This is a genomic window from Dietzia sp. 111N12-1 (assembly GCF_001658045.1).
Lineage (GTDB): Bacteria > Actinomycetota > Actinomycetes > Mycobacteriales > Mycobacteriaceae > Dietzia > Dietzia kunjamensis.
In genome coordinates this window covers 56,868-113,755 of the sequence record NZ_LSSV01000093.1, presented here as the reverse complement: position 1 = coordinate 113,755, position 56,888 = coordinate 56,868, and the positions used below count along the sequence as shown (strand labels likewise).

General features: G+C 70.5%; 53 protein-coding genes, 4 tRNA genes, 1 pseudogene and 1 riboswitch (2 of these 59 cut by a window edge). Of the genes and pseudogenes, 37 read left to right on the top strand and 21 right to left on the bottom strand.

The annotated features are described in order from the left end of the window. Together AYO52_RS16590 and AYO52_RS16585 are read left to right on the top strand one after the other, a co-directional pair. Positions 1–238: the end of an Ig-like domain-containing protein gene (locus tag AYO52_RS16590; RefSeq protein WP_156523660.1), read on the top strand. Its footprint begins 995 nt before the window's first position; 238 of the gene's 1,233 nt are visible here — the last part of the coding sequence; its start codon lies off the left edge, out of view; the stop codon is at positions 236–238. A gap of 4 nt (positions 239–242) precedes the next feature. After that, positions 243–455, top strand: a complete 213-nt coding sequence (locus tag AYO52_RS16585; RefSeq protein WP_067719850.1) for a hypothetical protein — start codon at positions 243–245, stop codon at positions 453–455. A gap of 107 nt (positions 456–562) precedes the next feature. Here AYO52_RS16585 and AYO52_RS16580 read toward each other — a convergent pair whose 3' ends face one another. Then, positions 563–1,807 carry a cation:proton antiporter gene (locus AYO52_RS16580; RefSeq protein WP_067719849.1) on the bottom strand — a complete coding sequence of 415 codons (1,245 nt, stop codon included), beginning with the start codon at positions 1,805–1,807 and terminating at the stop codon, positions 563–565. A gap of 126 nt (positions 1,808–1,933) precedes the next feature. On the opposite strand from AYO52_RS16580, the gene AYO52_RS16575 reads away from it, so the two are divergent. Both AYO52_RS16575 and AYO52_RS16570 read left to right on the top strand, forming a co-directional pair. After that, positions 1,934–2,920: a DUF2804 domain-containing protein gene (locus tag AYO52_RS16575; RefSeq protein WP_067719848.1), complete on the top strand. Its 987-nt coding sequence runs from the start codon at positions 1,934–1,936 to the stop codon at positions 2,918–2,920. 73 nt (positions 2,921–2,993) lie between these two features. Then, on the top strand, positions 2,994–3,851 hold the full coding sequence (locus tag AYO52_RS16570; protein ID WP_253702266.1) for a hypothetical protein: 858 nt from the start codon (positions 2,994–2,996) through the stop codon (positions 3,849–3,851). A 120-nt stretch (positions 3,852–3,971) separates the two neighbouring features. Here AYO52_RS16570 and AYO52_RS16565 read toward each other — a convergent pair. The 3 genes from AYO52_RS16565 to cmrA form a co-directional block, all read right to left on the bottom strand. Continuing rightward, positions 3,972–4,044: transfer RNA gene (locus AYO52_RS16565), tRNA-His, on the bottom strand. Positions 4,045–4,142: 98 nt separating this feature from the next. Further along, positions 4,143–4,811: an oligoribonuclease gene (orn, locus tag AYO52_RS16560; RefSeq protein ID WP_082924109.1), complete on the bottom strand. Its 669-nt coding sequence runs from the start codon at positions 4,809–4,811 to the stop codon at positions 4,143–4,145. Positions 4,812–4,856: 45 nt separating this feature from the next. Next, positions 4,857–5,678 carry a mycolate reductase gene (cmrA, locus tag AYO52_RS16555; protein ID WP_067719846.1) on the bottom strand — a complete coding sequence of 274 codons (822 nt, stop codon included), beginning with the start codon at positions 5,676–5,678 and terminating at the stop codon, positions 4,857–4,859. Positions 5,679–5,885: 207 nt separating this feature from the next. On the opposite strand from cmrA, the gene AYO52_RS16550 reads away from it, so the two are divergent. Continuing rightward, the gene (locus AYO52_RS16550; protein ID WP_082924108.1) at positions 5,886–7,205 is read left to right on the top strand and encodes an MFS transporter; all 1,320 of its coding nucleotides are present in this window, start codon (positions 5,886–5,888) and stop codon (positions 7,203–7,205) included. A gap of 18 nt (positions 7,206–7,223) precedes the next feature. Here AYO52_RS16550 and AYO52_RS16545 read toward each other — a convergent pair whose 3' ends face one another. Further along, positions 7,224–7,901, bottom strand: coding sequence for an HAD family hydrolase (locus AYO52_RS16545; RefSeq protein ID WP_067719844.1), 678 nt, complete (start codon positions 7,899–7,901; stop codon positions 7,224–7,226). A 133-nt stretch (positions 7,902–8,034) separates the two neighbouring features. Between AYO52_RS16545 and AYO52_RS16540 the strand changes: the two genes are divergently transcribed. After that, on the top strand, positions 8,035–9,024 hold the full coding sequence (locus AYO52_RS16540) for a TIGR03557 family F420-dependent LLM class oxidoreductase (protein ID WP_067719842.1): 990 nt from the start codon (positions 8,035–8,037) through the stop codon (positions 9,022–9,024). Between the two features lie 78 nt (positions 9,025–9,102). Here AYO52_RS16540 and AYO52_RS16535 read toward each other — a convergent pair whose 3' ends face one another. Further along, positions 9,103–9,732 carry an isochorismatase family protein gene (locus AYO52_RS16535; protein WP_067719829.1) on the bottom strand — a complete coding sequence of 210 codons (630 nt, stop codon included), beginning with the start codon at positions 9,730–9,732 and terminating at the stop codon, positions 9,103–9,105. A 118-nt stretch (positions 9,733–9,850) separates the two neighbouring features. Here AYO52_RS16535 and AYO52_RS16530 point away from each other — a divergent pair, with 118 nt between their 5' ends. Continuing rightward, on the top strand, positions 9,851–10,804 hold the full coding sequence (locus tag AYO52_RS16530; RefSeq protein WP_067719826.1) for a GlxA family transcriptional regulator: 954 nt from the start codon (positions 9,851–9,853) through the stop codon (positions 10,802–10,804). Between the two features lie 119 nt (positions 10,805–10,923). Here the strand turns inward: AYO52_RS16530 and AYO52_RS16525 are convergent, their stop codons facing one another. The 4 genes from AYO52_RS16525 to AYO52_RS16510 form a co-directional block, all read right to left on the bottom strand. After that, complete coding sequence (locus AYO52_RS16525) at positions 10,924–11,994, bottom strand: ABC transporter substrate-binding protein (RefSeq protein WP_067719823.1); 1,071 nt, start codon at positions 11,992–11,994, stop codon at positions 10,924–10,926. After that, complete coding sequence (locus tag AYO52_RS16520; protein WP_067719816.1) at positions 11,991–12,770, bottom strand: ABC transporter permease; 780 nt, start codon at positions 12,768–12,770, stop codon at positions 11,991–11,993. Before AYO52_RS16520 ends, AYO52_RS16525 begins: the two co-directional genes overlap by 4 nt. Beyond that, entirely contained in the window at positions 12,767–13,540 is a 774-nt protein-coding gene (locus tag AYO52_RS16515; protein WP_253702263.1) for an ABC transporter ATP-binding protein, read from the bottom strand. Before AYO52_RS16515 ends, AYO52_RS16520 begins: the two co-directional genes overlap by 4 nt. 48 nt (positions 13,541–13,588) lie before the next feature. Continuing rightward, positions 13,589–13,686, bottom strand: a riboswitch (TPP riboswitch). Between the two features lie 139 nt (positions 13,687–13,825). Then, positions 13,826–13,898, bottom strand: a tRNA-Arg gene (locus AYO52_RS16510). A 109-nt stretch (positions 13,899–14,007) separates the two neighbouring features. Here AYO52_RS16510 and AYO52_RS16505 point away from each other — a divergent pair. The 8 genes from AYO52_RS16505 to AYO52_RS16470 all read left to right on the top strand — a co-directional run bounded on the left by AYO52_RS16505 (position 14,008) and on the right by AYO52_RS16470 (position 21,853). Next, the gene (locus AYO52_RS16505; protein ID WP_082924118.1) at positions 14,008–16,038 is read left to right on the top strand and encodes a cytochrome c oxidase assembly protein; all 2,031 of its coding nucleotides are present in this window, start codon (positions 14,008–14,010) and stop codon (positions 16,036–16,038) included. Positions 16,039–16,206: 168 nt separating this feature from the next. Beyond that, on the top strand, positions 16,207–16,731 hold the full coding sequence (locus tag AYO52_RS16500) for a single-stranded DNA-binding protein (protein ID WP_067719807.1): 525 nt from the start codon (positions 16,207–16,209) through the stop codon (positions 16,729–16,731). Positions 16,732–16,856: 125 nt separating this feature from the next. Then, entirely contained in the window at positions 16,857–18,530 is a 1,674-nt protein-coding gene (gene ettA / locus AYO52_RS16495; protein WP_067719805.1) for an energy-dependent translational throttle protein EttA, read from the top strand. A gap of 6 nt (positions 18,531–18,536) precedes the next feature. Then, positions 18,537–19,022, top strand: a complete 486-nt coding sequence (locus tag AYO52_RS16490) for a thioesterase family protein (protein ID WP_082924107.1) — start codon at positions 18,537–18,539, stop codon at positions 19,020–19,022. After that, a complete protein-coding gene (locus AYO52_RS16485) occupies positions 19,019–19,477 on the top strand; it encodes a thioesterase family protein (protein WP_067719802.1) in 459 nt (152 codons plus the stop codon). The genes AYO52_RS16490 and AYO52_RS16485 overlap by 4 nt, the downstream gene beginning before the upstream one ends. Then, the gene (locus AYO52_RS16480) at positions 19,474–19,959 is read left to right on the top strand and encodes a thioesterase family protein (protein WP_082924106.1); all 486 of its coding nucleotides are present in this window, start codon (positions 19,474–19,476) and stop codon (positions 19,957–19,959) included. Before AYO52_RS16485 ends, AYO52_RS16480 begins: the two co-directional genes overlap by 4 nt. Then, a complete protein-coding gene (locus AYO52_RS16475; protein WP_082924105.1) occupies positions 19,959–20,639 on the top strand; it encodes a hypothetical protein in 681 nt (226 codons plus the stop codon). The genes AYO52_RS16480 and AYO52_RS16475 overlap by 1 nt, the downstream gene beginning before the upstream one ends. Beyond that, positions 20,636–21,853, top strand: coding sequence for a site-specific DNA-methyltransferase (locus AYO52_RS16470; RefSeq protein WP_067719799.1), 1,218 nt, complete (start codon positions 20,636–20,638; stop codon positions 21,851–21,853). The genes AYO52_RS16475 and AYO52_RS16470 overlap by 4 nt, the downstream gene beginning before the upstream one ends. Here the strand turns inward: AYO52_RS16470 and AYO52_RS16465 are convergent. From AYO52_RS16465 to AYO52_RS16455, 3 genes are read right to left on the bottom strand one after another with little or no spacing between them, the layout of a single operon-like run. After that, positions 21,850–22,593 (bottom strand): SDR family NAD(P)-dependent oxidoreductase, encoded by a 744-nt coding sequence (locus tag AYO52_RS16465; protein ID WP_067719946.1) that lies wholly within the window; start codon positions 22,591–22,593, stop codon positions 21,850–21,852. The two genes, AYO52_RS16470 and AYO52_RS16465, sit on opposite strands and share 4 nt — an antisense overlap. A gap of 11 nt (positions 22,594–22,604) precedes the next feature. Then, the gene (locus AYO52_RS16460; RefSeq protein WP_067719944.1) at positions 22,605–24,158 is read right to left on the bottom strand and encodes a glycoside hydrolase family 13 protein; all 1,554 of its coding nucleotides are present in this window, start codon (positions 24,156–24,158) and stop codon (positions 22,605–22,607) included. Between the two features lie 35 nt (positions 24,159–24,193). Further along, positions 24,194–24,589 (bottom strand): globin, encoded by a 396-nt coding sequence (locus AYO52_RS16455; protein ID WP_082924117.1) that lies wholly within the window; start codon positions 24,587–24,589, stop codon positions 24,194–24,196. Between the two features lie 284 nt (positions 24,590–24,873). On the opposite strand from AYO52_RS16455, the gene AYO52_RS16450 reads away from it, so the two are divergent. Then, complete coding sequence (locus AYO52_RS16450; RefSeq protein WP_067719791.1) at positions 24,874–25,485, top strand: HNH endonuclease; 612 nt, start codon at positions 24,874–24,876, stop codon at positions 25,483–25,485. A 41-nt stretch (positions 25,486–25,526) separates the two neighbouring features. Here AYO52_RS16450 and pepN read toward each other — a convergent pair whose 3' ends face one another. Further along, positions 25,527–28,130, bottom strand: a complete 2,604-nt coding sequence (gene pepN / locus AYO52_RS16445; protein ID WP_067719788.1) for an aminopeptidase N — start codon at positions 28,128–28,130, stop codon at positions 25,527–25,529. Between the two features lie 114 nt (positions 28,131–28,244). Between pepN and AYO52_RS16440 the strand changes: the two genes are divergently transcribed. From AYO52_RS16440 to AYO52_RS16425, 4 genes are all read left to right on the top strand, one after another. Continuing rightward, on the top strand, positions 28,245–28,871 hold the full coding sequence (locus AYO52_RS16440) for a DsbA family protein (protein ID WP_067719785.1): 627 nt from the start codon (positions 28,245–28,247) through the stop codon (positions 28,869–28,871). Between the two features lie 44 nt (positions 28,872–28,915). Then, positions 28,916–29,389 (top strand): ribose-5-phosphate isomerase, encoded by a 474-nt coding sequence (locus tag AYO52_RS16435; RefSeq protein WP_067719781.1) that lies wholly within the window; start codon positions 28,916–28,918, stop codon positions 29,387–29,389. Between the two features lie 6 nt (positions 29,390–29,395). Next, positions 29,396–30,223 (top strand): Fpg/Nei family DNA glycosylase, encoded by an 828-nt coding sequence (locus AYO52_RS16430; protein ID WP_067719779.1) that lies wholly within the window; start codon positions 29,396–29,398, stop codon positions 30,221–30,223. A 151-nt stretch (positions 30,224–30,374) separates the two neighbouring features. Beyond that, entirely contained in the window at positions 30,375–31,427 is a 1,053-nt protein-coding gene (locus AYO52_RS16425; protein ID WP_082924104.1) for an alpha/beta fold hydrolase, read from the top strand. Here the strand turns inward: AYO52_RS16425 and AYO52_RS16420 are convergent. Next, positions 31,396–31,469 (bottom strand) — tRNA-Gly (locus AYO52_RS16420). The two genes, AYO52_RS16425 and AYO52_RS16420, sit on opposite strands and share 32 nt — an antisense overlap. A 200-nt stretch (positions 31,470–31,669) precedes the next feature. Here AYO52_RS16420 and AYO52_RS16415 point away from each other — a divergent pair. The 5 genes from AYO52_RS16415 (at position 31,670) to clpX (ending at position 36,186) form a co-directional block, all read left to right on the top strand. Beyond that, positions 31,670–31,746, top strand: a tRNA-Pro gene (locus AYO52_RS16415). A gap of 50 nt (positions 31,747–31,796) precedes the next feature. Continuing rightward, positions 31,797–33,209: a trigger factor gene (gene tig, locus AYO52_RS16410; protein ID WP_067719775.1), complete on the top strand. Its 1,413-nt coding sequence runs from the start codon at positions 31,797–31,799 to the stop codon at positions 33,207–33,209. A 264-nt stretch (positions 33,210–33,473) separates the two neighbouring features. After that, positions 33,474–34,079, top strand: a complete 606-nt coding sequence (locus AYO52_RS16405; protein WP_067719771.1) for an ATP-dependent Clp protease proteolytic subunit — start codon at positions 33,474–33,476, stop codon at positions 34,077–34,079. A 68-nt stretch (positions 34,080–34,147) separates the two neighbouring features. Next, positions 34,148–34,771 carry an ATP-dependent Clp protease proteolytic subunit gene (locus AYO52_RS16400; protein ID WP_067719768.1) on the top strand — a complete coding sequence of 208 codons (624 nt, stop codon included), beginning with the start codon at positions 34,148–34,150 and terminating at the stop codon, positions 34,769–34,771. A gap of 146 nt (positions 34,772–34,917) precedes the next feature. Beyond that, entirely contained in the window at positions 34,918–36,186 is a 1,269-nt protein-coding gene (clpX, locus tag AYO52_RS16395) for an ATP-dependent Clp protease ATP-binding subunit ClpX (protein ID WP_067719765.1), read from the top strand. A 126-nt stretch (positions 36,187–36,312) separates the two neighbouring features. Here clpX and AYO52_RS16385 read toward each other — a convergent pair. The 5 genes and pseudogenes from AYO52_RS16385 to pcaD form a co-directional block, all read right to left on the bottom strand. Then, positions 36,313–37,336: pseudogene (locus tag AYO52_RS16385) on the bottom strand (benzoate/H(+) symporter BenE family transporter); the annotation flags it as partial. A 59-nt stretch (positions 37,337–37,395) separates the two neighbouring features. Beyond that, the gene (locus AYO52_RS19055) at positions 37,396–37,686 is read right to left on the bottom strand and encodes a response regulator transcription factor (protein ID WP_227022090.1); all 291 of its coding nucleotides are present in this window, start codon (positions 37,684–37,686) and stop codon (positions 37,396–37,398) included. Positions 37,687–37,945: 259 nt separating this feature from the next. Continuing rightward, complete coding sequence (locus AYO52_RS16375) at positions 37,946–39,157, bottom strand: acetyl-CoA C-acetyltransferase (protein WP_067719756.1); 1,212 nt, start codon at positions 39,155–39,157, stop codon at positions 37,946–37,948. Between the two features lie 19 nt (positions 39,158–39,176). Then, the gene (locus tag AYO52_RS16370) at positions 39,177–39,965 is read right to left on the bottom strand and encodes an IclR family transcriptional regulator (RefSeq protein WP_067719942.1); all 789 of its coding nucleotides are present in this window, start codon (positions 39,963–39,965) and stop codon (positions 39,177–39,179) included. A gap of 35 nt (positions 39,966–40,000) precedes the next feature. After that, complete coding sequence (gene pcaD, locus AYO52_RS16365; RefSeq protein WP_067719754.1) at positions 40,001–40,792, bottom strand: 3-oxoadipate enol-lactonase; 792 nt, start codon at positions 40,790–40,792, stop codon at positions 40,001–40,003. Positions 40,793–40,902: 110 nt separating this feature from the next. On the opposite strand from pcaD, the gene AYO52_RS16360 reads away from it, so the two are divergent. The 12 genes from AYO52_RS16360 (at position 40,903) to proB (ending at position 56,315) form a co-directional block, all read left to right on the top strand. Beyond that, entirely contained in the window at positions 40,903–41,655 is a 753-nt protein-coding gene (locus tag AYO52_RS16360; protein WP_067719751.1) for a CoA transferase subunit A, read from the top strand. Positions 41,656–41,658: 3 nt separating this feature from the next. Continuing rightward, positions 41,659–42,288: a 3-oxoacid CoA-transferase subunit B gene (locus tag AYO52_RS16355; RefSeq protein WP_067719746.1), complete on the top strand. Its 630-nt coding sequence runs from the start codon at positions 41,659–41,661 to the stop codon at positions 42,286–42,288. A 114-nt stretch (positions 42,289–42,402) separates the two neighbouring features. Further along, on the top strand, positions 42,403–43,410 hold the full coding sequence (locus tag AYO52_RS16350; RefSeq protein ID WP_067719743.1) for a malate dehydrogenase: 1,008 nt from the start codon (positions 42,403–42,405) through the stop codon (positions 43,408–43,410). A 64-nt stretch (positions 43,411–43,474) separates the two neighbouring features. Continuing rightward, the gene (locus AYO52_RS16345; protein WP_067719741.1) at positions 43,475–46,186 is read left to right on the top strand and encodes a valine--tRNA ligase; all 2,712 of its coding nucleotides are present in this window, start codon (positions 43,475–43,477) and stop codon (positions 46,184–46,186) included. Further along, positions 46,183–47,781 carry a folylpolyglutamate synthase/dihydrofolate synthase family protein gene (locus tag AYO52_RS16340; protein WP_172812194.1) on the top strand — a complete coding sequence of 533 codons (1,599 nt, stop codon included), beginning with the start codon at positions 46,183–46,185 and terminating at the stop codon, positions 47,779–47,781. Before AYO52_RS16345 ends, AYO52_RS16340 begins: the two co-directional genes overlap by 4 nt. Further along, a complete protein-coding gene (locus AYO52_RS16335) occupies positions 47,778–48,191 on the top strand; it encodes a DUF4233 domain-containing protein (RefSeq protein WP_067719739.1) in 414 nt (137 codons plus the stop codon). Before AYO52_RS16340 ends, AYO52_RS16335 begins: the two co-directional genes overlap by 4 nt. A 47-nt stretch (positions 48,192–48,238) precedes the next feature. Then, positions 48,239–48,649, top strand: coding sequence for a nucleoside-diphosphate kinase (gene ndk, locus AYO52_RS16330; RefSeq protein ID WP_067719736.1), 411 nt, complete (start codon positions 48,239–48,241; stop codon positions 48,647–48,649). A 328-nt stretch (positions 48,650–48,977) separates the two neighbouring features. After that, positions 48,978–52,730 carry a ribonuclease E/G gene (locus AYO52_RS16325; protein ID WP_067719733.1) on the top strand — a complete coding sequence of 1,251 codons (3,753 nt, stop codon included), beginning with the start codon at positions 48,978–48,980 and terminating at the stop codon, positions 52,728–52,730. A 242-nt stretch (positions 52,731–52,972) separates the two neighbouring features. Next, on the top strand, positions 52,973–53,278 hold the full coding sequence (gene rplU / locus AYO52_RS16320; protein ID WP_067719729.1) for a 50S ribosomal protein L21: 306 nt from the start codon (positions 52,973–52,975) through the stop codon (positions 53,276–53,278). Between the two features lie 69 nt (positions 53,279–53,347). After that, complete coding sequence (gene rpmA / locus AYO52_RS16315) at positions 53,348–53,611, top strand: 50S ribosomal protein L27 (RefSeq protein ID WP_007626965.1); 264 nt, start codon at positions 53,348–53,350, stop codon at positions 53,609–53,611. 131 nt (positions 53,612–53,742) lie between these two features. Continuing rightward, complete coding sequence (gene obgE, locus AYO52_RS16310) at positions 53,743–55,203, top strand: GTPase ObgE (protein ID WP_067719726.1); 1,461 nt, start codon at positions 53,743–53,745, stop codon at positions 55,201–55,203. Beyond that, positions 55,200–56,315, top strand: a complete 1,116-nt coding sequence (gene proB, locus AYO52_RS16305) for a glutamate 5-kinase (RefSeq protein ID WP_067719723.1) — start codon at positions 55,200–55,202, stop codon at positions 56,313–56,315. The genes obgE and proB overlap by 4 nt, the downstream gene beginning before the upstream one ends. A gap of 39 nt (positions 56,316–56,354) precedes the next feature. On the opposite strand, the gene AYO52_RS16300 is transcribed toward proB, so the two are convergent. Next, a protein-coding gene (locus tag AYO52_RS16300; RefSeq protein ID WP_067719720.1) for a carbonic anhydrase crosses the window boundary here: on the bottom strand, positions 56,355–56,888 show its 3' portion. It continues 90 nt past the right edge of the window; the window shows 534 of its 624 coding nt (coding positions 91–624); its start codon lies beyond the right edge, outside the window — the gene reads right to left on this strand; its stop codon occupies positions 56,355–56,357.

Genomic DNA, 56,888 nt, shown 5'->3' with positions numbered 1-56,888 from the left:
CTTCGTCCACGCCGCGCCGTGGTCGGTCTGGGCGCAGGGAAGCCAGAACACGAGCCACGGCTGCCTCAACGTCACTACGGCGGACGCGAAGTGGTTCTACGACAACGCCAAGCGCGGCGACATCTTCGAGGTCACCGGCACGGTGGGCGACACGCTGCCGGGCTGGGACGGCCTGGGCGACTGGAACGTCCCGTGGGAGACCTGGAAGGCCGGTAACGCCGAGCAGGGCGCGGCCTGAGCCCATGGACTCCTCTCGGCTGGGCTTGTGGATCGGCATCGGGATGGGGATCGGCGTGGCGTTCGGTGCCGCGCTGGACAACATCGGGCTGGGCGTGGCCCTGGGCCCGTCGGTCGGGGTCATGATCTGGGCGGTGGAGGCCGCCCATCGCGAGTCGCGCGGCCCGGATGGTGACGAGCTCGACGCGGGGACCGGCGACAGCCGGGACCTCGAGTAGAACCCCCGGGTGACCGGCGGGCCCCGAGTGCAGTGGTGAGAACCCCGAGGCAGGGGTGAGAACCCCGTGGCGGGGGTGAGAACCCCGTGGCGGGGTTCAGGACGACTTCAGGACGACGACGACGACGAGGTGGGCGACCTCGGATCGCGCTCTGCGGCCGCCCGGAACAGCGCGCGTCCGGGTGCGGCGGTGAGGCCGTGCGCGACGGTACTGGCCACGACGATCAGCGTGCCCGCGCCGAGCAAGACCGGGTCCGCACCCACGCGGGAGGCCTCCTCCGTCAGGTAGAAGACCGCCGCGACGCCGACGGGCCCGAACCAGCCGAGGTAGGCGGCGCCGCGCGGCTTCAGCCCCAGCGGCTTCATCACGGCGAGGATCAGCGGCGGCCTGCGTAGCAGCAGCACCGCGGCCGTGAGCCACACCGCCCCCCATCCGAGGCGGCCCCACTCGGTCCAAGGGATCATCGCGCCGAGAGCGACGAAGAAGGGGATCACGGCGAACTGGTTGACGGCCTCGTCGATCTCCACCTCGGTCCGGCGTTCGCCGCCGGAGCTGGTGACGTTGAACGCGAGTCCGGCGACGAACGCGCCGAAGATGCCGTTGACCCCGATGATGCCCGCCACTCCCAGGACGAGCAGCGCCAGGAGGAGCGTGTACAGCAGAATCGGCCCGGTCTCGGTGTCGTGGTGTCGTTCCGAGAAGTGCAGCGCCTTGGCGGCCGCCACGCCCGCGATGATCCCCACGACGAGGGCGCCCGCGATCTGCCAGGCGGCCTCACCGGCCGCCTGCCCGGCAGTGAGCGGGGTGGCGACCGCCAGGGCGACCAGGACGAGTGGGAGGGCGAGCCCGTCGTTCGCGCCCGATTCGAGCGACAGAAGCTGACGGTCGTGCTCCGGCAGGTCCTCCTCGGCCTCCTCTCCGGTGACGACGCTCGACGCGAGGACGGGGTCGGTGGGGCAGATGGCGGTTCCGAACAGCAGGGCGAGTGCGAAGGGGATGCCGAGCACCCACATCGCCAGCCCGGTTGAGACGAGCGCCATCCCGGGCAGGACGAGCACCAGCAGCAACGCGAGTCGACGCCAGTGCGTCCTGATCGCTGAGAAGGGGTACCGCAGGGCCACGCCCATCACCGAGATGGCCAGGAGGATCTCCGCGCCGTGGTGGAGGGTCGAGTGCTCGGCCACGATGTCGGGCACGTCGAACACCCCGAGGACTGCCGGCCCCAGGACGATCCCGGCGACGAGCGCGAGCAGTGGCTCCGTCACGGGCCACTGGCGTAGTCGCGCGGAGAAGGCCACGATCACCACCCCGAGCGCCCCGACGATCGCCAGCAACACATCGAGCGTGGACAACGGTTCCTCCCCGGGTCAGTCGGATCACCCCGCACCATAGGAGAGCCCGGGCGCTTCCGCATCCGTGCCCTCCGCCCGCGGCGGCCCCTCGCCCGCCGCGGCGCGGGCACCTGGAAGAGTGATCCCATGACCGAGCGCGAGATCACCCGGCCCGTCGACCTGGCCCGCGGCCGCCGGCTCAACCCGGAGGCGGTGGGCTGGTCCCGGGCGCCCGTGCACCGCACGCGTATCGCCGGCTGGGGTCGCACCAAGCGCTGGGAGTACTGGGGGATCGTCACCGACCGTTTCGTGGTGGGGCTGACGGTGGCAGGTCTGGACTACCTGGCCAACTGCGCGGTTTACGTCCTGGACCGCCGGACGGGCGAGGAGACGACCCGCAGCGGCATCCGGCCCCTGCACCGGCCCCGCTTCGGCGACGACCCCGGTGACGGGAGCCTGCGCGCCGCGGCCGGCGTGGGTGCGGGGCGCGTGGGGATCGAGGTCGACGACGACGAGGGTCGCACCTCCATCCGTGCGCAGGCGCGGGGACTGCAGGTGAGCCTGGAGGTCACCCGGCCCGGACACGACAGTCTCGCGGTGGTGGTGCCGTGGAGTGAGCGCCGGTTCCAGTACACGCTCAAGGATCTCGCCAATCCCGTCACCGGCACGGTGACCCTCGACGGCGCGACGCACGAGCTCGGCACGGGGTGGGCGGTCCTGGACCGCGGGCGTGGCCGCTGGCGCTACGCCACCACCTGGAACTGGGGCGCCGGCAGTGGGGTGGTGGACGGTTCGACGCGCGCGATCCAGGTCGGTGGGAAGTGGACGGACGGCACCGGGTCCACCGAGAACGGGATCCTGGTGGACGGCCGGATGCACAAGCTCGGCGAGGACCTGCGGTGGAGCTACGACCTCACGGATCCGGCGGGGCCCTGGCGGGTGCGGGGCGAGCGCCTCGACGCGACGCTCACGCCGTTCCATCTGCGCCGCGACATCACCGAGCTCGGTGTGCTGGCGGTGAAGACGCACCAGGCGTTCGGCGTCTGGAACGGTACCGGGGTGCTGGACGACGGGTCGCAGGTCTCGCTCGACGGGCTGGTCGGCTGGGCCGAGCAGTCCCGCAACCGCTGGTAACGCTCTGCTTTGGTCCTGATGTCATCGGCGTTTCAGCGTGGTACGAATAGATTTCCTCGACGTAAGGCTGCTCATGCGCTCGATCCTCGCGATTGCCGCCGTGGCACTTCTTGCCCTTGCTGGATGTTCCAGCCCGAGTGCCGAGCCCGAAGCCACGCAGACCACAGAGGTGATCACCACCGCTCCAGTTGAGCCCACCGAGACCTCGATCGCGCTAGGTGAGCCGTTCACCATCAACGGTCCGAACTACACCGCGGACGTCACGATCGAGCGCGTCTACCTTCCCGCACAGTGCGGCGATTACCCGAACACCAATATCGCCCTCGAAGTAGACGTGGAAGTCGTGACCGGAGACGGAACGAGGGAAGTGTTGAACACGGGGACCATTCGCGAACGGGATCCGGACGGGTACATCACGCGGGATCGGACGGTGTCGACTACCTGTGGGGACATTGAGGAGTTGGATGCGCGGGACGTACAGAGTGGTGACAAGTTCCGTGGGGTGCGGTGGCTCCACGACGACGTCAACCCTGAATCGGAGATCCTGATAAACACCCCGACACCGCAGGGCGACCCGATCGCTGAAGTCTTCGTCCTCGACCTTGCTGAGATTGACATACAGTCGGCGTCATCGACCCCTGATCCGCCGGCAGCGCCTGTACCTCCAGCAGCAGCACCTGCTCAGTCATCCCCGGCTGCTGCTGCCGAACCGTACGTCGTTGAATGCCTCTTCGGTACTCCTGGGCCGTCCCGGATGTCGGACGGGACGATTCAGAGCACCGATTACTGCGCCAATCAGCCGGGCGCAGCCGAGAGCCGGTACTTGGAGGGGAACTGTTCAGATATGGCGTGGCGGCAGGGGATGGGTCTTGAGGGTGATCGCCTCTGCGGATCGTCTCTCTTCGAGGACGGCACCCTGGGCGGCAACTAGGTTCGAAACGACGAGAAGCCGCCCCGCCAAGCTAGGTGGGGGCGGCTCCTTCAATTCTTGCGGCGAAAGGCGAATGGCGGGTGACTCGCACGAAGTGCGCGTCACCCGCCATTCAGTCGGGGTGGCTGACGGGGCTCGAACCCGCGACATCCAGAATCACAATCTGGTGCTCTACCAGCTGAACTACAGCCACCACCGCCGTCCTTGCGGACAGCGCTGACGACTTTACCCCGTGGGCCCCGTCGCCGAGAAATCCGCAGGTGGAGTCAGTAGCCGCGACCCGGGCGGGGGTCAGTCCACCGGGGGCAGATCGGCGGCGGCCTGCTTCACCTCGTCGCTGGTCGGGCCGGGCTGGGGCACGAACGCGGTGGCCCGGTAGTACGCGAGCTCGCGGATGGATTCCTTGATGTCCGCCAGGGCCCGGTGCGACATGCCCTTCTCCGGCTGGCCGAAGTAGATGCGCGGGTACCAGCGGCGGCACAGTTCCTTGATGGAGCTGACGTCGATCATCCGGTAGTGCAGGTACGAGTTGAGCTCGGGCATGTCCCGGGCGAGGAACCCGCGGTCTGTGCCGATCGAGTTGCCCGCCAGGGGAGCGGACCCCGCCACCGGGACCCACTCGCGGATGTAGGCGAGAACCCGCTCCTCGGCCTCGGCGACCGTCACCGTGGACTCGCGGATCTCCTCGGTGAGGCCGGAGGAGGCGTGCATGTCGCGTACGACCGGCACCATCTCGTCGAGCTCGGTGTCGGGGGCGTGGATGACGATGTCGATCCCGTCGCCGAGCACGTTGAGCTCGGAGTCGGTCACCAGCGCGGCGATCTCCACGAGCGCGTCGGACTTGATGTCGAGGCCGGTCATCTCGCAGTCGATCCAGACGATGCGGTCGTTCTTGGACTCCTGGTGGGGCGTCGGCGAGGACGTGGGGGCAGGGGTCTCGGCGAAGGTCGGCTCTGGCATCACTCGACTATATCGCCGCAGGATCGCGGCCCCCGCGCCGGACGATCAGGCCCCGCCCTGCTGCCCTTCGCCGAGCTTGGCGTAGAACTTTCCGACGATCGGCGCCATGATGCCGCGCGGGGTGTAGTTCCCGGCCACGGACATGGCCTGGCTCAGCGGGCCGGGGACGATGCGCATCTTGTTGCGGGCGAGCGCGTCCAGTGAGACGCGGGCGGTGTACTCGGTGTCCACCCAGAGCCGGTCGGGGACGAGGCGGTCGACGAAGGTCTTCTCCTCCTCGGCGATCTCCTCGGTGCGCACCGGGCCGGGCGCCAGCAGCGTGACGGTGACGCCGGAGCCCTTGAGCTCGCCCCGCAGCGACTCGGAGAACGTGTTGAGGAACGCCTTGGACGCGGCGTAGGTGGCGTTGTTGGGGATCGGCATGTTGCCGGCCGCGGAGCCGACGTTGAGGATCGCCCCGGAGCGCCGCTCGACCATCCCGGGCAGCACCGCCAGCACCAGGTCGTGGCACGCCACGGCGTTGACCTGCACCTGGTGCTTCTCGTACTGCGGGTCCAGCGAGGCGACGGGGCCGAAGGTGGCGATGCCGGCGTTGTTGCACAGGATCGAGATCTCGCGTCCTGCCAGCTCGTCCAGTAGCGGCTGTCGTGCGGCGGGGTCGGCGAGGTCGCACGCGCGGACCTCCACGGTCACGCCGAACTCGCCCTCGAGCCGGGCGGCCAGCTCCTGCAACACGGCCTCGCGTCGGGCCACCACGATCAGAGAGTGCCCACGCCGGGCGAGTTCGGTGGCCAGGGCCATGCCGATCCCCGAGGAGGCGCCGGTGACGACTGCTCGGTTCGACGCGGTGGGCGTGGGCAGGGACATAGGGCTCCTCGGGTCTTCCACTCGGCTCGCCCGCGTACGGCGGGTGTGGCAGCGCTGACCTTACCCGCGTGCCGCCCTCCGGAGCGTGGTGGAGGTCCTAGCCTGATCGGCGTGAGCAGCATCGGAACACCGCCCCCGTCAGCGACCACCTCGTCGTCGTCACCATCGCGCCGTGGCGTCGCCCGCGGGCAGGTCCTGGCGTGGGGGATGTGGGACTGGGGGTCGGCGGCGTTCAACGCGGTGATCGTCACCTTCGTGTTCTCCGTCTACCTGACCGACTCGGTGGGCGCGGATCTCGACGGGCCGTTCTCGGCGGCCACGTGGCTGTCGATCTCCATCGCCGTGGCCGGGCTGGTCATCGCGCTCACCGCGCCGGTGATGGGGCAGCGCGCCGACCGCGGGGGCCGGCGTCGCCGCGCGCTGGGCCTCTGGACCTACGCGACGGTGCTGCTCACGGCGCTGATGTTCCTCGTCGACTCCGACGCGCCGTACCCGTGGTTCTTCGTCGGTCTGGCGCTGCTGGCGGTCGGGTCGATCACGTTCGAGTTCGCCGAGGTCGCGTACTTCGCGATGCTGCGCCAGGTCTCCACGCCGTCCACCGTCGGCCGCGTGTCCGGCTTCGGCTGGGCGATGGGGTACTTCGGCGGGATCTTCCTGCTGCTCGCGGCGTTCGTCGGCTTCATCTACGGCGACGGCCCCGTGCGCGGGGTGTTCGGCATCACCACCGACGGTGGCCTCAACGTGCGACTGGTCTGCCTCGTCGCCGCCGTGTGGTTCGCACTCTTCGCGCTGCCGGTGCTGCGGTCGGTGCCCGAGCACCGCCCGGGGGCGGGGAGGAGCGACGACGACGCCCTCGACAGCGACGACGACGAGCCCGGCTTCCTCGAGTCGTACCGCATCCTCTGGCGCGACCTCAAGGCTCTCTGGCGGCGGGATCCGCGGACCGTGAGGTTCCTCCTCGCGAGCGCGATCTTCCGGGACGGGCTGGCGGGGGTGTTCACCTTCGGGGCGATCCTGGCCGTGACGGTCTACGGACTCGCCCCGGGGGACGTCCTGATCTTCGGCGTCGCGGCCAACGTGGTCGCGGCGCTGGGGGCGGCGGTCGCGGGACTGATCGACGACACGGTGGGACCCAAGGCCGTGATCATCGGGTCGCTGGTGGCGATGATCGCGACCATGACCGTCCTGCTGGTCGTGGACGGCACGGGCATGTTCTGGATCTTCGGGCTGCTGATGTGCCTGTTCGTGGGGCCCGCGCAGTCCGCGTCCCGGTCGTTCCTGGCCAGGCTCGCCCCGCCCGGCGGCGACGGCCAGATGTTCGGCCTCTACGCCACCACCGGCCGTGCGGTCTCGTTCCTCGCGCCGGCGCTGTTCGGGCTGTTCACGTGGGCCTTCTCCGCGGACCGCGCGGGCATCGCCGGGATAGGGCTGGTGCTGCTGGTGGGGCTGCTCCTGCTGCTGCCGGTGCGCACCCCGAGCCGCGCCGAGGCGGAGAGCACCTGGGAGGACGCGGAGCCCGCACGCTGAAAGGGCCGGGGAGTGCGGTCAGAGCCGGCCGGCGTTCAGCAGGTCCAGCACCGCGGCGGCGTCGTCGACGATCTCCGAGAACCCGGCGGCGCGGAACTCCGAGTCGCCGATGCCGCCCGTGCGCACCGCGACCGAACGTATGCCCAGCTTGGTCGCCGCGATCGCGTCCCAGGTCGCGTCGCCGACCATGACGGCATCCGCGGCGTCGACACCGGAGCGCTCCAGGGCGATCTCGACGATCGTGGGATCGGGCTTGGCCCGGTCGACGTCCTCACCGGTCGTCACGGCGTCCACGTAGTCGTCGATGTCGAGCAACTCGCGGGCCTCGGCGAACTCCGACGGCGGCGCGGACGTGGCCAGCACAGTGATCCACCCCTGCTCCTTGGCGCCGCGCACGAGGTCGCGGGCACCGGGGAGCACCCGCAGCGACTCGGCCTGTTCGGCGTAGTACTCACCGTGCAGGTCCTTGGCCCGGCCCGCGATGCTCTCGCGCTCCTCGTCGTCGTCGATCCCCGCGATATCGAGCAGCTCCTCCACGATCGTCGAACCGTCCTTGCCGATCCGACGGTGGACGTCCACGAACGGCACCGGCGCACCGGCCTCGGCGAGAGCGCGGACCCAGGTCCAGACATGCACGTAGGTCGAATCCACGAGAGTGCCGTCGACGTCGAGGAGAAGAGCGCGCTGGGTAGTCATGTGTTCGACGGTGCCGCGCCCCGGGCCGGGCGGCAACCGCTTGGGGGTGTAGGGAGCCAGGCACGTGCGGCGGCGTCGATCCGACGCGGGGACCGGTGGCATCGCGGGACGGCCGCGCGCACGATCGATAGGCATGACGCGATTCGGATACACCCTCATGACCGAACAGTCCGGCCCCAAGGAACTCGTGCGCTACGCGGCCAAGGCCGAGCAGGCGGGGTTCGACTTCGAGGTGGCCTCGGACCACTACTTCCCCTGGCTCAGCTCGCAGGGGCACGCGCCGTACGTGTGGAGCGTGCTCGGGGCGGTCGCGCACGTCACCGAACGGGTCGACCTGTGCACCTACGTGACCTGCCCGATCCTGCGCTACCACCCGGCCGTGGTGGCGCAGAAGGCCGCGACGATGCAGATCATGTCCGACGGCCGGTTCATGCTCGGCATCGGCGCGGGGGAGAACCTCAACGAGCACGTCGTGGGGCAGCGCTGGCCGTCGGTGGACGAGCGCCACGAGATGACCGTCGAGGCGCTGGAGATCATCCGCGAACTGTTCGACGGCGGGTTGGTCACCTACTCGGGCGAGCACTTCCGCGTGGACTCCGCCCGACTGTGGGACCTACCCGATAAGCGCGTGCCGATCGGCGTGGCCGCCGGCGGCGAGAAGGCCCTCGCGCACCTCGGACCGCTGGGCGACCACCTCATCGCCACCGAGCCCGAGAGCAGCTACATCGAGAAGTGGAACGGCCTCGAGGGCCAGACCCGGATCGGTGACGGCGCCCGCGCGATCGCACAGATCCCCATCAGCTGGGACCCCGACTCGGAGTCCGCCGCCGTCGAGCGCGCGCACGACCAGTTCCGGTGGTTCGCCGGCGGGTGGGCCATGAACTCCGACCTGCCCACCACCGCCGGGTTCGCCGCCGCCACCCAGTTCATCCGCCCCGAGGACGTGGGGGAGCAGCTGGCGTGCGGGCCCGACCTCGACGCGATCGTCGAGAAGGTGCGGCCCTACTGGGAGGCCGGGTACACCGACATCGCGCTGATCCAGATCGGCGACTCCACCCTCGACCGGTTCCTCGAGGAGGCCGCCGAGCCGCTGCTGGCGCGGCTGCGGGAGGCCGCGGGCTGATCGCGGGGCCACGCAGTGGCTGTCCGGCCGCCCGGGGCGAGTGCCTCGGTCGGCCGGGCCCTTCGCGACGTCCCGCGGTCAGTGCTCGGCGCGGCCCTGCATGGCGGAACTGCCCAGATCGCTGCCGGTGAGCTCGGCCCCAGACGAGACGGACTCGACCCAGGCGTCGGTCGTGGCGACCGCGGCGAGATTCGAGTTGAGCACTGCCATCAGCGTCTCGTGGACCTGCTGTGCCGGGACCGACCCGGCGGAGTTGGAGATGTGGATCGCACCGGTGGCGTCGGAGAGGACCTCCACGGCGATGCCCAGCGGTTCCGCGGTCACGGCGGTGCCGAGAATGCAGTTGTTGGTCATGTAGCCGACGAGCGTCACCCGGTCGACGCCCTGCTCCCGAAGCGAGTCGACCAGCCCGGTGCCGTCGAAGACGCTGGCATAACTCTTGGTCACGCGCTTCCACTGCGGCTGGAGGCGGCTCTCGAGGTCCGCGTGCAGGGACCACCCGGCGCTGCCGTTCGCGAACACCGGAGCGCCCTCCGGCAGGTCGTGCTGGACGACCACCACGGGCATGCCGGCCTCGCTCGCCGCGTCGACCGCACGGACGATCTGGGCGAGCGACTCGTCACGGGGTGGGTACTGGATCTCGAGCGGACCGTCGAAGTACTCCTGCTGTACGTCGACGACGATCAACGCGCGATTCTGCGAACTCATGTGGATCCTCCGGATAGGCGGTACGGCCGGGAACTCGGCCGTTACCCCGATCCTCGCGGACCGACCGCGCTACCGTGAGTGGCACAAAGGAACACTTTCGATGGAAATGGGCCAATCTGTGCGTATCGCCGTTCACGTGTTCGACGGCATCACGATGTTCCACCTCGCGGCGCCCCTCCTCGTCTTCGGCGAGGTGACCCGGCTCGGACTCGCGGACGGGTGGCAGGTCGACACCTGGAGCACAGACGGCGGAGACGTCCACACCGCCGAGGGGATCGTGCTCGGCGACCTCGACGGGCCCGCGACGGCGGAGCAGGCCGACATACTGGTTTTCCCCTCATGGTCTCCGGAACTCCCCGACCGGGATCCGTGCCTGTTATCGATCGTGCGTGGCGCCCATTCCCGGGGCAGCCTGGTGGCGGGGTTGTGCCTCGGTGCCTATCCCGTGGTCGCGAGCGGAGTGCTGGACGGTCGTACCGTCGTCACCCACTGGGAGGGTGCGGCGGAGCTCGCCCTGCGGTACCCGGCGGTCGACGTCCGCTCGTCCGACCTGTACATCGACCACGGGGATGTGATCACCTCCGCGGGGACGGCCGCCTCGCTCGACGCGTGCGTCCACATCGTCCGATCCCGGCTCGGTGCCGCGAAGGCCGCCGTGCTGGCCCGCCGGATCGTGGTGGCGCCGCACCGCGAGGGTGACCAGGCGCAGTACGTGGAACTGCCGGTGCCCGACGGGGGAGACGACGGGGAGATCAGGGAGACGATCGACTGGGCCCTGGCCAATCTCGACCGGCCGCTCTCGGTGGACGACCTCGCCGGACACGCCTGCATGAGCAGACGCAGCTTCGCCCGGAAGTTCCGCGCGACCACCGGCACGAGCCCCGCGCGATGGGTGCTGTCGCGTCGGCTCGACCACGCGCGGACGCTGCTCGAGACCACGACCCGCTCGATCGAGGACATCGCCCGCGACTGTGGGTTCGGCAGCGCGGTGACGTTCCGGCAGAACTTCGACAGGAAGTACTCGACGACACCGTCGTCCTACCGCGCCCGGTTCGGGGAGGCGCAGGAGTGAGTTCCACCAGGCCCGTCGCCCCGGACCATGCGGACGCGTCCCGACCGGTAGGAACGGCGCCTGCCCGGTGCGGAACGCGGCCGCAGACGTCATGGCCACGATCTGTGTGACCAGACCATCTAGCCGCCGGACAGGGGCAGGTAGTCGTTGGTCATGGCCGCGGCGCCGTCGACCTCGGTCTCCAGCAGTCCGTTGCCATGCATCCACGACGCGTAGGCCGCCCAGTCCCGGGCTGTCTGCCGCCCGAAATCCTCCTCGGGTAGAAGCGCCAGCGTGGCGTCGATCATCTTCTCTAGCATGTCGGGCTCGTAGGAGCCCTCGGTCACCGGGGTGAGGGACTCGAGGGCAATCCGGCGGTCCGCCAACGCGGCCTGCTGCCCGGCCTCGGTTCCGGTGAGGAAGTCGCCCACGCGCTCGGCATAGTCGGCGTCGCCGGCGAGCCGGTTCGGGTTCGCGATGATCACCAATTCCGCGTAGTCGGGCACCCCGAGTTCGGTGACCGGCATGATCTCGACATCGCCCCGGGCGCCGAGTTCCACGCCTTCGATGTTGCGGAACGCCCCGAAGATCGCGTCCACCTGGTCGGTGAGCAGCGACTGGTTGAGACTCTGCTGCACATTGGGGGTGGATATCGAGTCAGGATCGATTCCGGCCTCACGGGCGATGAAGTCGAGGGTCGGTTCCTGGGAGGCCAGCCCCGACAACCCCACGGTCTTGCCCTCCAGCTCGGCTGCGGAGGTGATGCCCGACTCCGTCCTGGCGATCAGGGAGGTCAAGGACGTCGGGATCAGTGCCGCGACCGAGATCACGTCGAGTCCCTGTTCGACGGCGATGAGCGTGTCGGGCTCGTAGGAGATGGCCAGGTCGACCCGCCCCAGGGACACCTCCCGGGCGGCGTCGGCCGTGTTGGACGGCGTCGTGAACGTCACGTCCACGCCGGCGTCGGTGTAGGTGCCGGTGTGCTGCGCGGTGTACAGCGCCACATGGTCGGGATTGGGGCTCCAGTCGAGCAGAACACTGACCGGGGCGTTGTCGGTGGCTCCCGACTCGGCGGCTCCGGGCGCGGCGGTGTCCGGGGCCGCCTGACACCCGGTCAGAGCCACCGTGGCTGCGGCCGCGATCGCGAGCACGCTCACCCCGGGTCGCGAGAGAGTCCGGCGTCGGATCCTGCTGGGTCGTGTGTCCGTCATGATGGGTTCCTTTCCCCGGTGGGTGTGTTCCACGGGCAGATCAGGCGTTCGAGGATGGTCACGCTGGCGAGGAGGACGCTGGACATGATCGTCAGCACCGCCACCTGGGCAAAGACGAAATCGGTCTGGAGCCGGGGGATCGCCTGGAGCATGAGGTAGCCCAGGCCGTTGGTGGAGCCGGTGTACTCGGCGAAGACGGCGGCCACCGGCGCGAAGGTGACCGAGACGCGCAACCCGGCGAAGCCGCGAGGCGCGGCGAAGGGCAGACGCACCCGCCAGAAGAGCGACCACCTGGTGGCGTGCAGGCTCCGCAGGGTGTCGATCATTCGGGCGTCGACCGAGCGGATTCCGGAGAGGAGATTGAGGGCGACCGGGAAGAAGCACAGCAGGGCCACCACGATGACCTTCGGCGCCATGCCGTAGCCGAGGGAGATCGTCAACAGTGGGCCTATCACGATGACCGGGATGGCCTGGGAGGCGACCAGCAGGGGGGTCATGGCCTGCCCGATGGTGGGCACGAATGCGCTGACGATCACCACCGCCACCGCGACGACCACTCCGAGGACCACCCCGACGACGGTCTCCGTGGCGGTCAGCAATGTGGCCGAGCCCAGCCGGTCGGGCCAGGTGGATACGAGCGAGTCGAGCACGGCGAGGGGTGAGGGAATGACGTACTCGGGCACGAGCTCGAGCGTGGTGACCGTGATCCACGCGGCGAGGACCAGTAGGAGCGTGACGCAGGCAGGGGCGGCGGACCGGAGGAGTCGCACGGTCATCGGTCGGTTCCGCCCTCGGCGAGGTGCGATTCCCGGGCCAGAGCCTGGAGCACTTCCCGGCGAACTGTGGCGAAGTCCTCGTCCCCGAGGAGGACCTCGCGGGGCCGGTCGTCGCTGAACCAACCCGACCAGGTGCGGACCACACGCGCCGGGGCGTGGGCCTCGTCTCGTGCCAACAGGACCACGCGTTCGGCGAGGAGCAGCGCCTCATCGACGTCGTGCGTGACCATGACGAGGGTGGCCGAGGTGTGGGTGATGGTGTCGCGGAGCCACTGCTGGACCTCCGCACGGGTGATCGCGTCGAGCGCACCGAGCGGCTCGTCGGCCAGCAGCACGGGTTTGCGCGCCAGCAGAGCCCGCGCGAGAGCGGCGCGCTGGCGCATGCCCGCGCTGAGGGCTGAGGGACGGGCATCGGACCAGGCGCCCAGTCCCACACGGTCCAGCATGCGCTGGGCCTCGGATCGGGCCACGCGCCGGCGCACTCGTTGGTTGCGGAGACTGATCGCGACGTTGTCGAGCAGGGACAGCCAGGGCAACAGGCTGTCGCCCTGGGGCATCAACGCGCAGGACTCCAGGCGTCGTGCGGGCCGGCGGTCATCGAGGACGGCGGCGGTCCCGGTGGTCGGTTCGACGAGGCCGGCGATCACCGACAGCAGCGTCGACTTACCGCATCCGCTGCGTCCGACAACGGCGATGTGCTCGCCTACCGGAACGGACAGGTTGAGGTCTGCGAGAACCGGGCGGAGCGCGCCCGGATAGGTGTGTCCCAATCCATTTAACGCCACTGCCGTGGTTCCTGGGCGGCTCACGAAAGCCCATGCCAGCGCATCTGACATTCCTCCGCTCGTGTGAACGAGTTCAGGTTCAGCGGGTGTGATCTCAGCCCCGTTCGGTAGGGGCACCCCGTGTCATCGAAGCTGATCTTGCGAATCAGCTCGAAGTCCGAACGTACCACCGGCACGTCTCGGGATCTGATGTGCGTCCATGGCTGGAGCGAGGCGCGGGCGGGCCGCCGTCAGTGGAGAGCGGATTGCCGGCCCGTGTCGGCATGAGTGCGCCCCCGAGAGGATTCGAACCCCTGACCAGCCGGGTAGAAACCGGATGCTCTATCCACTGAGCTACGGAGGCCTGGCGACGCGCGCGTGGGGCGTCGCCGGGAGAATGGTAACCGATCCGGGGGGTGGGTCCGACAGTGGCGAATCGGCCCGGGGGCGCCGCGGTTCCTACGATGGTGGTCATGACGTCGTCGAAGACCGCCCCCGCCACCGCCGGGCGGTTCGGAACCCGCAACATCGTCGCCCTGGTACTGCTCCTGGCGGCGGTGGCGGCCGCGGTGGTGATCCCACTGTCGGCCATGTCCGCCGAGGTGGCGCTCGAGCTGGTGGGCGTGCCCGATCCGGGTCCGCTCACCACGGCCGGCCTCCCGGCGCTCCGGTCGATCGCCGAGCTCCTCGCCGCCGTGGCCGTGGGGGCGGCGCTGTTCGCGGCGTTCTTCACCCCGCCGCAGAAGGACAAGACCCTCGACGTCGACGGTTACCGCATGCAGCAGATCTCGTCGTGGGCGAACATCGCCTGGGCGATCGCCGCGGCACTGCTCATCCCGCTGACCCTGTCGGACGTCTCCGGGCGCACCTTCCTCCAGTCGCTCCCGCCGGACCAGTGGTTGGTCGCGATCAACCAGATCGACATCGCGTCCTCGTGGCGGTGGGCCGCGATCATCGCGCTGGTCGCCGGGATCGGGCAGCGACTCACGCTGAGCTGGCGCTGGTCGGTCATCTGGCTCGGCGTCACCGCCCTCTCGCTGCTTCCGGTCGCGGCCACGGGCCACGCCTCGGGTAGCACCGCGCACGACCTGGCCACCAACTCGCTGATCATCCACCTGTTCGGCGCCGCCTTCTACATCGGCGGGCTCGTCGCGGTGATTGCCCACACGTGGCGCGGCGGCTCGCGCGTCGCCCTGGCCCTGCGCCGCTACTCGGTGGTGGCGACGGTCGCGATCGTCGCCCTCGGGTTCACGGGCGTGATCAACGCGCTCGTCCGCCTGCACCCGGGTGACCTTCTCACCTCCACCTACGGACTGTTGGTGGTGTCCAAGGCGTTGGCGCTGTGCCTGTTGGCGCTGTTCGGTCTGGCGATCCGCCGCTGGATCATCGCCAAGATCGAGTCGACGGGGGCCAACGCGCCGGTCGACCGGCCCACGCTGCTGCGGATCATCGTGGTGGAGGCCGTCGTCATGGCCGGCACCCTGGGTCTGTCGGTCTCTCTCGGCCGCACCCCGCCGCCGGCGCCGCTGTACGTGCCCACGAGGCAGGAGGCGCTACTGGGCTTCGAGTTGCCCGGGCCCTTCTCGTTCGGAACGGTCTTCGGCACCTGGCGCTTCGACCTGGTCCTGGGGCTGGCCGCGGTGGTCCTGCTCGGCCTGTACCTCTGGGGCCTGGTGCGCCTGCGCCGCCGCGGGGACGCCTGGCCGCTGAGCCGCACCGCGTTCTGGGTGGCGGGCTGCGTGATCCTGTTCCTCACCACCAGTTCCGGCATGGGGATGTACATGATGGCCGACTTCGCCAGCCACATGGTGGGCCACATGCTCATCTCGATGCTGGTGCCGGTCCTCCTGGCGCTCGGTGGCCCGTTCACACTGGCCCTGCGCGCACTCCCGGCCGCCGGTCGCGGCAACCCTCCCGGGCCCCGCGAGTGGCTGGTGGAGTTCATCAACAACCCGCTCTCGCACTTCCTCACCCACCCGATCGTGGCGTCGGTGCAGTTCGTGGCCGGTTTCTACCTCATCTACTTCGGCGGGTTCTATCAGACGTTGGCCTCGGAGCACCTGGGCCACATGTTCATGAACGTGCACTTCCTCATCAGCGGCTACCTGTTCTACTGGGTGATCATCGGCGTGGACGCCGCGCCGCGGCACTTCTCGCCGATGTACAAGCTCATGGTCCTGCTGAGTTCGCTGCCGTTCCACGCGTTCTTCGGCATCCTGCTCATGAACACCAAGACCGTGCTGGCCGAGTCCTGGTATTCGGGCATCGGCCTGCCGTGGATCCCGGATCTGCTGCAGAGCCAGCAGGTCGGCGGTGGCGTCGCGTGGGCAGCGGGGGAGATCCCGCTGGTGATCGTCATGCTGGCCCTGGCGTGGCAGTGGTACCAGAGCGACATGCGCGAGGCGCGGCGCGGCGAGCGGCAGGCCGACCGTGATGACGATGCCGAGCTCAAGGCCTACAACGAGATGCTCCGGGAGATGTCCCGCGCCGACCGCCGGCCCTGAGACCGAACACCTCGTCGTCGTCACAGGCGCCGGTTCTCCACACCCCCGCCCCCCTCCACAGGGCGGCCACCGCGGGCGGTGGGAACGAGGGGTGACGACGACGAGGTGGGGCACGCTGCAAGTCACGAGGCCGACGCACGGTCGGCCGAACGTGACAGGAGTGACCCCATGAACGAGACCCACACGACCGTCCGCGGAACCGTGATCACCGACCCCACCACCCGGAGAGTGGGCGACGATCAGGTGTTCACCTTCCGGGTGGCCAGCAACAGCCGCTACCAGGACCGGCTCACCGGCGAATGGAAGACCGGCGGCACTCTGTACTTCTCGGCCAACTGCTGGGGACGCCTCGGGCAACGGGCGTCCGGCGCGCTGTGCAAGGGCGACGGCGTGATCCTGCACGGCCGGCTGCTCACCAACGAGTACGAACGCGACGGCCGCATCATGCGCGACCTGGAGATGCGGGTCAGCGCCGTGGGGCCCGACCTGTCCCGCATGGACGTCACCGTGCGCCGCGCCAGGACGGACGCGCCGGCCGAGGGGGCCGGCGTCGACGGGGCGGGCGTCGACGGGGCGGGTCTGCGGGGAGCGGCCGAGGACTCCGACGCCATGGCGCTCGGGTCGCTGGACCCGGATGAGCCGGGGTCCGAGCAGAGCGAGGCGGACGAGTTCGTGGGGGCGGCCGGCGCCTGATGCTCCCGGGGGTGGGGCCGGCGTCCGCCGCGGACGCCGGGGCCGCGGGCGGACACGTAACATGGGGGTCGTGCCCGCGGCCGACCCGCGGTGAAGTGAACTATATGCGCAGGTGAGAGGGTAGAATGGCCGAGTTTATCTACACGATGAAGAAGGTACGCAAGGCGCACGGGGACAAGGTGATCCTCGACGACGTCACGATGTCCTTCTACCCCGGTGCGAAGATCGGCGTCGTGGGCCCCAACGGCGCCGGCAAGTCCTCCATTCTCAAGATCATGGCCGGGATCGACCAGCCCTCCAACGGCGAGGCGTTCCTCGATCCCGAGGCGACCGTCGGCATCCTGCTGCAGGAGCCGGAGCTCGACCAGTCCAAGACCGTCAAGGAGAACGTCGAGGACGGCCTCGGCGAGACGATGGTGCAGCTGCGTCGGTACAACGAGGTCGCCGAGGAGATGGCGACCGACTACACCGATGAGCTCATGGAGGAGATGGGTCGGCTGCAGGAGCAGCTCGACGCCGTGGACGCCTGGGACGTGGACTCCCAGATCGAGCAGGCCATGGACGCCCTGCGCTGCCCGCCGGGCGACTCGCCGGTGACCAACCTGTCCGGTGGCGAGGCGCGTCGGGTGGCGCTGTGCAAGCTGCTGCTGAGCAAGCCCGACCTGCTGCTGCTCGACGAGCCCACCAACCACCTGGACGCCGAGTCCGTCCTGTGGTTGGAGCAGCACCTGGCCGCCTACCCCGGCGCCGTCCTGGCCGTCACACACGACCGGTACTTCCTCGACCACGTCGCGCAGTGGATCTGTGAGGTCGACCGCGGTCAGCTGCACCCCTACGAGGGCAACTACTCCACCTACCTCGAGAAGAAGGCCGAGCGCCTCGAGGTCCAGGGCAAGAAGGACCAGAAGCTGCAGAAGCGGCTCAAGGCCGAGCTCGAGTGGGTGCGCTCCGGTGCCAAGGCGCGCCAGTCCAAGTCCAAGGCCCGTCTGGCCAAGTACGAGGAGATGGCCGCGGAGGCGGAGAAGCACCGCAAGCTCGACTTCGAGGAGATCCAGATCCCCACGCCGCCGCGGCTCGGCAACGTGGTGGTGGACGTCGACAAGCTCACCAAGGGCTTCGACGACCGCGTCCTCATCAAGGACCTGTCGTTCACGCTGCCGCGCAACGGCATCGTCGGCGTGATCGGCCCCAACGGCGTCGGTAAGACGACGCTGTTCAAGACCATCGTGGGCCTGGAGGAGCCGGACTCCGGCACCGTCAAGGTGGGCGACACGGTGAAGCTGAGCTACGTCGACCAGAACCGCGCCAACATCGACCCGGAGAAATCGGTGTGGGAGGTCGTGTCCGAGGGCAACGACTACATCGAGGTCGGCCAGAACGAGATGCCCTCGCGTGCCTACGTCAGCGCCTTCGGCTTCAAGGGCCCGGACCAGCAGAAGAAGTCCGGCGTCCTGTCCGGTGGTGAGCGCAACCGCCTCAACCTGGCGCTGACGCTCAAGGTCGGCGGCAACCTGATCCTCCTCGATGAGCCCACCAACGACCTCGACACCGAGACGCTGGGCAGCCTGGAGAACGCACTCGAGGACTTCCCGGGCTGCGCCGTGGTCATCTCGCACGACCGCTGGTTCCTGGACCGCACCTGTACCCACATCCTCGCCTGGGAGGGCAACGTGGACGAGGGGCAGTGGTACTGGTTCGAGGGCAACTTCGAGGGCTACGAGAAGAACAAGGTCGAGCGTCTCGGCCCCGACGCGGCGCGCCCGCACCGGGTCACGCACCGCAAGCTCACCAGGGACTGACCGCAGATGGCCACGCCGACCACCCAGGGCTCGGACGCCCCGACCACCGGAACCTCACCCGGGGCCGCCACCGTGGCGGGGGCCGTGCACCGGGTCCGGATCCCGTTGCGCATCTCCGACTTCGTGGGCATGCACGTCAACAACGTGCGGTTCCATGAGTTCTCGCAGGACGCCCGCCTGATGTGGTTCCGCGAGAAGTTCGGGGTGCCGGGCTCCCGGGTGCCGAGCGCGCTGGCGCGGTGGATGGAGATCGACTTCCGTCGCACCATCGCCATGGGCGTGCCCGAGGTGTGGGTGGACGTGCAGGTGGTGCGGGTGGGCCGCACCTCGTTCACGATGCGGACCTCGATCGGCTCCGAGTCGACCGGTGCCGAGCCCTGCGCGGTGGTCGACACCGTGATGGTGGTGACCGCGGATGACGAGACCACGACACTGGAGATCACCCCCGTGGAGCGCGCGGCGCTGCTCGGGGACCGGGAGGAGGCGGGATGACCATGCGCGACGCCGTGGACGCCGGAACGTTCCGTTGCACCCTGCAGGTGCGGTGGGCGGACTTCGACCAGTACGGCCACGTCAACAACATCAAGTACCTCGAGTACGCGCAGGAGGCGCGGATCCTGTTCATCCGCAGCCGATTCGGGCCGTTCGGCCTGGGCAACCTGCCACAGGTCGTGCGGCGCACCGAGATCGACCACCTGCGGCCCGTCCTGCGTGACTCCACCTCCGTGGACGTGGAGATCGACGTCGAACACGTCGGGACCACGTCGTACCAGATCCGCCAGACCATCCTGGACGCGGCGGGCGAGATCTGTTGCACGCTGCGGGTGGTCATGGTCGCCTACGACTCCTCCACCTCGACCGCGGTGGAGATTCCCTCCGGTGTCCGCAACGTGCTGGAGGCGGCCACACAGCCGGCGGCGATCACCGACCAGGGGCCCGCCACGTGACCGACCAGCTCGTCTACGAGACCGGCGGCCCCCTGGGCGTGTCCGGAGAGCCGGGCCGCAGGGTGTTCACCTCGGCGATGCCGGTCCGGTGGTCGGACCAGGACCTCTACCACCACGTCAACCACGCCCGGATGATCACGCTCATCGAGGAGGCGCGGATCCCGTGGCTCTTCTCCGAGGGCATGCCCACCGCGACGCTCACCGCGGGTGCGGTGATGACCGACCTGGCGGTGAAGTACCGGGGCCAGGTCAAGCACGCAGACGGCCCCATCCGCGTGCGCATGTGGTGCGAGAAGGTCGGCGGGGCGATGTTCGTGGCCCGGCACGAGGTCCGCGGCCGCATGACGCCGGACTCGGCGCCGCCCGCGGTGGACTGCACGGCCACCATCGCCGCGTTCGACTTGGCAACCCAGCGCCCGCGCCGGTTCACCCGCGCCGAGCGCGACTACCTGCTGGAGTTCCGGCACGAGGACCCGGCGTGATGGCACCCGGACCGGACGCCGGGATGATCCGCGTGCCCGACCCCGCCGACCGCGACGACCTGCGCACCCTCCTCCGGCGCATCCTCCGCCTCGACGAGGCCGCCGTGGTGCGGCTGACCTCCGGGGCCGGGGGCCGGATGCGCGTGTGGGCCCGCACCCCCTTCGGGGCACTGGTCGTCCGCGGACTCGGCGGCGACTGCCCCGGCGGCGACGTCGTGGCCGGTGCGGACCACCTGCTCACCGAACTCGACGTCCTGCCGCGCGGAGACATCGACGGTCGGATCGACCCCGGCATGCCGCTCCTCTCGGCATGGCAGGGACTGCTGCCGCCCGCCGACGGGTTCCAGCCCGTCGAGGACGTGCCGGCCCAGGTGCTGCTCGACCTCACCCGGTCGGGCCGGGAGGCCGCGCGGGAGAACGCCGGGCCCGCCGGCTTGCCGCCGTCGCTGCTCGACCAGGTGGCCCTCACCGTCCGAGCGGACACCGCCCACCCCGTCGGCGTGGACATGCGGACGGTGTTCTCCATGGTGATGTGCGGGTTCGTGCCGGAGAAGGCCGGTTCCGCCCCGGAGGGCGAGCCGGTCCGCGTGAGCGAACGCGGCGCCTGGCTCCGCCTGGACGCCCGGTACGGCACGGTGTTCCGCCGGACCGACTCCCTCACCCTCGAACCACTGCGGTGACCGCTCCCGACTTCTCCATCTCCTGGCCCGGGCGGGGCCGCGCCGCGGCCTCGGGTGCCGACGGACCGGTCCCGCGGATCGAGGCCCTCGTCACCGGCGACGCGGATCGCGCTGACGGGGCCGGGGTCGTCACCGAGGGGGCCGTGCTGGTCGGCGACGGCGCGCGCATCGCCGAGGCCCACGACGCGCTGGACGCGCACGGCCTCGCGCCCTGCGGCGCCGCGCAGGTGGTCTACCTCGACCCGCCGTACAACCGCGGGGGCCGGTTCGACGCCTACCACGACAACATGCCGCGCCACGAGTGGCTCGACTACATCGAGACCCGGCTCGTGGTGGCCCGCGACCTGCTCGCCGAGACCGGAACCGTGTGGGTACACCTCGACGACGCCGAAGCCCACCGGGTGCGTTGCCTGCTCGACGAGATCTTCGGCGCCGACGCGTTCATCGCGGACCTCACGGTGGAGAGTAACCCCAAGGGACGGCAACTGGACCGCTTCTTCGCCGGTTCGCACGACCGTCTGATGGTGTACGCCCGTGACCCCGAGCACGTGCGGCTGGCGGGCGGGGTGGCCTCGGCGGTCGATCCGGCGGACTTCCCGCACCGGGGCGTCGACGGGGTCAGCTTCCGGCTCCTACCGCTGCGCAACACCAACAAGCGTTTCAACCCGCGGACCACGCCCACCATGACGTACCCACTCTACGGCGACCCGGTCACCGGCGAGGTGTCGGTGGAACCGGGCGGGGGACTGGAAGAGATCCTCCCGGTCTTCGGCGATCTCACCCCTGCGGTGTGGCGGTGGTCGCGAGAGCGGGCGCGGGAACGCGTCGGCGACCTGGTGTGCCGGACGGTGAAGGGTCGCTCGGGACCCCGGGTCGACATCTACCAACGGGACCGGTTCGAGGCGGGTCGGATCAAGAAGCTCAAGACCATCTGGCTGTCCCAGGAGGTCGGCTCGACGGACACCGCGCGAGCCGAACTGAGGGCGGCCGGGGTCGACGGGTTCCGCACCCCCAAGCCGGAAGCGCTGATGCGGCGGGTCGTCGAACTGGCCACCGACCCCGGCGAACTGGTCGTGGACCTGTTCGCCGGGTCCGGGACCACGGCGGTCGCGGCCCGTGCACTGGGCCGGCGCTGGGTGGTGGTCGAACGCAACCCCGAGACGGTCCGCGACGTGCTGGTGCCGAGGTTGCGCGTCGGCTCTGACGACGGTTAGCGGAGCATGAGCCCGCCGCCGTCGACCATCATCGTCTGGCCGGTCATGTACGACGCGTCGTCGCTGGCCAGGAAGACCGCGACCCGGCCGATGTCGGACTCGGGATCCCCGAAACGGCGCATCGGGGTGCCGGACAGGAGCCGCTTCTCGATCCCCGGGTTCGCCTCGATGTAGGCTTCCACGCCCTCGGTGAGCGCGAGGGGGGAGATGACGTTGACGTTGATCCCGTCGCGCGCCCACTCGTTGGCGGCCACCCGGCTGATCGCGCGGATCGCCTCCTTCGCCGCGGCGTACGACGCCTGGGTGGGGCTGCCGTCGATGCCGGCGCCGGAGGCGAAGTTGATCACCGACCCGTCCCGCCTTGCCAGATGCGGGTGCGCGGCCTTCATCAGCCAGAACGTCGGGTAGAAGCCGGTGGAGAAGGACAGGTCCATCATGTCGCCGGTGGTCTCGAGCAGTGGTGCCTGTCGGGACGCGTGGGCGTTGTTGACCAGGACGTCGAGGTGCCCGAACGCCTCCACGGCGGCCGCGACGATCGATGCGGCGTTGGCCTCGACCGAGATGTCCGAGTGGAGGTAGCGCACCTGCTCACCGAGCTCGGCGGCGAGCGCGTCCCCGGCGTCGTCGTTGATGTCCACCACGAGGACGTTGGCGCCCTCCTTGACGAACGCACGGGTGATGCCGCGGCCGATCCCGCCGGCACCGCCGGTGACGATCGCGGTCTTGTCGGAAAGTCGCACGTCGAAGCCCTTCAGGAGTCCTGCAGCCACACGGCGGTGTCCGGTGGCAGATCCCTCCCGTCGAGTGGGCCGGAGGCGAGGAGGATCTCGCCGCCGGGCAGGGGCACCGTCCGAGGGGATGTATTGATCATGCACAGGATCCCGCCGCCTTCGCGCCGAAACGCCTGACACCCGTCAAGTTCACTTTCCCAGTCGATCGCATCCGTGTCCGCCGTCGGCCAGGACTGCCTGATCCCGATCGCCGACCGGTACAGCGACAGCACGGAGTCGGGGTCCTCCCGCTGGGCGGCGACCGTGAGGTGCGACCATCCCTCGGGCATCGGCAACCAGGTGTCGTCGGCGGTCGAGAACCCGTACGGGGGCCGGTCGCCCTCCCACGGGATCGGCACGCGGCAGTGGTCACGGCCCATCTCGGCGTGACCGGTGCGCTCCCAGGTCGGGTCGGTGAGTCGGTCGTGGGGGATCGCGTAATCGCTGGGTAGACCGAGTTCGGCACCGTTGTAGACGAACGCGATCCCCGGCAGCGCCAGCGTCACCAGGAGCATGGCGCGGGCCCGGGCCGTACCGACGGCCCCGTTGCCGTAGCGGGTCACCTCGCGGACGACGTCGTGGTTCGACAGCGCCCACGTGGGTGCCGCCCGCGAGACCCGTGCGGCCTCGAGCGTGGAGTCGATCGCCTCGCGCAGGGCGCGCGCGTCGAACGGGGCGCCGGTGAGGGCGAAGTGGAACGCGAAGTGCAGCTCGTCGGGCCGGAGGTAGCGCGCGAACCGCTCGGTCGGTCCCACCCACACCTCGCCGAAGGCGGCGGCGCCCGGGTAGTCGTCGAGGACGCGGCGGATCCGTCGGTGGATGTCGTGGACGCCGGGTCGGTCCCAGCGCGCGTCGCGGGGGTCGACGACGAGCTGGGCGATCTCCACGTCGTCGGGTAGATCCGCCAGGTCGTCGGGTTTGGCCAGCCCGTGGGCCACGTCGATCCGGAAGCCGTCGACCCCCAGGTCCAGCCAGAACCGCAGGGTCCGCTCGAGATCGTCGGCGACCTCGGGATTCGTCCAGTCCAGGTCCGGCTGTTCGGGGGCGAAGAGGTGGAGGTACCACTGGCCGGGCGTGCCGTCGGGCTCGGTGACGCGGGTCCAGGCGGGTCCGCCGAACACCGACGGCCAGTTGTTCGGCGGTTCGGAGCCGTCCTCGCCGCGGCCGTCCCGGAAGAGATAGCGCGCGCGTTCCGGGCTGCCCGGTCCGGCGGCGACCGCGGCGGCGAACCAGGGGTGCTCGATGCTGGTGTGATTGGGCACCAGGTCCATGATGAGCACCTTGCGGGCGGCGTGGAGCCGCCCGAGGAGCTCACGCAGCGTGTCGACGCTGCCGAACAGCGGATCCACGTCCCGCGGGTCGGACACGTCGTATCCGTGGTCGGCGCCGGGGGAGCGCATGATCGGGGAGAACCACACCCCGTCGACGCCCAGATGGTCCAGGTGGTCGAGGCGGTCGATCACGCCCTGCAGGTCACCGACGCCGTCGCCGTCGGAGTCGGCGAACGACCGCGGGTAGATCTGGTAGAGGACCATGTCCTCCCACCGGCGCGTCACGTGGGAGGGAGGCCTCACCCGATCTCCGCGGAGTTGACCATCATTGCCGCGGCGCGGGTGAGGTAGTCGACGAGCGCCGCCCGGTGTTCGTCGTCCAGCGTCTCGCGGTCGATCGTGTCCACGGCGGCGAGCATGTGGGTGAGCCAGGCGTCGTGGGCGGCGCGGTCGACGACGTACGGGTTGTGCCGCATCCGCAGCCTCGGGTGCCCGCGCTGCTCGGAGTAGGTGGTGGGCCCTCCCCAGTACTGCTCGAGGAACATCCGCAGGCGGTCCTCGGCCGGCCCCAGGTCCTCCTCGGGGTACATCGGGCGCAGCACGGGGTCGCCCGCCACCCGGCGGTAGAACTCGTGGACGATCTTCCGGAACGTCTCCGCTCCACCGATCTCGTCATAAAAGGTGCTGCTGCTCATGCCTCCCATCATGCCTGCCCAGGCGCTCGTGGGGCCCCTGGGCAGGTGGTGGCGGGTGGGCGGTGGTGGGGGCAACCCCCCCGGGGACGACGACGACGAGGTCCCGCGACGGCGACCCGGATCCGCCCGCCCGCCGGGCCGAACCGGCCGGGTCGTCCACCTTCTGCTAGGCGTTAGCCGCACGAAGTGTTCACCGAAGGTGCATCATCGTGGCAGGCGAGGTTCACGACGAGCCCGGACACGGCTGATGCACTGGGCTCGGGGCAGACGAGCGGAGACCGACCATGGGCACTGCAGTGCGCGAGAACACGGAGTACCGACAACGGGGTTCACGAGCCCCCTCCCGGCTGGAACCGGTCCCGGACCGGCACGTCCCGCTCGCGTCCGCCCCGCGCGTCCTGCTGCTCAACGCCAGCTACGAGGCCCTGACGGCCCTGCCCGCCCGCCGCGCGGTGGTGATGCTGATCGGAGGCAAGGCCGACGTGGTTCACGACCACCCGGTCGAGCTCCTGGTCCGCTCGGTGGACACCGCGATTCGCGTGCCGTCGGTGATCCGACTACGCGAATACGTGCGGATCCCGTACCGGTCGCAGGTCCCCATGACCCGCGCCGCGCTCATGCACCGCGACGGCCACAGGTGCGGCTATTGCAGCGCCAAGGCCACCACCGTCGACCACGTCATCCCGCGCAGCCGCGGGGGAGCGCACGGGTGGGAGAACTGCGTGGCCTCCTGTGCGCCGTGCAACCACCGCAAGGCCGACAAGCTGCTCTCCGAGCTCGGCTGGGAGCTGCGGGTGCCCCTCGCCGCGCCGCGGGGCCGGACCTGGCGGTTGGTCTCCCAGTTGCGGGAGATCGGCCCGCACTGGGAGGACTACCTCTACCTCGACGCCGCCTGACCGACCGGTGTGGCCGCCCGGCCGACCGGCCGACCGGCCGGTCAGCCGGCCTCGGCCGCGTCGACGGCCCGGGCGTCCAGAGCCCGGACCATGTCGGCGGTCTGCTCGGCGATGATCCGCCGGAGGGCCGACGGGTGGGTCTCGTCCGCGACGACCTGCTCGAAACGCTCGACGGTGTCGCGGTCCACCGCCCAGGACGGGAAGAGCCCCTCGGCGACGGTCTGGGCGAGATCGCCGGGTCGTGCCCTCCACAGCGCAGTGACGTCGTCCAGGTAGCGCTCGCAGAGGCCGGTGAGCAGGTGCTCCTGACCGGGCAGGTCGACACCCAGGAGCGTGGCGCGCACGATCGCGTTGGTGGGGGCGTCGGCACCGGTCTCCAGCAGCAGCTGCTCTGCCTCCTCCTTGGCTCCGACGGTGGGGCGGGCGGCACGCGCGGTGGCGGCCCGCCGGGCTCCGCCGGCGGTGTCGTCGGTGGCCAGTTCCGCCTCGATGCGGTCGGTGTCCGCGGCGCCGGCGGCGACCAGCGCGGTGAGCACGGTCCAGCGTAGGTCCGTGTCGACGACGAGGCCGGGCAGTCCCGCCTCGTCGGCTCCGGCGTCGAGGAGCGTGGCGAGCACGCGCCCCTGATCGACACCGATGGGGCAGGCGCACAGGGCGGTGAGGAACGCCAGCTGGTGATCGGACCCCGCCTCGGCGTCGCGGGCCGCGGTGAGCATGGCCGCGGAGAACGTCTTCCAGCCGGTGGCGGCGGCCCAGTCCGGGTCGGCGTACCGGGCCAGGGCTGTCTGGGCCTGGGTGAGTACCCTCTGCACCACGCCGATGTGGGACTCACGCGGCACGGCCCGGGCCACGACCTCGACGAACCGGCGGGCCGGCAGGCGCCCCTCCCGCGTCATCTCCCACAGTGCGGACCAGCACAGCGTCCGCGCCAGCGGGTCCGCGACGTCCTCGAGCGACTCCAGGACGGTGGCCAGGGACCGCTCGTCGAGCCGGACCGAGCAGTAGGTCAGGTCGTCGTCGTTGGGCAGGATCAGATCGGGCACGTGCTGCCCGGCGAGCGAGGCGACGGGCGTCCGCTCACCGGAGATGTCCAGCTCGGCCCGTTCGGTGCGCACGATCGCACCGGACCCGTCGCGGCTGTACAGGCCCACGCCGAGCCGGTGGGTGCGCAGCTCGCCGGCGCCCGGGGACGCCGGGCCCTGGACCACGGTCAGGTCGTCGATCGTGCGGGAGTCGCCACCTGTCGTGACCTCGACGGAGATCGGGTTGATGCCGGTCGTGCGCAGCCACTGGTCGGCCCAGCCCGACAGGTCGCGCCCCGACGATGCCTCCAGTGCGGAGAGCAGGTCGTCGAACCGGGCGTTACCGAAGGCGTGGTCGGCGAAGTACGCGCGCAGACCGGCCAGGAACGGCTCGCGACCGACATAGGCTACGAGCTGCTTGAGTACCGAGGCGCCCTTGGCGTAGGTGATCCCGTCGAAGTTCGTCTCCACCGTCTCCAGGTCGGTCATGTCCGCGGCGACGGGGTGTGTGGAGGGCAGCTGGTCCTGGCGGTACGCCCACGACTTCTCCACGATCGCGAAGGTCGTCCAGGCGTCCGTGTACTGCGTCGCGTCGACCTGGGCCAGCACCGAGGCGAACGTGGCGAAGGATTCGTTGAGCCACAGGTCGTCCCACCAGAACATGGTCACCAGATCGCCGAACCACATGTGGGCCATCTCGTGCAGGATCGTCTCGTTGCGCCGTTCGTAGCGGTAGCCGGTGGCCCGGGAGCGGAAGACGTAGTCCTCGAGGAACGTCACGGCACCGGCGTTCTCCATGGCACCGGCGTTGAACTCTGGGACGAAGATCTGGTCGTACTTGCCGAACGCGTACGGCAGGCCGAACTCACGGTGGTAGAAGCCGAAGCCCTCCTTGGTCTCGGCGAACAGGCGTTCCGAGTCGAGGAACTCCGCCAGCGACGCCCGGCACAGCAGGCGTAGAGGAATGGTGCCGTGATCGTCGGTGTAGGCGTCCTCCACCACGTGGTACGGGCCCGCGATGAGGGCGACGAGGTACGTCGACATGATCTCGGTGGGGGCGAAGCGGTGCACCACGCCACCGCCGGGGGCCGGGGACTCCTGGGCCGGGGTGTTGGCCACCACCACCCACTGCTCGGGCGCGGTCACCGTCAGGGTGTAGCGGGCTTTGAGGTCGGGCTGGTCGAAGCAGGCGAACACCCGCTTGGCGTCCGCCGTCTCGAACTGCGAGTAGAGATAGACCTCCCCGTCGGCCGGGTCGACCATCCGGTGCAGGCCCTCACCGGTGGTGGTGTACGCCAGATCGGCGTCCACGATCAGCTCATTGTTCTCCTGCAGGTCGGGCAGGGTGATGCCGTCCTCGTCGTCGTACCGCTCGTCGCCGGGGGCCGGGAACAGTTCCCGGCCGTTCAGGGTCGCCGACCGGATCACGGCCGCGCGGAGGTCGATGAAGGTCTCCGCACCCGGACGCGAGCAGGAGAACCGCACCACGGTGCGCGAACGGAAGGTGTCGGTCCCGGGACTGCCGTGGCCGTCGGTGAGATCGATCTCCACGTCGTACGACTCGACGGCGAGCAGTTCCGACCGGGCGGCGGCGTCGGCGCGGGTGAGGTTGAGCGAGCGCATCGGTGAGGACCTCGGTTCGGTGGGGGGTTCGGCTACCGCACCAGTCCTACCACCCGGCGGGGAGCCGAGGCGGCCGCAGTGGCGGCGGCCGCCGGAGACGGGGAGGATGGGGTCATGACATCAACTACCCGGTCCGCCACCCGCTCCGTCGACTTCTGGTTCGACCCGCTGTGTCCGTTCGCGTGGGTCACCAGCCGCTGGATCCTCGAGGTGGAGAAGGTCCGCGACATCTCTCTGACGTGGAACGTCATGAGCCTGTCCGTGCTCAACGAGGGTCGCGACCTGCCCGAGGACTACACGGCACTGATGCAGCGCGGCTGGGGGCCGGTGCGCGTGGCCATCGCCGCGGCGAAGCTCCACGGTCCGGAGGTCCTCGGGACGCTGTACACCGAGTTGGGCACCCGCATCCACGATCAGGGCCGCGGCATCGAGGACCCCACCGTGATCACCGAGGCGCTCCAGGCTGCAGGCCTGGACGCCGACCTCGCCGCCGCCGCGGGGACCGACGAGTACGACGACGAGCTGCGCGCCTCCCACCACCGTGGCATGGACCCGGTGGGCGACGAGGTCGGGACCCCGGTCCTCCACGTCGACGGCACCGCGTTCTTCGGTCCCGTCCTCACCCGCATCCCGCGAGGCGAGGACGCCGGCAAGGTCTTCGACGGCGCCGCCATGCTCGCCGATTACCCGTACTTCTTCGAGCTCAAGCGAAGCCGTACCGAGGACCCGCAGTTCGACTGAGACCCGGGGGTGGGGTCGCGGTCGCGCGTGGCAGAATCTCCGTCATGCGCATCTACCTGGGGGCGGACCACGCCGGCTTCGAGACCAAGAACGCCATCGCCGAGCACCTGAAGGCCTCCGGGCACGAGGTGGTCGACTGCGGCGCCCACACCTACGACGCCGAGGACGACTACCCGGCCTTCTGCATCGACGCGGCAGCCAAGGTCGTCGCGGACCCGGGCAGCCTCGGGATCGTGCTCGGCGGCTCCGGCAACGGCGAGCAGATCGCGGCCAACAAGGTCCCCGGCGCCCGCTGCGCCCTGGCGTGGAGCGTCGAGACCGCGCGGCTGGCGCGTGAGCACAACAACGCCCAGCTCATCGGCATCGGGGGCCGCATGCACTCGGAGGAGGAGGCGCTCGCGATCGTCGACGCCTTCCTCGACCAGGAGTGGTCGGGGGTCGAGCGTCATCAGCGGCGCATCGACATCCTCGCCGAGTACGAGCGCACCCACGAGGCCCCGCCCGTCCCCGGCGCCTGAGTCCCCGTGCCTGAAGGGCACACCCTTCACCGGCTGGCCCGCCTGCACACCGAGTACTTCGCAGGCGGGCCCGTTCGTGTGTCCAGCCCGCAGGGGCGGTTCGCCGACCACGTCAGCGTCGACGGTCGGCACTTCGACCACGCCACGGCCGTCGGTAAGCACCTCTTCCACCACTACGAGGGCGGCCTGGCCGTCCACATCCACCTGGGCCTCTACGGATTCTTCAACACCCACCTGGTGCTCGACGGACACGAGCCGCCCGCGCCGGTCGGCCAGGTGCGGATGCGCGTGAGCGACGCGCGCGGCGACGGCCCCGCCCACGTCATCGACCTGCGCGGGCCCACCCGGTGCGAGGTCATCGACGAGAAGGGCGTGGCCGAGGTGCACGCGCGTCTGGGTCCGGACCCCCTGGACCCGGGCGCCGACCCCGATCGGGCGTGGGCGCGGATCTCCCGCAGTTCGCGCACCATCGGCGCGCTGCTGATGGACCAGAAGGTGCTGGCCGGGGTGGGCAACGTCTACCGCGCCGAGGTGCTGTTCCGGGCCGGCCTCGACCCGTTCCGGCCGGGTGTGGAGTTGGGACGCGCTGAGTTCCACGCCCTGTGGGACGACCTCGTGGCGCTGATGGCAGTCGGTGTGGACACCGGGGGGATCGTGACGATCCGGCCCGAACACGACCACGGCGACGTCCCCAGGCGGGGCGCGGACCGGCCGCGCAACTACGTCTACCAACGTGACGGGTGGGCGTGCCGGGTGTGCGGGGACGAGATCCGCCTGCAGACCATGGAAGCCAGGACGTTGTTCTGGTGTCCGACGTGTCAGGCAGCGGAGTGATAGCCACGGGGATCCGGGTCGTCGAGATTTGTCGCTGATTTCACCGAGAAGGCCCGGCGTTGTCAGCCGGCGGGGGACGACAGCTGGCAGGGTCTGGCGTGAATTCGGTTTCTAGAGGCCGACCGGGACGCCGTCGGCCAGAGGAGGATCGGTGTCGTCGGAGACCGCCACATCCAGGCTCAAGTGGCAGCTCGCCGCAGTGGCGGGGGGTGCCATCGCGACCTCGCTGATAGTGGACAAGCTGCGGGACACGATCGTTCACCGTCAGACGGTGGGCCACTGGGACTGCCTACAGTCCAAGCGGGAGTACTCCACCTTCTACGGGCTCGTCCTCGATGCGCTCCCGGAAAAACCGGTGGTGCATGAGATCGCCACCGAGTTCGGGACCGTGCGCGCGCTCGAGTGGCGGGTCGAGGGTGGGGGGACACCCGTGCTCCTTCTCCCCGGCATGCGGTCGGGTGCCGTCATGTGGCAGGAGAACCTCGAGGAGTGGATCGGCCAGAGGAGCTTCCTGGCGGTCGACCCGCTCGGCGATGCGGGATTCTCCGCGCAGACCGTCCCGCTCCTGCGCTTCGAGCAGCAGGGCGAGTGGATCGCCCAGGTCGTCTCCACCCTTGGACTGGACAAGGTGCACGTCGTCGGACACAGCTTTGGCGGGGCCAGTGCGTGCGCCCACGCGATGGCCAGTCCCGAGCAGCTCGCCTCGTTGACCGTGATCGAACCGGTCATGGTGATCGATCGTCTTCCCGTCGGCGCCTTTCTCTGGGCGACGATGGCGCAGATGCCGTTGCCCGCCGGATGGCAGGCGATCGCTCTCGCCCGACTGGGGGGCACCACCGTCGAGGAGACACGCCGGGGCTCCGCGCTCGCCGACCTGATCGCGACGGCCTCGAAGCACTTCAGTCCGGCTCTGCCCGTGCCTCGCACTCTCACGGACGACGAATGGCGTCAGCTGCCCATGCCGGTGCGCGCTGATATCGCCGGGACGTCGTCTCTCGCGGGTGGACAGAAGGCGGTGGACCGCCTCCGCCGTCTCCGGCCGGAAGCTGACGTCACGCTCTGGCCGGATGCGACCCACTCACTGCCCATGCAGGAAAAGGAGGCGATCGGTGCCCAGCTTCTCGAATACTGGCGACGGATCGACGGTAGCGGGGCGATTCCCGCGGGATCTGTGGAGCGGGTGACGGGAATCGAACCCGCGTAGCCTGCTTGGAAGGCAGGGGCTTTACCATTAAGCTACACCCGCGTCGGCAGCCTGACCTGGCGTTTCATCCACGGTCACGCTCACGCCCGGACAACACTACCGGACCCTGGCGGCGCTCCCAACTCCCGGCCCGACAAGTCGGAATCGGCGGGCGGATGGCCCTGTCGTACACTGGGCGAGTTGGTTTGCGGCCCGGCGGATGTCCTGTGCATGATCGCGGGATGGTCGGCCGCGCGACTCACCGGGATGTGGCGCAGCTTGGTAGCGCATCCGCTTTGGGAGCGGAGGGTCGCAGGTTCGAATCCTGTCATCCCGACCAGCGGAGCCGAAAGACACGAACCCCACATGACTTCCTAGGAGAACATCACCGTGAAGAGCACTGTCGAGCAGCTCAACCCGACCCGGGTCAAGATCACCGTGGAGGTGCCGTTCGCGGAGCTCGAGCCGGATTTCGCCAAGGCCTACAAGTCGCTCGCCGGCCAGGTCAACATCCCGGGCTTCCGCCCGGGTAAGGCCCCGGCCAAGCTCCTCGAGTCGCGGATCGGTCGCCCGGCGGTCCTCGAGCAGGTCATCAACGACATGATCCCGTCGCGCTACAGCCAGGCCGTCGACGAGCACGAGCTCGTCGTGCTGGCCCAGCCCGAGATCGAGGTGACCAAGCTGGAGGACAACGACGTCGTCGAGTTCACCGCCGAGGTCGACATCCGCCCGGAGATCACCCTGCCGACCTTCGAGGACCTCGAGGTCACCGTCGAGGCCCCCGAGACCGACGAGGCCGCCGTCGACGCGGAGTTGGACAACCTGCGAGCCCGCTTCGGCACCCTCAAGGGCGTCGATCGCGGCGCCACCACGGGCGACTTCCTCTCGGTGGACCTGGCCGCGACCGTCGACGGCGAGCCCGTCGACGAAGCCTCCACCGAGGGACTGTCCTACGAGCTCGGCTCGGGCACCCTCGTCGAGGGCCTGGACGACGCGGCGGCGGGTCTCAAGGCCGGCGAGTCCAAGGAGTTCACCTCCTCGCTCGTCGCCGGTGACCACGCCGGCAAGGAGGCGGTCATCACCGTCACCGTTCAGTCCGTCAAGGAGCGCGAGCTGCCCGAGGCCGACGACGAGTTCGCGCAGATGGCCAGCGAGTTCGACACCCTCGACGAGCTCAAGGCCGATCTGACCGAGAAGGTCGCGCAGCAGGCCAAGGCCGGCCTCGCGGGCGAGATCCGCGACAAGGTCCTCGACGCGCTGATGGAGGCCACCGACGTCCCCACCCCGGAGGCGGTCGTCGAGTCCGAGGCCCACGCCCAGATGCACCAGCTCATCGACCAGTTCGGTGGCGACGCGTCCATCCTGGACCAGGCGCTGGCCGCCGAGGGCACCGACCGCGAGACCTTCGAGGCCGAGACCCGTGAGGGTGCCGCCCGCGCCATCCGCAGCCAGCTGCTGCTGGATGCCGTCGCCGAGCAGAACTCGACCGATGTCTCGCAGGAAGAGCTCACCCAGCACATCCTGTTCCAGGCCCAGCGCTACGGCATGGACCCCAACCAGTTCGTGCAGCAGATCCAGCAGGCCGGTCAGCTCGGCTCGCTGTTCTCCGACGTCCGCCGGTCCAAGGCTCTGGCCGACGTGATCGGCAAGGTCACTGTCAAGGACACCGAGGGCAACGTCGTCGACACCAGCGAGTTCTTCGGCACCGTCGAGGCCGACTCCGCCGACGGCGCCGATGACGCCGAGGCGACCGCGTCCGACGCCGACGAGACGGCAGCGGACGAGAAGGACTCCGAGGCCTGATCGTCCCCTGATCGACCCCCGACAGGGCCGGGACCGCATCACGCGGCCCCGGCCCTGTCGTCGTGGCCCCCGCGGCGGTACTGGTGGCCCGACGCTGAGAGCGAACACCCGCCCCGTCGGGACGGTTCCGTCGTGGGCGTTGGTTACTGTTTGACGTAACGGATACCCGGCCGCCGGACGGCCGGGCACCGCGGGAGCGGTGAGACGATCAGCGAAGGTAGGTACCCCGTGGCCCAGAACGGTTCAGCGGCACAGTCCGGTTCGATGCAACCCGCCCTCAGCTCGCCCGGATCCCCCGGGTTGACCCTCGGCGACTCGGTGTACGAACGTCTTCTGCAGGAGCGGATCATCTTCCTGGGCTCCCAGGTGGACGACGACATCGCCAACCGCCTCTGCGCCCAGATCCTCCTGCTCGCGGCGGAGGACCCCACCCGCGATATCGCGCTGTACATCAACTCGCCCGGCGGCTCGGTGTCCGCTGGCATGGCAATTTTTGACACCATGCAGTTCGTCGAGTGCGACGTGGCGACGTATGCGATGGGGCTTGCGGCCTCGATGGGCCAGTTCCTCCTGGCCGCTGGTGCAAAGGGCAAGCGCTACGCCCTGCCGCACGCCAAGATCATGATGCATCAGCCCTCCGGCGGAGTCGGCGGGTCGGCCATCGACATCGCCATCCAGGCCGAGCAGCTCGCTCTGACCAAGAAGCAGATGGCCGAGCTTATTGCCGACCACACAGGTCAGACTTTCGAGCAGGTCACTGAGGACTCCGACCGCGACCGGTGGTTCACCGCGCAGCAGGCCAAGGAGTACGGGTTCGTCGACCACGTGATCACGCGCGCGTCCCAGACCGGCGGCACCTCGCCGTCGTGATCGAGCCCGCCGCCCACGGGAGCGCTCCCGCCGCACACCCAGCCCCGCACACGACAACGGAGTCACCGATGACCTCACTGCCGACCTCGCGCTACATCCTCCCGTCCTTCGTCGAGCATTCGAGCTACGGCGTCAAGGAATCCAACCCGTACAACAAGCTCTTCGAGGAGCGCATCATCTTCCTGGGCACCCAGGTCGACGACGCCTCGGCGAACGACATCATGGCCCAGCTCCTGGTCCTCGAGGGCCAGGACCCGGACCGCGACATCACCATGTACATCAACTCGCCGGGTGGCTCGTTCACCTCGCTCATGGCGATCTACGACACTATGCAGTACGTGCGCCCCGACATCGTGACGGTGTGCCTGGGGCAGGCCGCTTCGGCCGCAGCCGTCCTGCTCGCGGCGGGCACCAATGGGAAGCGGGCCGCGCTGCCCAACGCCCGCATCCTCATCCACCAGCCGTCGACCGGCGGCATGCAGGGGCAGGCATCGGATCTGGAGATCCAGGCCGCGGAGATCGAGCGGATGCGTCGTCTCATGGAGACCACCCTCGCGCGCCACACCGGTCACGATGCGGACAAGATCCGCAAGGACACCGACCGCGACAAGATCCTCACCGCCGCCGAGGCCAAGGACTACGGGATCCTCGACACCGTGTTCGACTACCGCAAGCTGTCGGCGACCAACTGACGCCCGGGCGGCGCGCCGCGGTGGGTAGCGGTGCGCCGTCGGGTCCAATGAACTGATCGCGCAGGGGTCGGATTTTCCGGTCTCCTCCGCGTACCGTCGACTATGGGGTCGGAGCTCGGACCCTGGAATGCGAGGACGTAGAACTCATGGCACGTGTTGGTGAGAGCGGTGACCTGTTGAAGTGCTCCTTCTGTGGGAAGAGCCAGAAGCAGGTCAAGAAGCTGATCGCCGGTCCCGGGGTCTACATCTGCGACGAGTGCATCGAGCTGTGTAACGAGATCATCGAGTCCGAGGTCGACGATTCCCAGGAGACGGGTCTGGACGAGTTGCCCAAGCCGTCCGAGATCCATGCGTTCCTCGACGAGTACGTGGTGGGTCAGGACGCCGCCAAGCGGAATCTCGCGGTGGCGGTCTACAACCACTACAAGCGCATCCGCGTGGGTGCCTCGCTCGGCCGTGGCGACGGGGTGGAGTTGGCCAAGTCCAACATCCTCATGCTCGGCCCCACCGGTTGTGGCAAGACCTACCTCGCCCAGACCCTCGCCAAGATGCTCAACGTGCCGTTCGCGATCGCCGACGCCACCGCGTTGACCGAGGCCGGGTATGTGGGTGAGGACGTGGAGAACATCCTCCTCAAGCTCATCCAGGCCGCGGATTACGACACCAAGCGGGCCGAGATGGGCATCATCTACATCGACGAGGTCGACAAGATCGCCCGCAAGGCCGAGAACCCCTCGATCACCCGCGACGTCTCCGGAGAGGGTGTCCAGCAGGCGCTGCTGAAGATCCTCGAGGGAACGCAGGCCTCGGTGCCGCCGCAGGGCGGACGCAAGCACCCGCACCAGGAGTTCATCCAGATCGACACGTCCAACGTGTTGTTCATCGTGGCCGGTGCCTTCCAGGGCCTCGAGAAGATCGTCGGCGACCGCGTGGGTCGCAAGGGGATGGGTTTCGGGTCCGAGGTCGCCAGTACGAGCTCCCTCGACACCACCGAGAACTTCAGCGAGGTCATGCCGGAGGACCTGGTGAAGTACGGGCTCATCCCCGAGTTCATCGGCCGCCTGCCCGTCGTGGCGACCGTGACCAGCCTGGACCGCGAGGCCCTGGTCAACATCCTCAGCGAGCCCAAGAACGCACTGGTCAAGCAGTACGCCCGACTCTTCGAGATGGACGGGGTCGAGCTCGAGTTCACCCCGGACGCCCTCGAGGCCGTCGCCGACCAGGCGATCCTGCGCGGGACCGGCGCCCGCGGGTTGCGCGCCATCATGGAGGAGGTCCTCCTGCCGGTCATGTACGACATCCCGGGTCGCGATGACGTCGCCCGCGTGGTGGTCACCGGCGAGACCGTGCGGGACAACGTCCTGCCGACGATCGTCCCCTTCTCCGACGAGGAGCCGCGCGAGCGTTCCGCCTGACACCGGACCCGTGAGAAGGCCCCCGCCACTCGGCGGGGGCCTTCCGTCGTCTCCGGCCCGGGCGGGCGCCGGGTCAGGCCGCGGCCCGCCGCTCCAGCAGCCTGGACGGCCATCCCCAGCACGATGCCCCAGCACGATGCCCCAGAACGGCGCCGAGATCCCGAGCAACGACACGTCCGCGACGGTGACGAGCAGGCACACGAGCGGTCCGAGTGCCCGGTCGGTCCGGAACGCGGTGACGAACGCCGACTGCAGCGGCGCGAGCATCGCCAACCCGCCCAGGGCCGCGATGAACGCCGCGGGCGTGCCGAGGATGAGCCCGACGAAGGCCGGGGAGAAGAAGCCGACCATCAGGGCCAGGCCGCCGTTGGCGATCGCGGCGGCGTAGTGGCGGTCGCGCTCACCGGAGGAGACGAGCAGGGCGTTCGTCGGTCCGGTCAGGCACGTCGAGACCGCGCCGACCGCCGAGACCAGCAGGGACCAGACGCCGCACGCCACCGCGCATGCCGAGACCGGGGGGGTGGCGGCCCTTCGCGTGCAGGACCGCGATTCCCACGACCATCGCGGCGAGGATGGGCGGCACCACCCTGGCCAGGCGGGGGACGGCGCCGACGACGAGAAACGCGATCGCCATCGGCAGGGCCACCGCGGCGGAGGCCCACACGGCGTCGACCAACCCCAGCCCGAACCTGGGGAACACCCCGGCGACCATGGCCATGGTGATCGGCATGGGGATCCAGTCCATGAGCCGGCGGGCCAGGCCGGACAGCCCGACCAGCAGGATCAACACCCCGGTCACGACGTAGGCACCCAGGACCTCCGACCACCGCAGGTGCCCGAGCGAGTTGCCCACGATGACGGTGCCCGGGATGGTCCAGAAGAACGCCAGCGGCGTGCGGTAGGCCCAGCTCATGATGATGGTGAGCATTCCGTTGGCGAAGAACACGCCGAAGATCCACGAGGAGAACTGTGCGGGGGACAGGTCGCCCTGCCCGCCGGCGGCGAGGATGACGGCGACGGGGCCGGTCGCCGAGAATATGAGCGCGATCAGCGCGTTGGCGAACTCGCGGGGGCCGAGGTCGGCGAGGACCCGGCGGGGCGAGGGGCGCGCTGTCGGGTCGTGACCGCGCCGGCGGCCGCGCGCCGGCAGGTGGCCGGCCGCGGTCGGGTCGGCGGGGTGGACGGCGGTGTGGTCCGGGGTTCCGGTGCTCACAGGTCTCCCGTCGGGTCGAGGTCGGTACGTGGTGAGTCGATACGGGGTGAGTTGGTACCGAGGGAGTCGGTACGGAAGGACTCGCCGCTGCGGGAGACGCGGGCGGCCAGCTCGGTGCGGCCGCTCACTCCGAGGTTCGAGTAAATGCGGGTCAGGTGGTACTGGACGGTCTTGACGGGCAGGAACAGCTCCTCGGCCGCCTGGGCGTTGGTCCGGCCCGCGGCGACGAGCGTCGCGACAGCACTCTCCTGGGGCGTGAGGGTGCTGTTGCCCCCTGTTCTGGCCACGTCCACGCCACCCGCGCGGCGTTCGCGGTCGCACCGCTCCACGTAGGCCCGGGCAACCAGATGCTCGTAGATGTCGCGTGCGGTGCCCAGTGCGAGGTGCGACTCCCGGGGCGGCCGGCCCTGCGCAGGGTCCGGCCGTAGCCGAAGTGCATGCCCGCCGAGTAGTAGGGCATGGCCAGGCCGTCTAGGTGGTCGAGACTGCGGCGGCATATCCGGGATGTCGAGTCCGGGCGGCCTCGTCGCGCGGGAGGTGTGTCGGTCAGACGCGCTCGAACACCGCCGCGAGCCCCTGGCCGCCTCCGATGCACATGGTCTCCAGGCCCCACTGCGCGTCGCGGCGCACCATCTCGCGCGACAGGGTGGCGAGCATGCGCGCCCCGGTGGCGCCGACGGGGTGGCCCAGGGAGATGCCGGAGCCGTGCGGGTTGAGGTGCTCGGAGGTGGGGTCGAGGTCCCACTCGCGCATCACGGACAGGGCCTGCGTGGCGAACGCCTCGTTGAGCTCGATGACATCCATGTCGGCGAGCGTGAGGCCGAGTCGGTCGAGCGCCTTGGCGGTGGCGGGGACCGGCCCGATGCCCATCGTCTCCGGTGCCACGCCCGCGACGGCCCACGAGGCGAGGCGGACCAGGGGGGTCAGTCCGAGGGAGGCGGCCCTGTCCGCGGTAGTGACGATGCACATCGCGGCACCGTCGTTCTGGCCGGAGGCGTTCCCGGCGGTCACGGTGGCCTCCGGGTCGGTGCGGCCCATGATGGGCCGCAGGCGCGCCAGCGCCTCGACGGAACTGTCGGCACGGGGATGCTCGTCGGTGTCGACGACGAGGTCGTCACCCTTGCGCTGCGGAACGGTCACCGGGACGATCTCCTCGGCGAACGCCCCGGACTCCTGCGCGGCCACGGCCCGCTGGTGGGACTGCACGGCCAACCGGTCCTGCTCGTCCCGGCTGATGCCGTACTCACGACGGAGGTTCTCGGCGGTCTCGATCATCCCGCCGTCGATGATGTGCGAGCGTCCGCCGACGGTCGTGCGAGCCCGGCCGAGACGGTCGACCAGCGAGATCCCGTCCCCGCGGATGCCCCAGCGGGGGCTCGGGGAAGCGTAGAACTCCACCTGGCTCATCGACTCGACGCCGCCGGCGACCACGAGGTCCATGCCGCCGGAGGCGACCTGGAGTGCGCCGGTGATGATCGCCTGGAGTCCGGAGCCGCAGCGCCGGTCGAGTTGCATGCCCGGCACGTCGATCCCCAGGGGGGAGTCGAGTGCGGCGATGCGGCCGATGGCGGGCCCCTCGCCGTTCGGGGAGCCCTGTCCCAGCACCACGTCGTCGACGTCGGCTCCGGTCAGGCCGGTGCGCTCGACGAGGGCGGTGAGCAGGTCGGTGGCCAGGGTGTTCGCGTCCAGGTCGCGGAACACCCCGCCGAAGCGTCCCACGGGGGTGCGCAGGGGTTGGCAGATGACGACGTCACGCATGGGGTTCCTTCGTTCGGGTTCAGCGGTTGACGATGGCGAGGTCCGCCGACAGTGCGCGGGCGGTGGCCAGCAGTTCGGGGATGACCTCGTCGTCGAGTTGGGTGGGGGAGTAGCGGGCGGCGTGGGTGGAGACGTTGAGGGCGGCGCTGACCGCGCCGTGGCGGTCGTGGACCGGGGCGGCCACCGAGAGCAGGCCGGGCTCGAGTTCCTGGTCGACGACGCACCACCCGCGCTCGGCCACCCGCGCCAGCTCCGCGCGGAGCGCTGACTCGTCGGCGAGGCCGTGGGGGGTGAGCGCCCGCAGGTCCGTCGCGGCGAGGTAGGCGTCGAGGTCCTCGGCGGGGAGCGAGGCGAGCAGGACCCGCCCCATCGATGTGGCGTAGGCGGGGAACCGGGTTCCGATGGTGATGCCGATGGTCATGATGCGACGCACCTGGACGCGCCCCACGTAGACGATGTCGGGGCCGTCGAGGACCGCCACGGACGAGGATTCGCCGAGCCGCGAGCTGAGCTTCTCCAGGTGCGGTTGGGCGAGATCGGTCAGCGGGAGCGCCGACAGGTAGCTGTACCCGAGGTCGAGGACCCGGGGGGTGAGCCAGAAGACAGAGTCGGCCGTGTCCACGTAGCCCAGTTCGACGAGGGTGTGGAGGAAGCGGCGGGCGGTCGCCCGGGTCAGGCCGGTGTTGCGCGCGACGTCACTGAGGGTCTGGCGGGGCTGGCGGGCGTCGAATGCCCGGATGACCGCCAGGCCGCGCGCGAGCGACTGGACGAAGTCGGGGGAGGCCGGGCGGTCCCCGCCGTCGTCCACGGACCCGGCCGGGGTCGACACTACGTCGGGGCGGGTCACGCCGCGCCCGTGTTCCGTGCGGCGTCGAGGTGTCGGCGGAGCACGTCGGTGATGCGGTCCGGGATCTCGACGGTGGGCACGTGGGCCGCCGGGGAGACGACGACGAAGTCCGCTCCGGGCACCCCGTCGGCGATCTCGCGCAGTACCTCCGGGGGAGTGGAGGGGTCTTCTTCCCCGGCGAGCACGAGGGTGGGGCAGGAGATCCGACCCAGCTCGGCGCGGTTGTCCCAGCCGGCCAGCGCGTCGCAGCAGGAGGCGTATCCCTCGGCCGGGGTGCCCAGGACCATCTCACGGAGCCCGGCGACCAGCTCGGGCTCGGCCTCGGCCCGCGCGGCGGTGATCCACCGTGCGACGACGGCGTCGGCGACCGCGGCCGTCCCGCCCTCGCGGACCGCGGCGGCGCGATCGGCCCAGCCGGACGGTTCACCGAACTTCGCGGCGGTGCACAGGAGGGCGGTGGAGAGCACGCGGGTGGGCTCGTGGACGGCGAGCCACTGGGCCACCGCGCCACCGAGCGACAACCCGGCCACGTGGAACCGGTCGACGTCGAGCGAGTCGAGCAGGGCCAGAACGTCGGCGGCCAGGTCGGCGATCGTGCACGGCCCGGGGACGACCTCGGACGTGCCGTGGCCCCGGTGGTCCACCGCGACCACGGTGTGGTCGCGGGACAGGTCCCGGACCTGCGCGTCCCACATCGAACGGTCGGACCCGAGTGATCCGAGGAGGACGAGGACGGGGGTGTCGGCGGACCGGGGTCCGCTGACCTCGTGGGACAGGGTGGCGGGCATGGTGTCGGTCCTCTCGTGCGTCTGGTTTCCGGTTCGGGACCACGATACGCGGAGATCGTGCGAAGGGCGAACACTTGTACAAGATGCGAACACCGGATAGGGTTCGTGACATGACCAACAAGATCTTCTCGTCGGCCGCGGACGCGGTCGCGGACATCCCCGACGGTGCCTCCCTGGCCGTGGGCGGGTTCGGTCTGGTCGGCATCCCCGCCGTCCTCATCGACGCGCTCCTCGAGCAGGGCGCCACCGACCTGAGCACGGTGAGCAACAACTGCGGCACCGACGGTTTCGGCCTGGGCAAGCTTCTGGAATCGCACCGGATCACCCGGACCACGGCCTCGTATGTCGGCGCCAACAAGGAGTTCGCCCGCCAGTACCTCTCCGGCGAGCTCGAGGTGGAGCTCACGCCGCAGGGCACGCTCGCCGAGCGCATGCGGGCCGGAGGCGCCGGCATCCCCGCCTTCTACACCCCGGCCGGCGTCGGCACGATGGTCGCCGACGGGGGCCTGCCGCTGCGTTATGACGGCGAGGGGGGCGTCGCCAAGGCGTCCGAGCCCAAGGAGGTCCGGGTCTTCGACGGCGAACAGTACGTCCTCGAGCGCGGGATCGTCACCGACTTCGCCCTGGTCCACGCCCACAGGGCCGACACCGTGGGCAACCTGCAGTTCCGTGGGACGGCTCGCAACTTCAACCCGGACGTGGCCATGGCCGGTCGGATCACGATCGTGCAGGCCGAGGAGGTCGTCGAGCCGGGCGGGATCGACCCGGCCAACGTCCACATCCCCGGCATCTTCGTCCAACGGATTGTCGAGGTCGGCCGCCAGGAGACCGGCGTCGAGATCCGCACCACCAGGGAGGCCTGAGCCATGAGCTGGACCCACGAGCAGATGGCGGCTCGCATCGCCGCGGATTTCACCGACGGCCAGTACGTCAACCTCGGTATCGGTATGCCCACCCTCATCCCCGGATATCTTCCCGAGAGTGTGCAGGTGACCCTCCACTCGGAGAACGGCATCCTCGGCGTCGGGCCGTACCCGACGGACGACGAGCTCGACCCCGAGATGATCAACGCAGGCAAGGAGACCATCACCGCCGAGGCGGGGGCGGCGTTCTTCTCGTCGTCGGAGTCCTTCGCCATGATCCGCGGCGGTCACGTCGACGTCGCCGTCCTCGGCGCTATGCAGGTCTCGCAGTCCGGCGACCTGTCCAACTGGATGGTCCCCGGCGCCATGGTCAAGGGCATGGGCGGTGCGATGGACCTCGTCCACGGCGCCGACCGCGTGATCGTGATGATGGACCACGTCACCCGCAAGGGCGACCTCAAGCTCATGCAGGAGAACACGCTCCCGTACACGGGCAAGGGCTGCGTCCAGCGGGTCGTCACCGACCTGTGCGTCCTCGACATCGCGCCGGAGGGCTTCCGACTCGTCGAACTGGCGCCGGACGTGACCATCGACGAGGTCCGCCGGAAGACGGGCGCCGAGATCCACGCCTGAGTCGACGCTCGGGTGGACGTCAGGTGTACACCGCCCGCGGAGGCGGGAGGCGGGGTCGGATTCTCACTACTGTGGGAACCGACCCCGTCGTCGTCCCCGGAAGGTCCGTCCCACATGAGCACCTCCACCCCGGTCACCGCCACCCCGGCCACCGTGACCGTCACCGGCGCCGCCGGAAAGATCGCCTACTCGTTGCTGTTCCGTCTCGCCTCCGGGCTGGTGTTCGGGCCCGGGACCCCGGTCCGCCTGCGTCTGCTCGACATCCCGTCGGCCGTGGTCGCGGCGGAGGGCGTCGCGATGGAGATCGAGGACTGCGCTCTCCCGCTGGTCGAGTCGATCGAGATCACCGACGACGTGGACACCGCGTTCGACGGCGCCAACGCGGCATTCCTGGTGGGCGCCAGGCCGCGCGGCAAGGGGATGGAGCGCGCCGACCTGCTCACCGCCAACGGGGCGATCTTCCGGGAACAGGGCCGCGCCATCAACGCCCACGCCGCCGACGACGTGCGGGTGGTGGTGGTGGGCAACCCCGCCAACACCAACGCCTACATCGCCCACCGACACGCGCCCGACGTCCCCGCCGGTCGCTTCACCGCCCTGATGCGGCTCGACCACAACCGCGCGCTCAGCCAGCTCGCCACCCGGCTGGGAGCGCCGGTCGCCGACCTGGACGGGGTGGTGGTCTGGGGCAACCACTCGGCCACCCAGTTCCCCGACGTGTCGTACCTGACGCGACGAGGCGAGCCGGTCACCTCCGGGCTCGACGAGGAGTGGTTGGCCGACACGTTCATCCCACGGGTCGCGAACCGGGGAGCCGAGATCATCTCGGTGCGCGGATCGTCGTCGGCCGCCTCGGCCGCCGGCGCGGCGGTCGACCAGATGCGCGACTGGGTGCACGGCACCAGTGGGGAGAGCTGGACCACGGTCGCACTGCCGTCGGAGGGGCAGTACGGCACCGTGCCGGGTGTGGTGACGGGGTTGCCCTGCCGCAGCCGCGGCGCGGAGTGGGAGGTCGTCGAAGGACTGGCGATCGGGGACTTCCAACGAGCCCGCATCGACGCGTCGGTGGCGGAGCTGGTCTCGGAGCGTGACGCCGTTCACGGACTGGGACTGGCCGACTGACCTCGGGTGCACCGGGGCTGACGGCGTGTGCCGGGCCCCGGCGTCCACGGCCTAGGATGGTCGGGTGACGACTCCAGCTTCTGCCTCCCCGAACACCGACCGCGCGGACGCCCTGCCCGCCTCCTGGAACCCAGGTGAGGTGGAAGGCGGGCTGTACCAGCGCTGGGTGGAGGCCGGCTACTTCGAGGCCGACCCGTCCAGCGACAAGCCCGCCTACTCGGTGGTGTTGCCGCCGCCCAACGTCACGGGCAGCCTGCACATGGGCCACGCGCTCGACCACACCCTCATGGACGTGCTCACGCGGCGCAAGCGCATGCAGGGCTTCGAGGTCCTGTGGCTGCCCGGCATGGACCATGCCGGGATCGCCACGCAGACCCTCGTGGACCGCAAGCTCCGCGACGAGGGGATCGACCGCCACGAGATCGGCCGCGACGCGTTCATCGAGAAGGTCTGGGAATGGAAGCGCGAGTCCGGTGGGACCATCGGGGAGCAGATGCGTCGCCTCGGCGACGGTGTCGACTGGTCGCGTGAGCGGTTCACCCTCGACGACGGACTGTCGCGCGCGGTGCAGACCATCTTCAAGGAGCTCTACGACAGCGGTCTGATCTACCGCGCCGAGCGACTGGTCAACTGGTCGCCCACCCTGCAGACCGCGATCTCGGACATCGAGGTCAAGTACGCGGACGTCGAGGGCGAGCTGGTGAGCTTCCGCTACGGCTCGATGGACGATTCCGAGCCGCACCTGGTCGTGGCCACGACCCGGCTCGAGACGATGCTCGGTGACACCGCGATCGCCGTCCATCCCTCCGACGAGCGCTACGCGCACCTGGTGGGCACCGAGATCCCGCACCCGTTCCGGGACGGGTGGACCATGCGAGTGGTCGCGGACGACTATGTCGATCCCGAGTTCGGGACCGGCGCGGTGAAGGTCACGCCCGCGCACGACCCCAACGACTTCGCGATCGGCCAGCGTCACGGCCTCGAGATGCCCACGATCATGGACGCCACCGGCCACATCACCGGGACCGGGACCCGCTACGACGGCATGGACCGTTTCGACGCCCGCAAGGCCGTCCGGGAGGACCTCGCCGAGCAGGGGCGCATCGTCAAGGAGGTGCGTCCGTACCTGCACTCGGTGGGCCACTCCGAACGGTCCGGCGAGCCGATCGAGCCGCGGCTGTCGCTCCAGTGGTGGGTGCGGGTCGAGGAACTGGCGAGGATGGCCGGGGACGCCGTGCGCGACGGTGACACGGTGATCCACCCGACGAGCCAGGAACCGCGCTGGTTCGACTGGGTCGACGACATGCACGACTGGTGCATCTCCCGCCAACTGTGGTGGGGTCACCGCATCCCGATCTGGTACGGCCCCGACGGCGACGTGGTCTGCGTGGGACCAGGCGAGGAGCCGCCCGCCGGATACACCCAGGACACCGACGTGCTCGACACGTGGTTCTCCTCCGGACTGTGGCCGTTCTCCACCATGGGCTGGCCCGATCGCACCGCCGACCTCGAGCGGTTCTACCCGACGTCCGTCCTGGTCACCGGGTACGACATCCTCTTCTTCTGGGTGGCGCGGATGATGATGTTCGGCACCTTCGTGGGCCGGACCCTCACCGGCGACAAGGCCGCTCCGGGGAAGGTTCCGTTCACCGACGTCTTCCTCCACGGCCTCGTGCGCGACGAGCACGGCCAGAAGATGTCCAAGTCCAAGGGCAACGGCATCGACCCGCTCGACTGGGTGGACCGCTTCGGCGCCGACGCCCTGCGCTTCACCCTGGCCCGCGGGGCCAGCCCGGGCGGCGACCTGTCGGTCGGGGATGACGCCGCCCAGGCGTCGCGCAACTTCGCCACCAAGCTGTTCAACGCCACCCGCTTCGCGCTGATGAACGGGGCGAAGGTGGGCGAGCTGCCCGCCGCGTCCGCGCTCACCGACGCCGACCGGTGGATCCTGCACCGCCTCGGGGAGGTGCGGGTAGGCGTCGACGACGCGCTGGACCGCTACGAGTTCTCCAAGGCGTGCGAGGCCCTGTACCACTTCGCCTGGGACGAGGTGTGCGACTGGTACCTCGAGCTCGCGAAGGTCCAGTTCGGTTCGGACGACGCCGCGCGCGCGTCCGAGCGGGCCGAGAACACGAGACTCGTCCTCGGACACGTGTTGGACGTCCTCATGCGGATGCTGCACCCGGTCATCCCGTTCGTCACGGAGACGCTGTGGACGGCACTGACCGAGCGGGAGTCCGTGGTGGTCGCGGACTGGCCCACCGACGTGGCGCCGGCCGATGACGCCACGGAGCCGGTCCGCCGCGTGGCCGACGCCCAGACCCTCGTCACGGAGATCCGGCGGTTCCGCTCCGACCAGGGCCTCAAGCCCGGTCAGCGGGTGCCGGCACGGATCTCCGGCGTCGACGCCGCCGACCTGCCGGCGGACCTGCTCGCCCAGGTGTGCGCACTCGCCCGGCTGACCCCGGCCGCCGAGGACTTCACCGCGACGGCCTCGCTCGAGGTCCGGCTCGGGTTGTCGACGGTGGACGTGGAGATCGACACCTCCGGGACGATCGACCTCGCCGCCGAGCGACGCCGGTTGGAGAAGGATCTCGTCGCCGCCCGCAAGGAACTCGAGACCACCGGTGCCAAACTCGGCAACGAGGCGTTCCTGGGCAAGGCGCCCGACCACGTCGTCGACAAGATCCGCGGTCGCCGCGACCTCGCCGAGGCCGAGGTCGCCCGGATCACCGCCCGGCTCGAGTCGATGCCGGTAGGAAGTGACCCCGCGTGAGCGATCGACAGTGGCTCCCACCGCACGACCCGAGCGAGGGGTGGGACACCCCGACCGAGGAGGACGTCGCCGAGATGCTCGGCGAGGACGGCCTCGTCTCGGGCGTCCCGCTCGGTGGTCCGATCCCGGGTGACGAGGACGGCGACGGCGACGATCACCTGCCGCCGCGCCCGGTCCCCGAGGTCGGCAGCCCCGAATGGCAGGCCGACGCGGCCGACCTGGCCGCGGTCGAGGAGGAACTGACGACCCGCTGGCCGGAGTCCCGGCTCGAGCCGAGCCTGGACCGGATCGCCGAGCTGATGTCCGTGCTCGGCGACCCGCAACACGCGTACCCCGTGGTCCACGTGGCGGGCACCAACGGCAAGACATCGGTCACGCGGATGGTCGACGCGCTGCTGCGGGCCCTGCACCAGCGCACCGGACGCAACTCCAGCCCCCACCTTCAGAGCGTCACCGAGCGCATCGCGCTCGACGGGGAGCCGGTCACCGCCCGCACCTTCGTGGACACCTACCGCGAACTCCAGCCCTATCTCGAGCTCGTCGACCAGCGGTCCGAGGAGGCCGGCGGCCCACGCATGAGCTACTTCGAGGTGCTGACCGCGATGGCGTTCGCCGCGTTCGCCGACGCACCGGTCGAGGTGGCGGTCGTGGAGACGGGGATGGGCGGGACGTGGGACGCCACGAACGTGGTCCGGCCCGCCGTCGCCGTGATCACCCCCGTCGGCCTGGACCACACCGACTACCTGGGCGAGGACCTCGCGACGATCGCGGGGGAGAAGGCCGGGATCATCCAGCCGGGCCCGGAGGACGATCTGCTGCCGCGAGACCCGATCGCCGTGATCGGGCGCCAGGAGCCCGAGGCCATGGACGTCCTGTTGCGTCGCGCCGTGGAGGTGGGCGCGGTCGTCGCCCGCCTCGGTTCGGAGTTCGACGTGGTCGAGCGGCGGGTCGCCGTCGGCGGCCAGCAGCTCACCCTGCGAGGCCTCGGTGGCGAGTACCCCGAGGTGTTCCTCCCGCTGTTCGGGGAGCACCAGGCCGAGAACGCCGCGACCGCGCTCGCGGCCGTCGAGGCGTTCTTCGGCGCGGGCCCGGACAGGGCCCTGGACCCGGAACTCATCCGTGCCGGCTTCGCTGCGGTCGACAATCCCGGGCGCCTCGAGCGGCTCAGCTCCAGCCCCACCGTCCTGGTGGACGCCGCCCACAACGGGCACGGAGGACGCGCACTCGCCGAGGCTGTCACCTCGGAGTTCGACTTCAAGCGGCTGGTCGCCGTGGTCGCGATGCTCGACGGCAAGGACGCCGACGCGTTTCTCGCCGCACTCGAGCCGGTGGTGGAGGAGGTCGTCGTGACCCGGGCCGCCTCATCTCGCGCGATGGACCCGGGCGACCTCGCACGCATCGCCGAGGAACGGTTCACCGCCCAGCGCGTCCACGTGGTGGACACCCTGCCCGACGCGGTCAGCGCGGCCCTCGACCTGGTCGGGGTCCCGGATCCGACCGCGGACGACGACGTCTCGGGCGTCGGCGTGCTCATCACGGGTTCCGTGGTGACCGCCGGGGCCGCCCGCAGCCTGTTCGGAAAGGACGCACAGTGACCGACCCGACCCCCGGCCCCCGGGGCGCCGCGCACGAGCCCTCGGTGGACCCGTGGAAGGGGCTGCGGGGCATCATGGCCGGCACCCTCGTGCTCGAGGCGATCGTGATCGGTCTGGTGCTGACGGTCATCGCCCGGCTCGACGGCGGCGCCCACTTCCAGCCGTGGAAGGTGTGGTTCGTCAGCCTCCTCGCGGTCGCGATGCTCGTGGCCAGTGGACTCCAGCGCAAGCCCTGGGCGATCCCGCTGAACCTCACGCTCGCGGGTCTGGCCGTCGCCGGCTGGGCCGTGCACTGGTCGATGGGGGTCTGCGGCCTGATGTTCGCCGCGGTCTGGGCGTACATCCTGTACCTGCGCCGGGACCTGACCCGCCGGATGGCCGGTGGCTATCTGCCCAGCCAGCACGACTGACGGCTCCGGACGGTCGGCGTGGACACCGGGCTTGTAGGATCGCCCTCGTGACCGAGAGAACTTTCTTCCTCATCAAGCCCGACGGTGTCGAGCGCGCGCTGACCGGGACCATCCTGGCCCGTATCGAGGCCAAGGGCCTCAAGATCGTCGCCATGGACATGCGTCAGGTGTCCCGGGAGACGGCGGCCGAGCACTACGCCGAGCACTCCGAGCGTCCGTTCTACGGGGACCTGCTCGAGTTCATCACCTCCGGTCCCGTCGTCGCCGGCGTGCTCGAGGGGCCCCGGGCGATCGCCGCGTGGCGTCAGCTCGCCGGGGGCACCGACCCGGTGGAGAAGGCCGCGCCCGGCTCCATCCGTGGCGACTTCGGTCTCGAGACCCAGTTCAACCTCGTCCACGGCTCGGACTCCGAGGAGTCCGCCGCCAGTGAGATCGCGCTCTGGTTCCCCGGTCTGTAGATCCCCCGTCCTCCCGCAGTGATCGAGCTGCGCGCGCCCGTCGGCCCTGAGGCCCGGCGGGCGCGTTTGCGTTCGGTGGTGCCGGGCGACGACGTTTCGGCGGCGGGTGTGGGAGAATGGTCGAAGCCCATCCTGGCGAGTGGACCACCAGTCCGCCCCGGAACGGGCGCCCGCCACCCGTGGCCCGGTTCGTCCCGGTGCCGCGGACCACAAGACGTCGCCCCACCCCGGTGGGGCCCAGACAAGAAGACGCCCGACCCCGTGCGGCGGCGTGGGTCACCGGTATCCGGTGACGTGATCGCGCCCGGAGTCCGGCCGGAGGAGACACGTGTCGGATCCGAACCTGACAATCGACGACATCAACGCGCTTCCCGAGAGGATGCGCGCGCACGCGGCCGCCAGGGCCGTGGGCATGAGCAGCAGGGAATTCCTGACCGCCATGGCCGGGATCGGCGTGGAGATCAAGAGCGCCCAGTCCGGGGTGACCAGGCAGGTGCTGCTCGACTGGTTCACCAGCCGCGGGCAGGACACGGGGACGGCGTCCGGTGTCGCGCCGGCAGGGGACACCGGTGCCCAGGCGCCGGCGGCCGAGGCGTCCGCGACCGACGCCCCCGCCCGGAAGGCCCCGGCGAAGAAGGCCGCCGCCAAGAGGGCGGCCAAGGCGCCCGCCAGGAAGACCGCCGAGAAGACCCCCACCGCAGAGGTGCCCGCCGACCCGGCGTCGGCTGAGCCGACCGCCGCTGAGACGATGCCGGCCGAGACGCCGGCCGAGGCGCCTGCTGCAGAGTCGGCGACGGAGACCGCTCCCGCGAAGAAGGCGTCCGGCAGGAAGAGCCCGGCGCGCAAGACCACAGCCGAGGAGACCGCCGAGAAGGCCACGGACGCCGAGAAGTCCGCCTCCAGGTCCGCGGAGAAGTCCGGCACGAGGACCGGGAAGAAGTCCGTGCAGGGCTCCGCGGACGAGTCCGCAGGGACCGGGGGAGGCGGGACGAGCGGTCGGAACCGCCCGGCGCTGCCCGAGATCGCGATCGTCACCGGCGAGGTGGGGTCGGAGGAGTCGGGCAACCGTCGGCGTCGGTCCACCGCGACCCCGTCGTTCTCTCCACTGTTCCTCTCGCCCGACGAGGCTCCCGCGCAGACGCAGGCGGACACCCGTTCGGGCGACGAGCCCCGCGGCCGCCGCGGCCAGGGCCAGACCCAGGGCCAGACCCAGGGCCGGGCCCGCACCGAGACCGCCCCCGACACCGCCCCCACCCCTCCCGCCGAGGACGCGCAGGTCGAGCAGGACGGGCAGGAGCAGGGATCCGACGACGGCCGCGCCACGGACCAGTCCGACTCCGGTGACGGCGGGGCCCGTCGTCGCCGTCGGGGCCGTCGTGGGCGTGGGCGCGGTCGCGGCGAGGCCGGCGACGACCAGAACGGCGAGAACACCGGGACCGAGTCGTCGGACGACGGAGACCAGCGCGACAGCGACCAGCGCGACGACGCCCCGGACGAGACCTCCGGCAGCGATGACGGGAGCTCCGACGCCCGTCCCGATTCCGCCGCCGAGACCGACGACCGGTCCGCCGACGACTCCGACGGGCAGTCCGGTCCGGGTGACGCCGACGGTGACGATTCGGACGACTCGGGGAACGGTCCGTCGGGTTCGAGGCGCCGTCGCCGTCGTCGTCGTCGCAGTGGGAGCTCCGGCTCCGACGACACCCAGACGTCCAACGATGACCCGCCCCAGACCGAGGTCCACGAACGCGAGGCCCGCCGTCGCTCCGGACGCGGGGGACAGGGCTCGGGTACGTCGTCCGACGAGGTCCAGGGCATCACCGGCTCCACGCGGCTCGAGGCCAAGCGCCAGCGCCGCCGCGACGGCCGCGAGGCCGGTCGTCGTCGCCAGCCGATCCTCTCCGAGTCCGAGTTCCTCGCCCGCCGCGAGGCCGTGGACCGCGTCATGGTGGTCCGCGAGAAGCAGCGCGGCGACGGCAAGGGCGTCATGACCCAGGTGGGCGTGCTCGAGGACAAGGTCCTCGTGGAGCATTTCGTCACCACCGAATCGGCGCGTTCGATGGTCGGCAACGTCTACCTCGGCCGTGTGCAGAACGTGCTGCCCAGCATGGAGGCGGCGTTCGTCGACATCGGGCGCGGCCGCAACGGCGTCCTGTACGCCGGCGAGGTCAACTGGGAGGCCGCCGGGCTCGGTGGCAAGGCCCGGCGGATCGAGCAGGCGCTCAAGTCCGGCGACATGGTGCTGGTGCAGGTCACCAAGGACCCGATCGGGCAGAAGGGTGCCCGCCTGTCCACGCAGATCTCGCTGGCCGGGCGCTTCCTCGTGTACGTGCCGGACGGCAACTCCACCGGCATCTCGCGCAAGTTGCCCGACACCGAGCGTCGCCGCCTCAAGGCGATCCTCAAGGAGGTCGTGCCGGAGGGCTCCGGCGTGATCATTCGCACCGCCGCCGAGGGCGTCAGCGCGGAGGAGATCGGCCGCGACGTCGAGCGCCTGGCCGCCCAGTGGACCGAGATCTCGGAGGCGGCCGCCAAGCGCACCGGCTCCGGGGCCGGCACGCCCGTGGCGCTGTACGAGGAGCCGGACCTGCTGGTCAAGGTCGTCCGCGACCTGTTCAACGAGGACTTCTCCAAGCTCGTCATCCAGGGCGAGACGTCCTGGGACACGGTGCACGACTACGTCTCGCGGGTCGCGCCCGAGATGACGGAGCGCGTGGAGCGGTACGACAACCCGGATGTGGACGTGTTCGCCACCTACCGTGTGGACGAGCAGCTGGCCAAGGCGCTCGACCGCAAGGTGTGGCTGCCCTCCGGCGGCTCGCTGGTGATCGACCGCACCGAGGCGATGACCGTCATCGACGTCAACACCGGCAAGTACACCGGCTCCGGCGGCAACCTCGAGGAGACCGTCACCAAGAACAACCTCGAGGCCGCCGAGGAGATTGTCCGCCAGTTGCGCCTGCGCGACGTCGGCGGGATGGTGATCATCGACTTCATCGACATGGTGCTCGAGTCCAACCGCGACCTCGTGCTGCGGCGCCTCACCGAGGCGCTGGGGCGCGACCGCACCCGGCACCAGGTCTCCGAGGTCACGTCGCTGGGGCTGGTGCAGCTCACCCGCAAGAAGCTCGGTACCGGGCTGGTCGAGGCGTTCTCCACCCCGTGCGAGCACTGCCAGGGCCGCGGGCTGATCGTGCACGCGGACCCGCTGCACACCGAGTCGCACAACGCCGATGAGCCCGGTGGCCGCCGCGGCCGTCGCAAGGGTGGCAACGGCAAGGGCTCAGGGGAGTCCGAGGCGCCCGCGCCCAAGCAGGCCCCGCGCAAGGACGGCCCCGCGCCGGCCGCGCACCCGGCCGCGCTCGCGATCTCACGGCAGAACGGCGAGGCCGACGCCGACGCGGACAGCGCGGCCGGGTCGCACGCCGAGGGTGGCACCCGCACCGACGGGGGCCGTGGCGCGGCGCCCGAGACCCGGGCAGCCGAGACCCCGGCAGCCGGGACCGAGGCAGCCGATGCCAGGGGGGCCGCGACCCCCGAGGTCGTGACCGCGCCCACCGCGGAGACGCCGACCGCTCCCACCGCGGAGCAGACCGCCGAGCCGACACCGACGCCGGGCACGGCCGAGCCCGACTCGGCGGACGCCGCCGGGACCACGCGGCCGGCGCGTCGCCGCCGGGCAGCGAGGCGGGCCACGAGCAGTGCTCCGGCGCCGACGACCGCGGCCGAGGACGCCGCTGCGGCCGAGGTGACCGACACCCCGCAGTCCGAGGCCGCCGTGGTGGCCGAGGCGGAGACCGTCGTGGAGCAGGTCTCCACCCCGGGTCCGGACACGGCGGGTCCGGACTCCGGGCCGACGGGTCAGGCCCCGGGCGGGCGTCGCCCCCGCCGGCGGTCCACCCGCCGCGAGGCGGGCGCCGCCGGGACCGACACCGCGCCGCAGACCGCACCGGCCGATCCGGTCGCGAAGGTCGAGGCCGCGCCCCTGGCGGAAGCGCCCACCACCGTGGTCGCCGAGCCGCGCACGCGGCCCGCGAGGCGACGTGCCACCAGGACGACGACCGCCCCCGCGGGCGACTGACGCACCCGGCCGCGGGCCGGCGGCACGGTCGGTTTGACCTGCTGTGCCGCCGGACCGTAACCTTGACAGGTCGCTCGTCGCGGCGCTATGTCGTGGCGCGAGGAGTCGCGCGACGGGACCGGGAACGGTTCCGGGGCCCGCGACCCTCGACCGACGCGAGTCGGCGAGCAAGAGAGAACACCGCACACCAGGTGTGGTCGCCCCAGGCGGCCGCACACCCGAGAAGCAAGGGGAAGCCCTCGATGTACGCGATCGTCAAGACCGGCGGCAAGCAGTACAAGGTCGCCGAAGGGGACCACGTCAAGGTCGAGAAGATCGAGGGCGAGGCCGGAACCTCCGTGTCGCTGTCCCCGATCCTCGTGGTCGACGGTTCGGCCGTCACCTCCGACGCCGACGCCCTGGCCAAGGTCACCGTCTCCGGCGAGATCGTCGAGCAGACCAAGGGACCGAAGATCCGGATCCACAAGTTCAAGAACAAGACCGGGTACCACAAGCGTCAGGGCCACCGTCAGAAGCTGACGGTCGTCAAGATCACCGGTATCAAGTAATCCATCTCCGGCCGCTCAGGCCACCAGCTCAGCGCCCTCGGGCGTGCTCCCTGAAGGAGGGACTCGGACATGGCAAGTAAGAAGGGCGCATCCAGCACCCGTAACGGTCGTGACTCCAACGCACAGCGCCTCGGCGTCAAGCGGTTCGGCGGCCAGGAGGTCAACGCCGGTGAGATCCTGGTGCGCCAGCGCGGCACCAAGTTCCACCCGGGCGTCAACGTCGGCCGCGGTGGCGACGACACCCTGTTCGCCCTCTCCGCCGGCGCGGTGGAGTTCGGCACCAAGCGCGGTCGCAAGACCGTGAACATCGTGCCGGCCGGCGCCGAGGCCTGAGCCTCCCAGCCGACCACTTTCATGAACAGCCCTCGGGGGCCGGGCGGGGTCGTCAAGACCCCACACCCGGCCCCCGAGAGTATTTGCACCACCCCGCCCGTCATCGCCCGTCACCCGGAGGAGTCCCCACCATGTCGAGATTCATCGACCGCGTAGTGCTCCACCTCGCGGCGGGGGACGGCGGCCGCGGCTGCACCTCGGTGCACCGCGAGAAGTTCAAGCCCCTCGGCGGCCCCGACGGCGGCAACGGCGGGCACGGCGGCGACGTCGTCCTCGTCGTGGACCCCCAGGTCCACACCCTGCTCGACTTCCACTTCCGGCCCCACGCCCGCGCGGGCCGGGGCCAGCCGGGTATGGGCGCCAACCGCAACGGAGCCCAGGGCGCCGACCTCGTGCTGTCGGTGCCGCCCGGCACCGTCGTCCTCGACGAGGACGGCGAGGTGCTGGCCGACCTCACCGGTGTCGGCACCCGCTTCGTCGCTGCCGAGGGCGGCAAGGGCGGGCTGGGCAACGCCGCCCTGGCCTCCCGGGCCCGCAAGGCCCCCGGCTTCGCGCTGCTCGGCGAGCCCGGCGAGGTCCGCGACCTCACGCTCGAGCTCAAGTCCATGGCCGACGTCGGACTTGTCGGCTTCCCGTCCGCCGGGAAGTCCTCCCTGGTCTCGGTGCTCTCGGCGGCCAAGCCCAAGATCGCCGACTACCCCTTCACCACCCTGGCACCCAACCTCGGCGTGGTCTCGGTCGGCGACGACACCTTCACCATCGCCGACGTGCCCGGCCTCATCCCCGGCGCCAGCGAGGGCAGGGGCCTGGGTCTGGACTTCCTGCGTCACATCGAGCGCACCGCCGTGCTGGCCCACGTGGTGGACTGCGCGAACCTCGAGTCCGACCGGGACCCGATCTCCGACGTGGACGCCCTCGAGGCCGAGCTCGCCGCCTACCGGTCCGAACTGACCGACGCCGGGATCGGCGACCTGGCAGACCGCCCCCGCGTGGTCGTGCTCAACAAGATCGACGTGCCCGACGCCGCCGACATGGCGGAGATGGTGCGCGAGCACTTCGAGGCCAAGGGGTGGCCCGTCTACGCGATCTCCGCGGTGGCCCACAAGGGGCTCGACGAGCTGCGGTACGGCCTGTACGAGCTGATCAAGGCACACCGTAAAGCCAACCCGCCCGCCGCGCCCGAACGGATCGTCATCCGCCCCAAGGCGGTGGACGTCGAGGAGTTCCGCGTCCGCCCGGATCCCGCCGACCGCGGCGCGTTCATCGTCACCGGGGCCAAGCCCGAGCGGTGGATCCGCCAGACCGAGTTCGACAACGACGAGGCCGTGGGCTTCCTCGCCGACCGGCTGGCCCGGATCGGGGTCGAGGAGGCACTCATCAAGGCCGGCGCCACGGAGGGCTGCACCGTCACCATCGGTGACGTCTCGTTCGAGTGGGAGCCGCAGACCCCGGCCGGCGTCGACCTCATGCGCACCGGGCGTGGCACCGACATCAGGCTCGAGTCCGACGAGCGGATCGGCGCCACCGAGCGCAAGTACCGCAAGCGGGTGCGCCGCGGCCTGATCGACCCGGACGAGGAGATCCTGGAGTGACCACGGAGCGGGAGTTGCGCCGTCGTATCGGCGCGGCCCGCCGCGTGGTGGTCAAGATCGGCTCGTCGGCCATCACCAGCTTCCACGGCGGGATCCGGCGGGCCGAACTCGACGCACTCGCCGACGTCTGCCAGTCGCGCATGACCGCTGGGTCGGACGTCTTCGTCGTCTCCTCCGGTGCAATCGGCGCCGGCATGGCGCCACTGGGGATGACCACCCGCCCCGGCACCCTGTCCGCGAAGCAGGCCGCGGCCAGCGTCGGACAGCTCGAGCTGGCGCGCGCGTGGGGCGACTCGTTCGCCCGCTTCGACCGGGTGGTGGGCCAGGTCCTGCTCACGGCCGCCGACATCGGCCGGCGTGACAGCGCCGCCAACGCCCAGCGGACCCTCGACCGCCTCCGCACCCTGCACGCGGTGCCGGTGATCAACGAGAACGACACCGTGGCCACCAACGAGATCCGGTTCGGCGACAACGACCGGCTCGCCGCGTTGGTCGCGCACCTCATCAGCGCCGACGCCCTCATCCTGCTCTCGGACGTCGACGCCCTGTACGACTCCGACCCGCGCAAGGGCGGGGCCAGCGCGGTGACCATGGTCGGCGGCGAGGGCGACCTCGACGGCGTGATCGCCGGTGCCGGCGGGGCCCTGGGGACCGGCGGCATGGCCTCCAAGCTCGCCGCCGCCCGTCTGGCCGCGGACGCGGGTATCCCGGTCCTGCTCACGGCCGCGGAGCTGGCGCCGCAGGCCCTCGCCACCGACCCGACGGTGGGCACGGTCTTCGCGGCCCGGCCCGAGCGGATGACCGCCCGGCGCTTCTGGGTCCGGCACGCCGCGGACGCGCGCGGGGCGGTCCTGCTGGACGACGGAGCGGTTCGGGCGGTGACCGGCTCGCGGCGCTCCCTGCTGCTGGCCGGGGTGACCGGGGTGGACGGGCTGTTCCACTTCGGCGACGTCATCGAGATGCACGACGTCGACGGCCGGGTGGTCGCCCGCGGGATCGCCCAGTACGACTCGGTCGAGGTCCGCGCCCGGTTGGCCGACCGGGCGGCGGGCGGCACCGGCTCCGGTCAGGGGCGCCCGTTGGTGCACGCCGACGACCTCGTCCCGGTCTGACCAGCGCTGGTCCGGCCGGCGGCCCCGGTCGGCCCTCGCTCAGCCGTCCGTGACGGTCCCCTCGGTGTGGACCGGGGTGACGGTCCCCTCCTCGAGGTTGTAGATCGCGCCGACGATCGCGGTGCGGCCCTCGGTGATCGCGCGGTCGACGGCGGCCGACTTCTGCCGGATCGCGGTGACGGTGTGGCGGACGTTCTCCACCACCACGTCGTCGTACCCGGCGTCCGGGTCGCGCCGTGCCTCGAACACGGCCGGCGAGATCCGCTCGACCACGTCGCGCAGGTAACCGGACGGGGTGGAGTGCGTGTCGATGGCGGTGATCGTGGCGCCCACCGCGCCGCACGAGGTGTGTCCCAGCACGAGGGTCAGCGGGATGTTCAGGGCCTCGATCCCGAACTCGATCGACCCGAGTACCGACGAGTCCACGATGTGTCCGGCGTTGCGGATCACGAACAGGTCGCCGAGCCCCTGGTCGAAGACGACCTCGGCGGGCACCCGTGAGTCGGCGCAGCCGAAGACCTGCGCGAACGGATTCTGCTGGCCGGCGAGCTCGGTGCGCCGAGAGGGGTCTTT

Bases quoted from the DNA above. Each gene is read 5' to 3' on its own strand.
- AYO52_RS16585 (WP_067719850.1), top strand. From the start codon at position 243: ATGGACTCCTCTCGGCTGGGCTTGTGGATCGGCATCGGGATGGGGATC.
- AYO52_RS16575 (WP_067719848.1), top strand. From the start codon at position 1,934: ATGACCGAGCGCGAGATCACCCGGCCCGTCGACCTGGCCCGCGGCCGC.
- AYO52_RS16570 (WP_253702266.1), top strand. From the start codon at position 2,994: ATGCGCTCGATCCTCGCGATTGCCGCCGTGGCACTTCTTGCCCTTGCT.
- orn (WP_082924109.1), bottom strand. From the start codon at position 4,811: ATGCCAGAGCCGACCTTCGCCGAGACCCCTGCCCCCACGTCCTCGCCG.
- cmrA (WP_067719846.1), bottom strand. From the start codon at position 5,678: ATGTCCCTGCCCACGCCCACCGCGTCGAACCGAGCAGTCGTCACCGGC.
- AYO52_RS16550 (WP_082924108.1), top strand. From the start codon at position 5,886: ATGTGGGACTGGGGGTCGGCGGCGTTCAACGCGGTGATCGTCACCTTC.
- AYO52_RS16545 (WP_067719844.1), bottom strand. From the start codon at position 7,901: ATGACTACCCAGCGCGCTCTTCTCCTCGACGTCGACGGCACTCTCGTG.
- AYO52_RS16540 (WP_067719842.1), top strand. From the start codon at position 8,035: ATGACGCGATTCGGATACACCCTCATGACCGAACAGTCCGGCCCCAAG.
- AYO52_RS16535 (WP_067719829.1), bottom strand. From the start codon at position 9,732: ATGAGTTCGCAGAATCGCGCGTTGATCGTCGTCGACGTACAGCAGGAG.
- AYO52_RS16525 (WP_067719823.1), bottom strand. From the start codon at position 11,994: ATGACGGACACACGACCCAGCAGGATCCGACGCCGGACTCTCTCGCGA.
- AYO52_RS16520 (WP_067719816.1), bottom strand. From the start codon at position 12,770: ATGACCGTGCGACTCCTCCGGTCCGCCGCCCCTGCCTGCGTCACGCTC.
- AYO52_RS16505 (WP_082924118.1), top strand. From the start codon at position 14,008: ATGACGTCGTCGAAGACCGCCCCCGCCACCGCCGGGCGGTTCGGAACC.
- AYO52_RS16500 (WP_067719807.1), top strand. From the start codon at position 16,207: ATGAACGAGACCCACACGACCGTCCGCGGAACCGTGATCACCGACCCC.
- ettA (WP_067719805.1), top strand. From the start codon at position 16,857: ATGGCCGAGTTTATCTACACGATGAAGAAGGTACGCAAGGCGCACGGG.
- AYO52_RS16490 (WP_082924107.1), top strand. From the start codon at position 18,537: ATGGCCACGCCGACCACCCAGGGCTCGGACGCCCCGACCACCGGAACC.
- AYO52_RS16485 (WP_067719802.1), top strand. From the start codon at position 19,019: ATGACCATGCGCGACGCCGTGGACGCCGGAACGTTCCGTTGCACCCTG.
- AYO52_RS16475 (WP_082924105.1), top strand. From the start codon at position 19,959: ATGGCACCCGGACCGGACGCCGGGATGATCCGCGTGCCCGACCCCGCC.
- AYO52_RS16460 (WP_067719944.1), bottom strand. From the start codon at position 24,158: ATGGTCCTCTACCAGATCTACCCGCGGTCGTTCGCCGACTCCGACGGC.
- AYO52_RS16455 (WP_082924117.1), bottom strand. From the start codon at position 24,589: ATGAGCAGCAGCACCTTTTATGACGAGATCGGTGGAGCGGAGACGTTC.
- AYO52_RS16450 (WP_067719791.1), top strand. From the start codon at position 24,874: ATGGGCACTGCAGTGCGCGAGAACACGGAGTACCGACAACGGGGTTCA.
- pepN (WP_067719788.1), bottom strand. From the start codon at position 28,130: ATGCGCTCGCTCAACCTCACCCGCGCCGACGCCGCCGCCCGGTCGGAA.
- AYO52_RS16440 (WP_067719785.1), top strand. From the start codon at position 28,245: ATGACATCAACTACCCGGTCCGCCACCCGCTCCGTCGACTTCTGGTTC.
- AYO52_RS16435 (WP_067719781.1), top strand. From the start codon at position 28,916: ATGCGCATCTACCTGGGGGCGGACCACGCCGGCTTCGAGACCAAGAAC.
- AYO52_RS16405 (WP_067719771.1), top strand. From the start codon at position 33,474: ATGCAACCCGCCCTCAGCTCGCCCGGATCCCCCGGGTTGACCCTCGGC.
- AYO52_RS16400 (WP_067719768.1), top strand. From the start codon at position 34,148: ATGACCTCACTGCCGACCTCGCGCTACATCCTCCCGTCCTTCGTCGAG.
- clpX (WP_067719765.1), top strand. From the start codon at position 34,918: ATGGCACGTGTTGGTGAGAGCGGTGACCTGTTGAAGTGCTCCTTCTGT.
- AYO52_RS16375 (WP_067719756.1), bottom strand. From the start codon at position 39,157: ATGCGTGACGTCGTCATCTGCCAACCCCTGCGCACCCCCGTGGGACGC.
- pcaD (WP_067719754.1), bottom strand. From the start codon at position 40,792: ATGCCCGCCACCCTGTCCCACGAGGTCAGCGGACCCCGGTCCGCCGAC.
- AYO52_RS16360 (WP_067719751.1), top strand. From the start codon at position 40,903: ATGACCAACAAGATCTTCTCGTCGGCCGCGGACGCGGTCGCGGACATC.
- AYO52_RS16355 (WP_067719746.1), top strand. From the start codon at position 41,659: ATGAGCTGGACCCACGAGCAGATGGCGGCTCGCATCGCCGCGGATTTC.
- AYO52_RS16350 (WP_067719743.1), top strand. From the start codon at position 42,403: ATGAGCACCTCCACCCCGGTCACCGCCACCCCGGCCACCGTGACCGTC.
- rplU (WP_067719729.1), top strand. From the start codon at position 52,973: ATGTACGCGATCGTCAAGACCGGCGGCAAGCAGTACAAGGTCGCCGAA.
- rpmA (WP_007626965.1), top strand. From the start codon at position 53,348: ATGGCAAGTAAGAAGGGCGCATCCAGCACCCGTAACGGTCGTGACTCC.
- obgE (WP_067719726.1), top strand. From the start codon at position 53,743: ATGTCGAGATTCATCGACCGCGTAGTGCTCCACCTCGCGGCGGGGGAC.